This window comes from Candidatus Clostridium eludens (genome assembly GCF_045310515.1).
GTDB lineage: Bacteria > Bacillota > Clostridia > Clostridiales > Clostridiaceae > Clostridium_B > Clostridium_B eludens.
The window spans coordinates 1-57671 of the sequence record NZ_JBJHZX010000021.1 but is presented as its reverse complement, the minus strand read 5'-3'; the positions used below and the strand labels follow the sequence as shown (position 1 = coordinate 57671).

General features: G+C 31.0%; 46 protein-coding genes, 2 pseudogenes and 3 riboswitches (1 of these 51 running past the window's edge). Of the genes and pseudogenes, 14 read left to right on the top strand and 34 right to left on the bottom strand.

Going from position 1 to position 57671, the window contains the following annotated elements; all coding sequences use genetic code 11:
- The 4 genes from nifB to nifH form a co-directional block, all read right to left on the bottom strand.
- Positions 1-1178, bottom strand: the 5' portion of a protein-coding gene (gene nifB, locus ACJDU8_RS14480) for a nitrogenase cofactor biosynthesis protein NifB (RefSeq protein ID WP_406792861.1). The gene continues 94 nt to the left of window position 1, outside the view; only the first 1178 of its 1272 coding nucleotides appear in the window; the start codon lies at positions 1176-1178; its stop codon lies beyond the left edge, outside the window.
- Positions 1179-1353: 175 nt separating this feature from the next.
- A riboswitch (SAM riboswitch) is annotated at positions 1354-1457 on the bottom strand.
- 106 nt (positions 1458-1563) lie between these two features.
- Entirely contained in the window at positions 1564-2913 is a 1350-nt protein-coding gene (locus ACJDU8_RS14475; protein ID WP_406792860.1) for a nitrogenase component 1, read from the bottom strand.
- A gap of 169 nt (positions 2914-3082) precedes the next feature.
- On the bottom strand, positions 3083-4663 hold the full coding sequence (locus tag ACJDU8_RS14470; RefSeq protein WP_406792859.1) for a nitrogenase component 1: 1581 nt from the start codon (positions 4661-4663) through the stop codon (positions 3083-3085).
- A gap of 102 nt (positions 4664-4765) precedes the next feature.
- Entirely contained in the window at positions 4766-5584 is an 819-nt protein-coding gene (nifH, locus tag ACJDU8_RS14465) for a nitrogenase iron protein (RefSeq protein WP_406792858.1), read from the bottom strand.
- Positions 5585-5849: 265 nt separating this feature from the next.
- Positions 5850-5953: riboswitch (SAM riboswitch) on the bottom strand.
- Between the two features lie 211 nt (positions 5954-6164).
- On the opposite strand from nifH, the gene ACJDU8_RS14460 reads away from it, so the two are divergent.
- From ACJDU8_RS14460 to ACJDU8_RS14450, 3 genes are all read left to right on the top strand, one after another.
- Positions 6165-7100 carry an AAA family ATPase gene (locus tag ACJDU8_RS14460; protein ID WP_406792857.1) on the top strand — a complete coding sequence of 312 codons (936 nt, stop codon included), beginning with the start codon at positions 6165-6167 and terminating at the stop codon, positions 7098-7100.
- Between the two features lie 479 nt (positions 7101-7579).
- A complete protein-coding gene (locus ACJDU8_RS14455) occupies positions 7580-8236 on the top strand; it encodes a DUF58 domain-containing protein (RefSeq protein WP_406792856.1) in 657 nt (218 codons plus the stop codon).
- Positions 8237-8258: 22 nt separating this feature from the next.
- Complete coding sequence (locus ACJDU8_RS14450) at positions 8259-10490, top strand: transglutaminase-like domain-containing protein (protein ID WP_406792892.1); 2232 nt, start codon at positions 8259-8261, stop codon at positions 10488-10490.
- A 309-nt stretch (positions 10491-10799) separates the two neighbouring features.
- Here ACJDU8_RS14450 and ACJDU8_RS14445 read toward each other — a convergent pair whose 3' ends face one another.
- The 13 genes and pseudogenes from ACJDU8_RS14445 to ACJDU8_RS14385 form a co-directional block, all read right to left on the bottom strand.
- The gene (locus tag ACJDU8_RS14445) at positions 10800-12176 is read right to left on the bottom strand and encodes a leucine-rich repeat domain-containing protein (RefSeq protein WP_406792855.1); all 1377 of its coding nucleotides are present in this window, start codon (positions 12174-12176) and stop codon (positions 10800-10802) included.
- Positions 12177-12273: 97 nt separating this feature from the next.
- Positions 12274-13038 carry an ABC transporter permease gene (locus ACJDU8_RS14440; RefSeq protein ID WP_406792854.1) on the bottom strand — a complete coding sequence of 255 codons (765 nt, stop codon included), beginning with the start codon at positions 13036-13038 and terminating at the stop codon, positions 12274-12276.
- Between the two features lie 24 nt (positions 13039-13062).
- Positions 13063-14175: an ABC transporter permease gene (locus ACJDU8_RS14435; RefSeq protein ID WP_406792853.1), complete on the bottom strand. Its 1113-nt coding sequence runs from the start codon at positions 14173-14175 to the stop codon at positions 13063-13065.
- Positions 14176-14283: 108 nt separating this feature from the next.
- Entirely contained in the window at positions 14284-14469 is a 186-nt protein-coding gene (locus ACJDU8_RS14430) for a hypothetical protein (protein ID WP_406792852.1), read from the bottom strand.
- 110 nt (positions 14470-14579) lie between these two features.
- The gene (locus ACJDU8_RS14425) at positions 14580-15473 is read right to left on the bottom strand and encodes an ABC transporter ATP-binding protein (protein WP_406792851.1); all 894 of its coding nucleotides are present in this window, start codon (positions 15471-15473) and stop codon (positions 14580-14582) included.
- A 29-nt stretch (positions 15474-15502) separates the two neighbouring features.
- Positions 15503-16321, bottom strand: a complete 819-nt coding sequence (locus tag ACJDU8_RS14420; RefSeq protein ID WP_406792850.1) for an ABC transporter permease — start codon at positions 16319-16321, stop codon at positions 15503-15505.
- 276 nt (positions 16322-16597) lie between these two features.
- On the bottom strand, positions 16598-17665 hold the full coding sequence (locus tag ACJDU8_RS14415; RefSeq protein ID WP_406792849.1) for an ABC transporter substrate-binding protein: 1068 nt from the start codon (positions 17663-17665) through the stop codon (positions 16598-16600).
- A 131-nt stretch (positions 17666-17796) separates the two neighbouring features.
- Positions 17797-19119 (bottom strand): nitrogenase component 1, encoded by a 1323-nt coding sequence (locus ACJDU8_RS14410; protein WP_406792848.1) that lies wholly within the window; start codon positions 19117-19119, stop codon positions 17797-17799.
- A gap of 3 nt (positions 19120-19122) precedes the next feature.
- Positions 19123-20585, bottom strand: a pseudogene (locus tag ACJDU8_RS14405) (nitrogenase component 1).
- Positions 20586-20613: 28 nt separating this feature from the next.
- Complete coding sequence (locus tag ACJDU8_RS14400) at positions 20614-21060, bottom strand: pyridoxamine 5'-phosphate oxidase family protein (RefSeq protein WP_406792847.1); 447 nt, start codon at positions 21058-21060, stop codon at positions 20614-20616.
- 159 nt (positions 21061-21219) lie between these two features.
- Positions 21220-21329: riboswitch (SAM riboswitch) on the bottom strand.
- Between the two features lie 319 nt (positions 21330-21648).
- Positions 21649-22656 (bottom strand): asparaginase, encoded by a 1008-nt coding sequence (locus ACJDU8_RS14395; RefSeq protein ID WP_406792846.1) that lies wholly within the window; start codon positions 22654-22656, stop codon positions 21649-21651.
- Between the two features lie 78 nt (positions 22657-22734).
- Positions 22735-23904 carry a MalY/PatB family protein gene (locus ACJDU8_RS14390; protein WP_406792845.1) on the bottom strand — a complete coding sequence of 390 codons (1170 nt, stop codon included), beginning with the start codon at positions 23902-23904 and terminating at the stop codon, positions 22735-22737.
- Positions 23905-23963: 59 nt separating this feature from the next.
- On the bottom strand, positions 23964-24569 hold the full coding sequence (locus ACJDU8_RS14385) for an epoxyqueuosine reductase QueH (protein WP_406792844.1): 606 nt from the start codon (positions 24567-24569) through the stop codon (positions 23964-23966).
- Positions 24570-24966: 397 nt separating this feature from the next.
- On the opposite strand from ACJDU8_RS14385, the gene ACJDU8_RS14380 reads away from it, so the two are divergent.
- Positions 24967-25521: a GNAT family N-acetyltransferase gene (locus tag ACJDU8_RS14380; protein WP_406792843.1), complete on the top strand. Its 555-nt coding sequence runs from the start codon at positions 24967-24969 to the stop codon at positions 25519-25521.
- A gap of 71 nt (positions 25522-25592) precedes the next feature.
- Positions 25593-26486 (top strand): DUF2156 domain-containing protein, encoded by an 894-nt coding sequence (locus tag ACJDU8_RS14375; protein ID WP_406792842.1) that lies wholly within the window; start codon positions 25593-25595, stop codon positions 26484-26486.
- Between the two features lie 294 nt (positions 26487-26780).
- On the opposite strand, the gene ACJDU8_RS14370 is transcribed toward ACJDU8_RS14375, so the two are convergent.
- From ACJDU8_RS14370 to ACJDU8_RS14350, 5 genes are all read right to left on the bottom strand, one after another.
- Entirely contained in the window at positions 26781-28157 is a 1377-nt protein-coding gene (locus ACJDU8_RS14370; RefSeq protein WP_406792841.1) for an ATP-binding protein, read from the bottom strand.
- Positions 28158-28327: 170 nt separating this feature from the next.
- Positions 28328-30172, bottom strand: a complete 1845-nt coding sequence (gene asnB, locus ACJDU8_RS14365; protein ID WP_406792840.1) for an asparagine synthase (glutamine-hydrolyzing) — start codon at positions 30170-30172, stop codon at positions 28328-28330.
- 187 nt (positions 30173-30359) lie between these two features.
- On the bottom strand, positions 30360-31229 hold the full coding sequence (locus ACJDU8_RS14360) for a polysaccharide deacetylase family protein (protein ID WP_406792839.1): 870 nt from the start codon (positions 31227-31229) through the stop codon (positions 30360-30362).
- A gap of 164 nt (positions 31230-31393) precedes the next feature.
- Positions 31394-31825, bottom strand: coding sequence for a type II 3-dehydroquinate dehydratase (gene aroQ, locus ACJDU8_RS14355; protein WP_406792838.1), 432 nt, complete (start codon positions 31823-31825; stop codon positions 31394-31396).
- Positions 31826-31859: 34 nt separating this feature from the next.
- A complete protein-coding gene (locus ACJDU8_RS14350; protein ID WP_406792837.1) occupies positions 31860-33515 on the bottom strand; it encodes a glutamine--tRNA ligase/YqeY domain fusion protein in 1656 nt (551 codons plus the stop codon).
- A 422-nt stretch (positions 33516-33937) separates the two neighbouring features.
- Between ACJDU8_RS14350 and ACJDU8_RS14345 the strand changes: the two genes are divergently transcribed.
- From ACJDU8_RS14345 to ACJDU8_RS14335, 3 genes are all read left to right on the top strand, one after another.
- On the top strand, positions 33938-35140 hold the full coding sequence (locus ACJDU8_RS14345; protein WP_406792836.1) for a MerR family transcriptional regulator: 1203 nt from the start codon (positions 33938-33940) through the stop codon (positions 35138-35140).
- Between the two features lie 74 nt (positions 35141-35214).
- Positions 35215-36390, top strand: coding sequence for a DegT/DnrJ/EryC1/StrS family aminotransferase (locus ACJDU8_RS14340; RefSeq protein ID WP_406792835.1), 1176 nt, complete (start codon positions 35215-35217; stop codon positions 36388-36390).
- 3 nt (positions 36391-36393) lie between these two features.
- Complete coding sequence (locus ACJDU8_RS14335; protein WP_406792834.1) at positions 36394-37518, top strand: DegT/DnrJ/EryC1/StrS family aminotransferase; 1125 nt, start codon at positions 36394-36396, stop codon at positions 37516-37518.
- 88 nt (positions 37519-37606) lie between these two features.
- On the opposite strand, the gene ACJDU8_RS14330 is transcribed toward ACJDU8_RS14335, so the two are convergent.
- From ACJDU8_RS14330 to dinB, 10 genes are all read right to left on the bottom strand, one after another.
- Positions 37607-38377 carry an alpha/beta hydrolase family protein gene (locus tag ACJDU8_RS14330; RefSeq protein ID WP_406792833.1) on the bottom strand — a complete coding sequence of 257 codons (771 nt, stop codon included), beginning with the start codon at positions 38375-38377 and terminating at the stop codon, positions 37607-37609.
- Positions 38378-38718: 341 nt separating this feature from the next.
- The gene (locus ACJDU8_RS14325; protein WP_406792832.1) at positions 38719-41163 is read right to left on the bottom strand and encodes a sugar phosphate nucleotidyltransferase; all 2445 of its coding nucleotides are present in this window, start codon (positions 41161-41163) and stop codon (positions 38719-38721) included.
- Between the two features lie 14 nt (positions 41164-41177).
- Positions 41178-42440: a glycosyltransferase family 4 protein gene (locus ACJDU8_RS14320; protein ID WP_406792831.1), complete on the bottom strand. Its 1263-nt coding sequence runs from the start codon at positions 42438-42440 to the stop codon at positions 41178-41180.
- Between the two features lie 516 nt (positions 42441-42956).
- A complete protein-coding gene (locus tag ACJDU8_RS14315; RefSeq protein WP_406792830.1) occupies positions 42957-43643 on the bottom strand; it encodes a response regulator transcription factor in 687 nt (228 codons plus the stop codon).
- Between the two features lie 17 nt (positions 43644-43660).
- A complete protein-coding gene (locus tag ACJDU8_RS14310) occupies positions 43661-44839 on the bottom strand; it encodes a sensor histidine kinase (protein WP_406792829.1) in 1179 nt (392 codons plus the stop codon).
- Positions 44840-45012: 173 nt separating this feature from the next.
- Positions 45013-45702 carry a hypothetical protein gene (locus tag ACJDU8_RS14305; protein WP_406792828.1) on the bottom strand — a complete coding sequence of 230 codons (690 nt, stop codon included), beginning with the start codon at positions 45700-45702 and terminating at the stop codon, positions 45013-45015.
- A 148-nt stretch (positions 45703-45850) separates the two neighbouring features.
- The gene (locus ACJDU8_RS14300; RefSeq protein ID WP_406792827.1) at positions 45851-47902 is read right to left on the bottom strand and encodes a glycosyltransferase family 39 protein; all 2052 of its coding nucleotides are present in this window, start codon (positions 47900-47902) and stop codon (positions 45851-45853) included.
- Positions 47903-48196: 294 nt separating this feature from the next.
- Positions 48197-48901, bottom strand: coding sequence for a YibE/F family protein (locus ACJDU8_RS14295; RefSeq protein ID WP_406792826.1), 705 nt, complete (start codon positions 48899-48901; stop codon positions 48197-48199).
- A 91-nt stretch (positions 48902-48992) separates the two neighbouring features.
- A complete protein-coding gene (locus ACJDU8_RS14290) occupies positions 48993-49319 on the bottom strand; it encodes a hypothetical protein (protein WP_406792825.1) in 327 nt (108 codons plus the stop codon).
- 140 nt (positions 49320-49459) lie between these two features.
- Positions 49460-50665 (bottom strand): DNA polymerase IV, encoded by a 1206-nt coding sequence (dinB, locus tag ACJDU8_RS14285; protein ID WP_406792824.1) that lies wholly within the window; start codon positions 50663-50665, stop codon positions 49460-49462.
- Positions 50666-50918: 253 nt separating this feature from the next.
- Here dinB and ACJDU8_RS14280 point away from each other — a divergent pair, with 253 nt between their 5' ends.
- Positions 50919-51305: a zinc ribbon domain-containing protein gene (locus ACJDU8_RS14280; RefSeq protein WP_406792823.1), complete on the top strand. Its 387-nt coding sequence runs from the start codon at positions 50919-50921 to the stop codon at positions 51303-51305.
- A gap of 292 nt (positions 51306-51597) precedes the next feature.
- Here ACJDU8_RS14280 and ACJDU8_RS14275 read toward each other — a convergent pair.
- A pseudogene (locus tag ACJDU8_RS14275) lies at positions 51598-52050 on the bottom strand (glycosyl hydrolase family 18 protein); the annotation flags it as partial.
- 895 nt (positions 52051-52945) lie between these two features.
- Here ACJDU8_RS14275 and ACJDU8_RS14270 point away from each other — a divergent pair.
- Together ACJDU8_RS14270 and ACJDU8_RS14265 are read left to right on the top strand one after the other, a co-directional pair.
- Complete coding sequence (locus tag ACJDU8_RS14270; protein WP_406792822.1) at positions 52946-53116, top strand: hypothetical protein; 171 nt, start codon at positions 52946-52948, stop codon at positions 53114-53116.
- 1186 nt (positions 53117-54302) lie between these two features.
- Positions 54303-54569, top strand: coding sequence for a hypothetical protein (locus ACJDU8_RS14265; protein WP_406792821.1), 267 nt, complete (start codon positions 54303-54305; stop codon positions 54567-54569).
- 39 nt (positions 54570-54608) lie between these two features.
- Here ACJDU8_RS14265 and ACJDU8_RS14260 read toward each other — a convergent pair whose 3' ends face one another.
- Positions 54609-54992 carry a hypothetical protein gene (locus tag ACJDU8_RS14260; protein ID WP_406792820.1) on the bottom strand — a complete coding sequence of 128 codons (384 nt, stop codon included), beginning with the start codon at positions 54990-54992 and terminating at the stop codon, positions 54609-54611.
- Positions 54993-55652: 660 nt separating this feature from the next.
- On the opposite strand from ACJDU8_RS14260, the gene ACJDU8_RS14255 reads away from it, so the two are divergent.
- The 3 genes from ACJDU8_RS14255 (at position 55653) to ACJDU8_RS14245 (ending at position 57450) form a co-directional block, all read left to right on the top strand.
- Positions 55653-55985 (top strand): hypothetical protein, encoded by a 333-nt coding sequence (locus ACJDU8_RS14255; protein WP_406792819.1) that lies wholly within the window; start codon positions 55653-55655, stop codon positions 55983-55985.
- A 284-nt stretch (positions 55986-56269) separates the two neighbouring features.
- Complete coding sequence (locus ACJDU8_RS14250; protein WP_406792818.1) at positions 56270-56473, top strand: DUF4277 domain-containing protein; 204 nt, start codon at positions 56270-56272, stop codon at positions 56471-56473.
- Positions 56474-57153: 680 nt separating this feature from the next.
- Entirely contained in the window at positions 57154-57450 is a 297-nt protein-coding gene (locus tag ACJDU8_RS14245) for a hypothetical protein (protein WP_406792817.1), read from the top strand.
- The last annotated feature ends 221 nt before the right edge of the window (positions 57451-57671 follow it).

Below are 57671 nucleotides of genomic sequence, written 5' to 3'. Positions count from 1 at the left end.
TTGCTTAAAGGCTCAAAACCTATTCTTAATACAAGTACTGCATTGCAATCCTCTATAGTTCTTAAAATATTTGATATTTTATTGTCATGTCCGTCACATTCCTCTATGCCATTGCAATATTTATTTATAATTCTTTTTTCCTTAAATTCAATCTTTCCATTTACTACATCGTATATATAGAATTGTGACACATGTCCAAAATGTGCATCTACATTTACGCCAGACTTAGTTGCAACTGCAAATCTATAATTACTTTCCTTGTAAAGTTTTCCTTTATTTTTAAGATCAATTACATTTTCTCCTTTAAAACCTTCTTCATTGTCACCTCTAAATTCACCGGATATATCCTTATCTAAAGTTCCTATTGCATCTGCTCTACATTGTTTGCAGTGATACATCTGCTTTAAATCTAGCTGGCATTTTTTTCTCATATCATTTAGCTCCAGATCACTCACTGTAGGCATATTTTCAAATACACTGTCTTTAACCGGTATAAGAGGCATAATATTTGTCATATATGCTCCACATTCCTTAACCTTTTTCACTATTTCAGGAATGTGATTACTATTGATTCCCTTTATCATTACAATATTTACCTTGCATATTACACCCTTTTGAGTAATATACCTAAGACCTGACAATTGATTATTCAATAATATATTTCCTGCCTCTTCCCCTTCAAGTACATTGCCTAAATAATTAACAAATTTGTATATCTTTGCACTTATTTTAGGATCAACTGCATTTATAGTTATAGTCACATGAGTGACTCCCAGTCTTATTATTTCATCTGCATAAAAAGGCAGCATCAATCCATTAGTAGAAAGACAAAACGTGATATCCGGCGATTCCTTTTTTATTAATTCTATAGACTTTTTAGTTTCTTCAAAATTTGCCAGCGGATCTCCCGGACCTGCTATACCTACCACAGTCAAATTTTTCACTTTGTTTTTTACTATATTAAATTTATCTCTGGCCTTTTTAGGTGTTAAAACTTCACTGGTTACTCCCGGCCTAGTTTCATTCACACAATCGTATTTTCTATTACAAAAATTACAACTAACATTACACTTTGGTGCTACAGGAATATGCATTCTTGCATACTTGTGAGAAATACAGTTGTAACATGGATGCGTTAATGTCCTCTCCTCTATACTTCTTGCAAAATCTACACTCATATTTTATTTATCTCCTTTCTAGATAACTTAAATATAAAAAAAGACTAAATAAACCGAATAAAATTCAGTTTATTTAGTCTCCAGTGTGTCTGGTCAACTAAAGTATCGAAATTAATATTATATAAGTAAAAAACTTCTCACAGATGAAATGTAAGAAGTTTAAATCTTTCTTAATATCTCATCTTTCAGGTTACCCCGCAGGAATTAGCACCATTGAATAAATAATATTCAGGTTGCCGGGCATCATAGGGCCAGTCCCTCCGCCTCTCTTGATAAGAAATTCTATATTAAATTTTAATCAACTTTAAGTTTCTTTACTTATTGATGATACTATACAATTTTTTAGATGTTTTGTCAATAGTTAATTTTTTATAATTATTATTTTTTATTTTCCACCTACAGTTGACGTATAAATTCTCTCTATCAACTGCAGGGCACCTCTATATCCTATATGACATCTGTTCAGTACTACTGTCTCAGAAGAAGGCGGATCTATTTCTATTAGTAATGCATTTTTTTCTCGTGCTACATCAGATTCCCATGATGAACCTAATATCAATGGAACTCCTGAACCAAAATCGGCTTCTGAAAGTGATTTTTCTGCAAGATAACCATCTTCAATATATTCTACTTCCACAGATACACCTTCTGATAGATTCCTAAATTCCTTACTTATTTTCTCTCTAAATTGCTCTGGCGGATTATCCGTAATGATTTGCTTTACAGGTATAAGTCCAACCTGATCTGATAGAAATTTTGTATAGGCAAGTGTATACGCACTGTCTCCTACAACAGAAAATCGAGAAGGCAAGCCGTACCAATACTCTGCAAAAAAGTGTGAAAAAGAATCTAAAAAATAATAATACAATTCTGCTTCTTCTGCAATGAACGCTTCTGATTTTTCAGCATCGATTCCTGCATATTCAACTAATTGTCTTATAAAAGCAGTAGTAGCTTCCTCACCAATAGGTATTACAGGAATATGCAAATAAGGCTGATTATATTTTTTTTCTAAATGTTTCGCAATATTCACTCCTACCCACGGTGATATTACAAGATTAAATTGTGCTTTAGGAATTTCCTTCCATTCCTTCGCTCCACCACTTTGTGGTCCAAAAAGTACATTTACTTCAAAACCTACGTTCTTTAAAATCCTTACAATCTCCAGATAGTCTCCACGCCAATTTGTATTAAAAAAAGGTGTCTCAAACCACAAATTAATTAATCCTTTTTTCTTTTCACCTTTATAATCTCCAACGAATTGGTCTATGATTGCTTCCACAACAATTTCATGACCTATAAGGTTTGAACCTTTGAAGCCAGCTGTATCTGCATACACTATAGGGTAACCTGCCTCACGGTATTTCTTTACAATTGCTCCAACATCATCTCCTATAAGTTCTCCAGTGCAACCTGTAGCTACCACAAATAATTCACCCTTGTAAATTGCTAAAACTGATTTTATTAAATCATCAAGTTTTTTTTCACCTCCAAATACTATATCATTCTCACCTACATTTACACTGGCAACATTACCTCCACCAGTACTGGTAGAACCTTGAAAACCATTTTCAAATCCCATAAAAAAATATTGTTTGTACATACATCCCGGACCACAATTCGCAATTGGAACACCATTCTTAATTGCTACTGCAGTATATGCACCACCCACTGCACAAGCATAATGGGGATGTACTATTGTACTACTTTTTTTATTTATCTTAGTCTCAGCCACTCTAATCCTCCTCATATATTCTTAAGAAATTTTTTTTACTACGTTTTCGCAGTTTTTTATTTTTTGATTACTTTATTAGAGCTAATAGTTAGAGGATCACCTGCTTACACAGTGTATCCTAAATTACTTAGTCCTGCCCGTCCATAACCAAAGTGTCAGTGCAACTTACTTACACAGTTTTTGCTATTTCATCAAACACTTCAAGTTTTACTCTTTCATCAAGCACTTCAGGATGCTTTGCAAGCAAAAATGGATCATTTTGGCTAAGCCACCATTCATTATATGGACTTTTAACGTGTCTAGAAAGAACCTCATTAAACTTCTTTCTTGCAAGAATATCTAATAGAACCTCACCTGTCCGAATTATTCCATCATAACCAACAGGAAAATGCTCATCACCCATGGCTAAAGATGGGATACCAAGTTTTGCCGCTTCAGGTGCAAGTCCTTGATGTCGAATTATTACAAAATCTGTCTTTACTCGTTTAAATAGGGCATTTAGTTGGAATGCCTGTGTTTTACTTACTGTAAAATTAGGAATATCTCCGTAAGTGCTTATAAGTTCATTCAGCGTATCCTGATTCTCATGTCCACCATCATAAACAGGATCGTGATGGAATACCACAGAACCATCAACACCTATCCCTAATTCACGCAAAACTGAAATAAGACTATGTGCATAAGATGAACCTGTCATAATAAATCCTTTAATTCCTTTAAACTTTTTGCGCAATTCTTCAATTTTGGGAAGTACTTTTTCATGTTCGTTCTTTATATACTCTTCGGTTTCTTTTTCTTTGCCAACAATTTTACCAATTGCCCTGAACCAGGCATCCGTACCTGCAATTCCATAAGGCTGAGGTGCATCAATCTGTGGAACACCAAAATGTTCCTCAAGTGCTGTAGCCATATAAGAACCAAGTGTGTGACAAAAAGTTGCAGTAGCCACAGCTTCCGATGCTTGGGCAAGTTCATCATAGCTTGCCATATCTATCATATAATTTACTCTCAGACCAAGAGGTTTTAACATTTCTGTAAAATAATCAGTTCCCCACAAAGCTACGATGTTAATTAAATCTTTTTGCTTTTCAGGTTTACGTTTTACTATTTGACGTAAAACTCCATGCTGTGAAATATCAAATCCAGTACTCCAGTGTTTTGATCGAAATCCTTCGCAATGTAAGGGAATAACTGTCACTCCAATTTCTTTTTCCATCTCTTCTGCAACACTCTCTATATCTTCACCTATAATAGCAGTAGCACACGCCATGGAAATAAAAATTGCCTTAGGATTAAAACGTTCCTTTGCATCTCGTATTGTTTGTTTTAGTTTATCCGAAGCACCAAAAACCATATCATTTTCCAAAAGATTTGTGCTGTAAATCTGTAAATTCTGTGGTGGTTTATTTCTTCTTCCAAGTCCCATGTTAAAGGCAAGATTAAACCAAGGGTTATCTGCCGAACATCCAATTGGAGCATGCTGAATAAGTACACAGTCTGTAATATTTCCTATTTGACATTCAACAATAGCATTAGCACACATCGTCTGTTGATTCAACGGTGAATTTAATTCACACAACCGACAAGCTTTCTGTTTTCCACAACCATCATGTTTTCTTTGACTTCTCAATTCATAGTTTGATTCCTTCCACAACTCAGTTGCCGAACCATCCCAAGCAGTTATAGTTCCTAATCTCGTCTCTCGGTTTTCTACTTCCGTCAAGTTAAGATTTATTGTTTTTTTTGACATTGTATCATCCTTTCTATTCTCTATACATATGAAATCCATTATCTTATATAAGCATTTATATTACATGGTTTATCACGTAAACTTCAGCCGAACCCACGTTATTTAATCTATAAGTCCATGCTCTAAAAATATTTCTTCAAGTCTTTCCTGACTCATAGGTTTTGGAATTACAAACAATTCATTTTCTTCTATGGATTTTGCAAGAGATCTATATTCAGCAGCCTGATTCTCATCAGAATCAAACTGTATTACTGTCTGTTTGTGAATTTCAGCTTTTTGGACCACATTATCCCTTGGAACAAAGTAAATTAGCTGAGTGCCTAATTCTTTTGCAAAAGTCTCCAATAATTTCTTTTCATTGTCTACATTTCTGCTGTTGCAAATAATTCCACCTAATCTTACTCCACCTTTTTTAGCATATTTTTTTATTCCTTTTGATATATTATTTGCTGCGTAAAGTGCCATCATTTCACCACTGGCTACAATATATATTTCTTTGGCTTTTCCTTCACGGATAGGCATAGCAAAGCCTCCACACACAACATCGCCTAATACATCATAAAAAACATAGTCTAAGTCATCAGTATATGCTCCTAACCTCTCCAGCATGTTTATAGATGTAATTATTCCTCTTCCTGCACATCCTACACCTGGTTCTGGGCCGCCAGATTCAACACATCTTATTCCTTTAAAGCCCGTCTTCATTATATAATCTAATTCTACATCCTCTCCTTCTTCCCTTAAAGTATCTAAAACTGTCTTTTGTGCAAGTCCCCCTAAAAGAAGTCTAGTAGAATCAGCTTTAGGATCACAACCAACTACCATAACATTTTTCCCTATTTCAGCTAATCCTGCTGTTAAATTTTGTGTAGTTGTAGATTTACCTATTCCACCTTTTCCATAAATTGCCACTTGTCTCATATATACGTTCCTCCTCAAATTGAAAATATGATTATTAAATTTATCTCTGGCTTCTTCAGGTGTTAAAAATTCACTGGTCACCACCAGCCTAGTTTCATTTATATCCTTTCTGCATAACTTAAATATAAAAAAAGACCAAGTAAACCGAGTAAAACTCAGTTAACTTAGTCTCCAGTGCGTCTGGTCAACTAAGGTATCGAAATTAATATTATACAATAAAAAACTTCTTACAGATGAAATGTAAGAAGTTTAAATCATTCTTAATATCTCATCTTCCAGGTTACCCCGCAGGAATTAGCACCATTGAATAAATAACATTCAGGTTGCCGGGCATCATAGGGCCAGTCCCTCCGCCTCTCTTGATAAGAAATCTTATATTGAATTTTAATTGAAATAATGTACTTTTACTTATTGATAGTACTATACAATTTTTTAGTTCTTTTGTCAATAGTTAATTTTTATAACTTCAATAAGTAATATGAAAATACCCCTAAAGTACAATTTTGGCTTCTTGTAATATTATTTTTATAGTATTATTATATTAATAAAATTAGGATGATGGCAGTAGGAGGAGTTTAGTTTGAGGAAAGATATAGAAGATGTCATAGAAAATATATCCAATGTTATAATTGGCAAAGAATTAGTGGTTCTGGATATGTTAAAGGCAATTTTAGCAGAAGGCCATGTGCTTATTGAAGATATTCCTGGTGTTGGGAAGACTATGCTGGCAAAGGCTTTAAGTAAAAGCTTGGACTTAAATTTTAATAGAATCCAATTTACACCAGATATATTGCCTTCTGATATACTTGGAGTTTCTATTTATAATCCAAAAAGCTGTGAATTTGACTTTAAAAAAGGACCAATCTTTTCAAATATGATTTTGGCAGATGAAATAAACCGAACTTCACCTAAAACTCAAAGTGCATTAATTGAAGTAATGGAGGAATGTCAGGTTACTGATGGAAATAATACCTATCCATTAGAGCTGCCCTTTATAGTAATAGCTACAGAAAACCCTCTAGAATATACCGGAACTTTTCCATTACCCGAAGCAGTACTGGATAGATTTATGATTAAATTATCTTTAGGATATCCTACAAAAGATGAAGAGATAAAAATGCTTTCTACTAGAAGTAAAAATCCACTAAACGGCATAAGCTCTGTTATAACACTTAGTAAATTAAAGCAGCACCAAAGCCAGGTTACAAATGTGCATGTAAGTAAAGGAATATATAAATTTATAGTTGATATAGTCCATAAGACAAGAAATTGCACCGAATTGTTTTTGGGAGCATCACCAAGGACTTCTATTGCATTGTTAAAAATATCTCAGGCAACTGCATACATATATGAAAGAAACTATGTAATTCCAGATGATGTGAAAGAAAATATAAAGAAAGTACTTTCCCATAGAGTAATATTATCAAAAGAAGAAAAATTTAAGGGTACAGATGTTTCTACCATTATAGATAATATAATAAAAGAAATATCCGTACCAAACATTAAATATTCATGATAAAATTTAAAAATTCATTTTTGATTACTTTAGCCCTATTAATCGTAGTTCATTATTTTTATGGGAAAGAAATAGTTAATTCTTTACTTCTAGTATTTTTATCAATGTTATTGCTTTCATTCATTTCATTACTTTTCTTAAAAAAATATATATCAGTTAACTTAAATTCAGAAAATAAAAAAAAATTTGTGGGTGAGAATTTAAAAATTTATTTACATTTGTATAATAGAAGTTTATTTTTATATCCTTATGTAAACTTTATATTAATTTTTTCTAATACAGAGGAAAAATTAAATGAGAGTTTAAGCTTATTACCTTTTAAGAAACTTGAAGTTCAATTAAATTTTAAATTGACTTCCAGAGGTATTTATAATTCAACAAATTATTTTCTAAAGGTGAAGGATGTATTTCTGATATCCTCAAGAAAAATAAATTTTAAGAGTAAATTTACTGTAACTGTCTATCCAAGAGATGTAAAATTGCCAATAGAAATTCAAAATATTATAGATAGTATATATAACTTCTCAAAAAATAATATGGCTTTACATGAACCAGACACTTATTCATCTGTTGATAAATATGGATTAGGAGATAATTTCAAAAATATACACTGGAAAATAAGTGCCAAAAGAAACAATTTATATGTAAAAAAATTTGATTCTATAAAAAAACAGAACATCCGCATTTATATAGATATGACAGATTATGCACCCATGACAGAAAATCTTCATAATGTGACAGATGAAAATTTAGTTTCTTTTTCGCTATCTATAATCAAATACTTGTTGTGGAAAAATGAAACCATTTATTTAAGTATTGAAAATTTGGAAATTTTCAATTTAGAATTAAAAACCCCAGAGGATTATTTTTCTGTTGTATCCTATTATCTAAGGCATAGGAGCATGGGAAGGGACAATTTTTTTAATAGGGTACTACAAAATACGACACAAAATGATGAAAATTATGAAACTATATTTATTATAACTAATACAATATTATCTGAAGATTTAGAAACCATTGCTAAAATAAAAATAGATTGTAAAAATTTAATTATTTTTACCCTTTTAGATGTTTCCGCCAAAATGAAAAACCTTCTTTCCCGTATTGATGTAGATGTAATTAAAGTAACTGTTTAAGGGAAGTGATATATTGAAGAAAATGTATATTCCAATGGCTATAATAAATGTGATATTACCTATTATTTTAATTATTAAAGCATATATTGTTGTGGACATTTCCTACATAAAAATAATATTGTTATTTATAATAACTTTAGTAATATTTGAGATTGTAAATTATATTAAAAATAAGAAAGCTTTTTTATTTCTATTAGCCATATTTGTTATATCAGCTATATGTATAGTAATTTATAAATATTCTTATTTTATGTCATTAGTTTATAATTTAATGGATTCAGCAATAAACATAGATAATTTGACTATCATGAATTCAACCGTAAATTTTTCATTGATTTTTCCATTCTATGTTTTAATAATACCAGGAGTAACATTTTGTTATTTGATTTTATTTAAATTGAACCTAGGAGCAGTAGTGACATTAGTGAATACTTTGGTACTGCTGATATATGATTTGATAAAATTTAACAGGGCTGTAAAATTCATTTTACCACTATATATTTTTTTGACTTTTATAAATTTTATCATATGTAAACTTGGCAAAAAAGCCAAAAAAAATTACAGCAAATCTATAATCATTTATTATTTAATAATATGTATTGTTCTTTCCAGTATTACATATAGCTTTGTACCCTATAGATCTGGTAAATATACAGATTTAGCTCAATATAAGTTTGATAAAATCTTCAATAGCAGTGATGATTTTTATAATGTTTCTACTATTGGAATAAATGAAGGATATATATCATTTTTAGGAAAAAAACTACAGATGAATAGGGCCAGACTCTCACTAATAAGCGGAGATGTACCACATTATTTGAGAACAAAGGTCTATTACAGTTATAACTATAATAGATGGATAGAAAATGTACAGCTGCCAATAATAATAGGTAATGGGACATTAGATGTACCTAAGTTAATAGATGATAATATACCAAATTTAATAGATAACAATAATCTTGTCAAAAAAAATATTAACCACAATGAGAAAAATGGAACTAAAATAAAAACCCTTTCAATTGAAAATTTAAGTAATAATTTTTCCAATGTTATGATATCACCTAATTTCATTACAAAGGTAATTTCCAAAAGAAATTCATATATTACCATGTATGATAACGAAAACTATTTAACAGGACAAAATCAGTCCAATTACACTATAAAGTTTTATGATTACGATGATATAGAAACCTTTGAAGATTATTATAAATCAAAATATAAAGACGATATAAATAACATTCATGAAAATATTACTAATAATAATACTAATTATGGCATAATTGATAATGCTCTGAATTTTACTAGTTCCCAAAGAGTAAATACATTAGCACATAAAATAACTGCAAAAGCCTCTAATAATACTGAAAAATTGAAACTCATCCAAAACTATCTACTTAATAATTATAGTTATGACTTACAACCTGATGCAAATGATACCTCCTCGGATTATGCAGATTTTTTTTTATTTGATGAAAAGCGTGGATACTGTATGTCTTTTGCTACGGCTGCTGTTATGTTATGCAGGGCTATAGGTATACCTGCCAGATATGTAGAAGGTTTTAGAATCAGTGATGAGAAGGATTATAAAGGAAGATATGTTTTAAGGTCATCTGATGCACATGCTTGGGCAGAAGTGCTTACCTCTATGGACAAGGGAATATGGACAATATTAGAAACCACTCCCAATAATGAAAGTGAACCTTTAAACCTAGAAAATACTGTTACAAAAAGCAATATTCAAAATATGAAACAAGAAAAACAATCAGAGGAACCAAGTAATAGTAGTCAGATAAATACACCTCCTGCAACAAAGAAGCCTGCTGTTAAAAAAATGCAAAATAATTCGAAGAAAAAAATCAATACCGTGAATTTAATTAAAAAACTTCAAAATTCCAATTACATCATCATAATAGTCTGTATAATAATTTTATATATTCTAATTAAGTTCTTAAAGAGAAAACTTATTCTTAAAAAAGTAATCCACAGTGAATCCACTATACCATTATATACTTTTATATTAAGAAGACTAAAAACAATAAATATAGTGAAACAGCCTTGTGAAACTGATAGGGAATTTGCTTTCAGAATAAAGGACAAATTGGATATTGAATCACTAGTAGAGACTGTATACAAAGAAATATACGGAAATAAAGAAAATATGAAAAATGATCTTAATAAAAAATTTATCATAGTAACTGTAGAAGAAACAGTAAAAAACAATTCAAATGCTTTTAAATATTATATGCTCCTTTAAAAATTTAAAAGTTTTCTATTTTGAAAAATAAAAATAAATAACATTAAGAAGTATGGTGCAGCTAAGCTGGGCCATACTTCTACATATTGTTCGCGTAATTTATCTTTATCATTATTTTTATTTTCTAAAAAAGAACCTGCATTAAAATATCTATTTCTATATGCAAAACACTAGAAACTTACATTACCACTTAAAAAATTGGGCAATAAGCCTCTAGTGTAACTACTCAACTTTAAACATAAAATTCATTTTACAAACATATTTCCCATGGAAAGAATATATACTACTTTAATTAAAAAACTTCGTATTTTAATAATAAATATTTTTTAACTGCAATAAAGCTTTTTTTAATGCTTTCTGATCATCAGTACTAATTTTATTACCCTGTAAAAAAAGATACTCTAAATGAGACATTTTTTTTAATGGATTTATATTACTTATTTCATTATTTTTCAATTCCAGAAACTGCAGATCAGCTAATGCTGCCAATGAATTTAAATTACTTAATTTATTAGAACTTAAAGAAAGATTCTGTAATTTAGTTAATTTTTTTAATGGACTTATGTCACTTATTCTATTAGATTGCAAATCAAGATCAAATTGCAAATTAGTCAATCCGCTTAACGCACTTATATCGCTTATTTCATTATATGACAGAATAAGACTATTTAATTCATTTAATCCTTTTATACTACTTATATTTCTTATTTTATTAGATTGCAAACTAAGATTCTGTAATTTAGTTAAACTTTTCAATGCGCTCACATCGCTTATTTCATTAGATTCTGCATAAAGATAATGTAAATTAGTTAATCCTTTCAAAGAACTTATATCACTTATTTTATTTGATTGTAAATCAATACTATATAGATTAGTTAATCCTTTCAGAGAACTTATATCATTTATTTTATTAAAATTTAAAGCAAGAGTCTGCAAATTAGTTAGTTCCTTTAATATACTAATATTACTTATTTGGTTATTTTTTAAACCCAAAGTTTGTAATTTAGTTAACGTCTGAAGTGGATTTATATCATTTATCTCATTATGATCTAGATAAAGGGTTTGTAAATTAGTTAATCCTTTTAATGAAGTAATATCACTTATTTGGTTATTTCCAAGATTAATCATTTGCAAATTAACCAAGTTTTCAATTCCACTTATATCCTTTATATCTTGCCCACTTGCTAATAATGTTATAATATTCTTAACATCACTTTTATATAAATCACCTGTTGACTTGTGAATACTATATCTTATATTGTTTTCCAAATTTTTATCTTTAAAGGTGATTATTGTATCATCAGGCTCATGATCAGCTACAGTTACAGTACAAGTAGATGTCTTATGTCCGTCTACAGTAGTTGCCGTAATCTTTGCAGTTCCTGTGTGCACACCTGATATCACTCCATCATCATCTACCTCTACTATATTTTTATCTGATGATGACCATGTTACTGCTTTATTTGTCGCATTGTTAGGTAATATAGTTTTATTTGGAATATATGTATTTCCTATAGTTAGCTTATATATAGTTCTATCAAAATTAACCGATGATACTTTAACATATTTTTCATTTGCTACTGACGTATAATTTTTGTTACCAGTAACACCTTTATAAATAGAATATATGCTAACAATAAATAAGATAATAACAATCAAACCTATTTTCTTTTTAATACTGCTCAATCTGTACCACCCCCTAAATATACATAATAATATTGTTATTTTTCTATATTTCAAAGAATTAAAATCTATTCTCAATAATTATAAACCTGTAAAAATTTTACAATCTACTTTCTCCACTAACTACAAACCTATCTTGAATAAACTTTATTAAAATATCCATAAATAATCCAAGGAAAGCTATAACAACAGCCGTTGCAAATAGTCTTTTTATATCATAAATCTGCTGATAAGTTAACAGTAACCATCCTAATCCTGAACTAGCGCCCATCATTTCAGCTGCAATAAGCATAAAAAATGAATACCCTGCACTTAATCTAAGTCCTAAAAAAATTGATGGTAAACTTGATGGTATTACTATTTTATAAAATAGTTTCACTCTTCCAATTCCAAAAGATCTGGCTTCTTTTAATATTAAAGAATCTATACTTCTAACGCCATAAACTGTATTAAACACTATAGGCCATATACAAGTCCATGCAATTACTGCTACTTTAGTTTCTTCTCCAATGCCTAAAATTAAAATAAAAACATGGAACAATAAAAAAGGGTTAATTTGAGAAAAAATTTCTATAACAGGTTCTGTTACTAAATCCAGTTTAGGGAACCATCCTCCAAGTAAAAATCCTAGCGGTATACCAATCACAATGGAAACAGCAAATCCCAGCAACGCTCTTTCTACGCTTATACCAACATTTAACATGAAATTTTGTAAAAAAATCATATTCCATAATGATGTTATAACACTAGAAAAGGATGGAATAAATTGAGGATCTACTATTCCTAACCTGCTGCTAATTTCCCATATTGAAATAAATATAAATATAATTAAAAATTTATAAATAACATTATCTTTTTTCTTCATGAACATGCCTCCTTAAAAGAAACATTATTTTTTCATATTCATATGTTCAGAATTACTTCCCCCATCTTCTTTCATCTCCATATTCATATGCTCGGAATTCTTTTTATTGTCTTTTTTCATATCCATATGTTCAGAGCTCTTTTTATTGTCTTCTTCCATATTCATATTTTTCATGTTACCTTTCATATCCATATGCCCCTCAGCATTGCTGTTACTAAATCGACTGCTAAATTCTGTAGTATTGGCATAATTAACTTCGTAACTTCCAATTCCTATAATTGCAACTGCCAGTATGGCTAATATTGCAATCTGATTTTTATGAAATTTAGTATTTACTTTTTTCCATTTAGCAAAACTAAAACCATGTTCTGTTTCTTTCCAAAAAAATAGTTTATTTTGAATATATATTAAAAATCTGTTTAATAGGAAACCAAGAGCTACAATGAATAGTCCAGCTGAGTACATTCTAGGAATTTGATTGTTCATTGCAGAATTATGAAAAAGCCATCCTAATCCTGCACTGGCACCTATCATCTCTGCTGCAATAAGCATAAAAAATGACATTTCTGTTCCTACTCTAAGTCCAGCAAAAATTGAAGGCTCTGCCGATGGCAATATTACTTTTTTAAATAATTGCCAGTTGGATATTTTCATAGAACGGGCAGCCTTTATTAAAAGTTTGTCAACACTTCTGGCCCCTAATATAGTATTATATAAAATTGGCCATATACATACCCAGGCAACCACTGCTAGTTTTGCAGTTTCACCTATTCCAAAAAATAGTATAAACATAGGCAGTAATGAAAAGGGATTTACTTGACCAAATATTCTAAAAAGTGGATCCATTAGGTCAGCAATTTCACTAAACCAACCGCCCAGTAATAACCCAATAGGTATTGCAATAATAGATGCTATGATGAGCCCTAACAAAACCCTCCACAAACTTACCATGATATTTGTAAATAAAGCATTATTAAACCATAAAATGTAAATCTGTCCTAAAACCCTAGAAAGAGGTGGAATAAATTGAGGATTAAAAAATCCTATTTTAGGTAATATTTCCCACAAGCATAAAAGTACTACTACCCCACTATATCTCCAAATGTAATAACTGTAATTTCTAGTCGTTCTGCTCATAATAACTATCATTCCTTTTTGTAAATAAATTTTAAAATTATTTATGTGGTAAATAAAATTTTGTACAGTAATTCTTATCTTCGACAAAGTTGGAAAAATACACTTTACCTATAAATTCAAGTACGATATTATAAGCGTGCTCTCTTTCCAACTGCTGCCGAAAACCAATGTTCTATTTTTATGCCCATATTCCTGCTGCTGTATTTCACTTCTAGGTATAACGTTCCATTTACCTACTCTACCTAACTTATTCTCAAAAAGTATATCAATTTTAAGCTCAATCCCCTCAAGCACGCTTTTTATCTCCTCCAAATTCCCATTCCAGTATGGCATAGTTGTAAACACATTTACTAATTCTTTAGTTAATTACTTTCTAAATATTAAATTTATCTGCACATATGACTTTAATTTATTATTTTAGCTTCATTTTTACTTTTAACATTATGCAGAAGTTCCCAAACTCTATTACTTAGAGCATTAAATCTAGGTGTATGTTTTATCTCCCCTAGCTTTCTAGGTCTTGGTAAATTTACATCTATAATTTCTTTTATGGAACCAGGATGAGTTGATAAAATTGCAACTCTATCTGCAAGGAATATTGCTTCTTCAATACTATGAGTTATAAAAATTATAGTTTTATTAGTCTTTTGCCATATACGAAGAAGTTCTTCCTGCATGGTTTCTCTAGTTTGTGCATCAACTGCAGCAAAAGGCTCATCCATCAAGAGCACTTCAGGATTATAGGCCAGTGATCTAGCTATTGCCACTCTTTGCTTCATACCACCTGATAGTTCATGAATATAGCTATTTTCAAAACCATTTAGACCAACTAAATCTATAAACTTCTGACTAATTTCTCTTCTCTCCTTTTTAGGAACTTTTTTTAATTCTAATCCATATTCAATATTTTTATGAACATTTCTCCATGGAAATAAGGCATATCCCTGAAGTATTATGCCGCGATCTAAAGCTGGTCCAGTTATTAGTTTACCATCGATATATAACTCTCCAGAAGTAGGTTTCGAAAGACCTGCAAGTATATCTAAAAATGTAGATTTTCCACAGCCACTTGGACCTACAATAGTAATGAATTCACCTTCACGTATTTCTAGATTAATATCTTTAATTGCAACAAATTCTTGTGTCCCTTTTCTCCCTTCTCGATTTTTAACATTAAAAGTACGCGTTATATGCCTAGCTGAAATTTTTATTTCTTTCTTATTCTTATTGATATAAGAATCGTGATCATTCTCTTCACAAAAATCATTTTGTTTTAATAATGTATTTTGTCTACTCATATACAAACACTCCTTTTTATTATATAAATTTATACAGTGGAAGAATCTTCTTTCCAAGTAATTATTGAATGTTCTAATAGCGCCAACAATCTTATCAATGCTAACCCAAGTACTGCAATAACCATTGCTGCTGCATACAGCCTGTTAATATTATAATTAGTTTGTGCATTTAATATTAACCAACCTAGCCCCTTACTTGCCCCTATCATTTCAGCCGCAATTAGCATTAAACATGCAGTACTCATAGCAGATCTAAGCCCTAAAAAGATTGAGGGTGCTGCTCCCGGCAAAACAACTTTATAAAAAAGTGAAATTTTTGGTGTGGCCATAGCTCGTGCCCCTTTTATTAATGTAGGATCGATATTCTGAACACCATTGATTGTTTGAAACAATACCGGCCATACAGCTGTCCAAAAAATTATTGCCACTTTTGCTACTTCCCCAATTCCAAAGAATAACATAAATATAGGGAAAAGTGTAAAAGGATTAATCTGTGAAAGTATCTGCAGTAATGGATTTAATATCTCTTCAAATTTCTTAAACCAGCCTCCTAAAAGAAATCCCAATGGTACACCCACTATGGTCGCAAGGGCAAAGCCCTCTAATGCTCTTGCTGCACTTGCCTGTACATGAATAAGTAATTCTCCCGATACCAACATTTTTCCAAGATAAACTATAATATCAGATAATGATGGTATAAATTGTCTATTCACTACTCCTATTGTAGGTAATACTTGCCATAAAATAAAGAAAATTATTATGGCTATAGACTTTCTAGTAAAAACCCCCAACTTATCTATTATAGATATTTTCTTTTCCGCTGTCTTTTTGACTGTCACAGCTGTCATACGATGCATCCTCCTTATACAATTTATTATTTTTAACAAAATTTACATAGTAGACTTTTTAACTTAAAGCTTTTTATAAATATTACTTTTCGGAAATACAACATATATCCTAAAAGTAAAAATGCCAAGTTTCCAATAAATTCATTGAAAGCTTGGTCTCCAGTTTCTCTGGTCAACCATATTTTATTACTGAATATCTTATTTCTATTAATATACTATGGTCACAAATTATTGAATAACTAAATAGTGATCAGACTATTTATTATTGTTTCATATCTATTTGTAGTATTCATCTGTTACCATATCTGAAACTTTTACTTTACCTTTTGGTATAGATCCACTTGCAACTGCCCCATCTATCCACGGTTGTAAATACTTTTCATTGTCAATATTTGAAGTTTCAGTATAATAATGACTACCACTAACCGGCTGTCCTATATGTTTTGCAGTTAAATCTGCTGCTTCTTTAGTATTATGATTTGCCCAAGTATCTGCTTCTAGCATTGCTTTGAGGAATTTTCTGGTTACATTTGGATTATTTTTTGCCCAAGTTTTATTAACAACCCAATAAGTTAAACCTGCCGCTGGTCCAAGACCTGAATCCAATGTATCGGCTATTTTTACATTTCCTGCCTTTTCCATTCCTGTATAATAAGGTGGATGTACTGCGGATACATCAACTGTTCCCTGTGAAAGAGCCTGTAATGCTTGAACATCTGGCATTGTAACCCATTCTATTCTGTCTTTTGGAAAACCATCTTTATCAGCTATAGTATTAGTAACAAAATCAGTACAAATATTAGCAGCAATTGTTGTAAATTTTAACTTTTGACCTTTTTTATAATTTACTAAATCTTTAAATGTTTTAACTCCAGCTGCCGAAGCTTTTGCACTGACAAACCACCACATATGTCTATATTTGGGATCTATATCTGGTGATGGATCTACTCCATTGGGCCCTATTCCTATTATATCGGCCCCTCCCGCTACTGCCGGTGCATAAGTATTTGGATGAAAGGATTCAACATAATTGTCTCCCTTTAAAATTGCTGGAATTTGTTGGGCTGGTTGAGTTTCACCTGTGTACACTACTTTCAAACCATATTTCTTAAAAAATCCCTTTTCATCGGCAACAACCCATGGTGTAGATGAACAATCTATCTTTGATGAAGTTTTAATTGGGATTAATCCATCTTTATCCGGTTTTAATGCATCCTCTGTTGCAGTTTTTGATGAAGATCCTGACGAAGACTGTTTACCGCAGCCAGTTGCCAATAAACCTACTAGGCATACTACTGAAGTAAAAATTAATAAATTTTTTTTGCTAAATAGTTTTTTGATCATTAAATTAAATCCTCCTTAAAATTAAGATATCTTTTATTTCATATATTTACAAACAAGTTATTTATTGTTTTCCAATGATATCTATTAAATATTTTTATTAAAATGAAATAAATCAAGTTTTGTAAACATACTCAATTATGTTTTAGCAGTGTTTTACTATAAATATCTTCTATTAAATTTAAGCCTCCCGTATATCCTACATAATTACGTTGTAGTATAACTCTGTCTACTATAGGTAATCCTACACTTATACTTGTAGCCCCAATTTTAGATGCAATATCTACATCCCATGAACTTCCTAAAATCAATGGACTTATACCAACATGGAACTTTGATAATTCTGCATTAATTATTCCTCCATCTTGAGAAAAAGTTATGCCAGAAGATATACCTGTCCCAATATCTTTAAAATATCCTCTAATGACATCCCTAAATCTCTCAGGAACATCTTCAGTTATAAATTGGTGTTCAGGTAAAAGGCCCAAATCATTTACCAAAAATTTAGTCATAGCCAGTGAATAAGATGAATCATTTATAGTAAAGAATCTTTTAGGTAAATCAAATCTAAATTCCACTAAAAAATCTGCTAATCTAGTTAAATAATGATAGTATTCATCCTCTTCTTTTTTTATTACTTTATTTACTATTTCTTTGTCCATACCTGCAAAATCCACAACTTTATTTAAAAATCTGGAAGTTTCACTTCCTCCAATGGGAAGTATTGGACAATGCAGATAGGGTGTATTAAATTTCTTCTTTAAAAGCTCTGCTATCCCTACACCTACCCAAGGAGATATTACAAGATTAAATTCTGCATGGGGGATGTCATTTATAGCATTTATACCACCGCTGTTGTATCCAAATAATATATTAGCATTAAGCCCTATACTTCCAAGCAATCTTTTTATTTCCTGCAGATCACCTTCCCAAAATGGATCATGAATTGGAACTGACGCAAAAATATTTACAAGTCCTGGCGTTCTTTTTCCATCATCTTTTAAGTACTGATTTATTATAGCTTCCAGAACTAATTCATGCCCCCTATATGCATCACCTTTAAATCCTGCTGTTTCTGCATATACTATTGGGACACCTTGTCTTTGAAATTCACTTACTACACTTCCAACGTCATCCCCTATTATATCTGAGGTGCATCCAGTGAGAACCACAAATAAATCCCCGTCCATTATTTTAAGAGTACCTTCTATAAGTCTTTTTAATTTCTTCTCTCCTCCAAAAACTACATCTCTTTCTATCATATTACTGCATGGAATAGCATCTCCTCCTGCATACCCTGTTCCCTGATGTCCTCCACATTCAGACATTGCTGCTGATAACTTCGAACTACACCCTGGTCCAGCATGAAGTATTTGAATAGCTCTTTCTATGGCTGTAACTGTTTGCTGTGCACCAAGAGAACAAAAATGTCTCGGTTCCTCAAGTAACTCACTCATTTTTTACCTCCCTAAGAATTTAAATGTATCTTGTTTAAGCCACCAATCAGTATAGGGCAGTTTATTATGTGCAGCTATTCCTCTAACAAATGAAAGATTAGTAATTGTGTCTAAAATCAATTCTCCATAATTTATTATTCCCTGATACCCAATTCCAAAATGTTCATCTATTGATAAAAATGACGGTATACCTAATTTTGTGGCCCATATTGTACCTGTATGCCTACCTATATATATATCCGGCCTGTACTTATATAGCATACTAACTAATTCATAAGATTGCTTGTTGCAAACTGAAAGCTTAAAATCCCCATAACTCTTTACGTCATTTCTCAGTGTATCTGACTTTTTGTTCTCATTATCAAATATGGGATCATGATGCCAGGTAGAAGCTCCTATAAGATCCATGCCTAATTCTTTCACAATGGCTACCATACTATGAGCATAAGCCGAACCTGCACCTATAAATACTTTTTTGCCCCGCAGCTTTTTTTTGAGTTCAGCTATTCTAGGAGCTGTCCTATTATTTTCTTCCTCTATAAGTTTTTCAACTTCTTCTTCTTTGTGTACTATTTTACCCAGTTCTCTCAGCCATGAATTAAATCCGGATATTCCATAAGGTCCTGGAGCCTTTACTTCCGGTACTCCAAAATATTTTTCTAATCCTGCAGCCAAGTAGGTCCCAAGAGTAGAACAAATCTGAAGTGTAGCAGCAGCTTCCGAAATATAGCTAAGCTGTTCTATAGTAGTAAAAGGTACAATATAGTTAACCTTAAGTCCAATTTTCCCCAACAGTGGTGAAAATATATCTGTACCATGAAAATTAATTATATTTACTACATCTGACTTTTTCTTTCTTGCAGGTTTAACTATTTTCCTCAAAATTCCATGATAAGAATCATCAAATCCCGTAGCCCAAATTCCTGATCGAAAACCCTCACAATATATTGCTACTACGGGTATTCCTATTTCCTTTTCAAGCTTACAAGCTTATCTGCTGCACTTTCAATATCGTCCCCTATTATAGCAGAAGCACAGGTAGAAGTTACAAATATAGCCTTGGGGTCAAATCTTTTCTTTGCCTCTCTTATAGCACTTTCAAGTTTTAATACTCCCCCATATACCATATCTTTTTCAGTTAAATTAGTATTTATATATTTTATATTACATACCTCTATATTTCTTGTTCTTCTACCTGACCTATTTACCAAATTACGCCTTGGAATATCACCACTACAGCCTGCTGGACCATGCTCTACAATTGCTGCATCCTGAATACAAGATAATTGATTCATAACCTGATCGGCACTGCAGGTTGTGCATTGAGTAAATGATCTTTCACAATTACATAAAGTTTTATTATCATAACTCCTACATAAATCAAAAGCAGTACCTTCATATCCAGTAATAGACTTAAGTCTTCGTTCTCTTACTTCCACTGAAGCCCTTTCTATATCAACACTCATAAGTGTCCTCCTTTTGCTATAACTGGCTTTAGATCGTCTCTTTTATCTCCTTAGAATCTCTAGTATAATCAGCTAACTTTACAAACTTCGCTTTAACTTTATATATTGAAGAATCTTTAAATTCTCCATTAGATATTTGTTCTTTTATAATTGGATATCTATTACTTATTCCTTCTACTGCACTATTAAATTCTTGACCAGCCAATACTTCTGAAGCTTCTCCTGTTACAGCAACACTTTTAAAGGTATCATAAGATTGCCCCTCATTTTGAAAATAAAATGTAACTATGGGATTTTGCTTTATATGCTTAACCTTATTACTTTCTTTTTTAGTCACAAAATATATATTTGCACCATCATTTGAAAAAGCACCTATATTCCTTATATAGGGTGAATTATCCTCACCTACTGTAATTAATAATCCTACCTTTGATTGCTCTACATATGCTATTGACTCATTTAATATTTCACTCATTTTTATACTCCTCCTTGTTAAAATAATTAAAATTTTTAAAAACAAAAAGACCAGAGACTCTGTTCATAGTCTCCGGTCATCCAGTCAACTAAAATTTAGTAATAAAAAAATCCTTTTCGCAGATGAAAAGGAATATTAAATAGATTTTTAGCATCCATTCCCCCATCTTTCAGAAATATATCTGCAGGATTTAGCACCTCATATGAATACAATTCATACTACTTGCTGAAACTTCATTGGGCCAGCCCCTCCGTTTCTCTTGATAAGGATCTTTATTTAATTTTTACTAATTGTATCAGACATTTAAACTAATGTCAATGATGATTTTTATTATTATTTATTTTACTCCACAGATTTTTTATCAGTCCGCCTTTATAACCAGCGTATATGCAATTTAATATTCATCCCTCCTTATAGCATCTCCTAAGTACGTGCTAAGAGTTGTACATATAGGATATATTTTTACACCAAAACAAAAGCAGGCAATATTATTAAATAATAACGCCTACTTAATCCAAAACAATTATAACTTCCTCGATACATATTAGACGAAATACCTTTTATTTTTGCTTCAATAAATTTTAAAATTTAATTTTTATTTAAATAAAAACCAGGAAATATTTCTCCTACTTTTTCTCTCCTATTATTAACGTTGTCCTTAATCTTAAATTTACTTAAAGCTTTTTTCTCTTCTTCATTTAAAACCTGTAAATCCTCCAAGCATTTAACAGTTGTAGGCCACAGAGCCCTAGTGCTGCCATCTTCTATCTTAATTGCCAACCCTAAGTCCATACCTTTAACTCCAACACAATATATTCCCTCTGCTCCAAGCTTCCCTATAAGTTTTCCCCCGGTATTTTTCATAAGTTCAGTACAGAACCCTCCTGTTCCCGCTACCATTTCAGGTACAGCTGTCATAGCTTTAAATACCCTATGAGCAGCATTTTTATAATCCCCGGTAAATACATTATCATTAGCCATTTTACAAAATCCCAATGCCATATTATATAAAGGTATTCCAAAAATAGGTACAGTACAGCCATCTACACCTACAATTATACTATCTTCCTTTACCGAACAAACTTCTGACAGTATTTTTTTTATTTCTTTTTGTACAGGATGTTCTGGAAGGTTATAAGTATTTAAATCATATCCCTTTAAAACACATACGGCAAGTATTCCACAATGCTTTCCTGAACAATCAGTATAAGAGGGATTTAACCTTACATGATTCCATAAAAGTTTTTTAGCGTACTCTTCATTTAAAGATAAAGTGGAACCACATAGTAAACTATTTACATCAAGTCCTATCTTTTTTAATATTTCCTCAACAGTTTTCCTATGAAAGTCTTCTCCATAGTGAGAAGCACACATTATGGATATTTCCCCATCTGTAAAAGAAAACTTTTGGTCAGCTCCGGATAATATAACATTTAAAGTCTGTATTGGTTTTGCAGCAGAACGCATATAAGTAGTTTTATACGGATCTCCTAGACTATAAAGAAGTTTACCTTTACTGCTTACTACAGCTATATCTGCCCTATGGATACTTTCAGTTAAAAGCCCCCTTGTAACTTTTACAACTATTTCTGACATAAAAACTCCTCCAAAAAATAAGACTCAGTTAATTTTGTAAAATGGAACAATATATTAATTATACTATTTGTAAATTAGCTATAAATTATTTATAGCTTCTTCAATTCTCTTTAATGATTCTCTTATAATGTCTCTAGGACAGGCCATATTCATTCTTTCAAAACCTTCTCCACCTTTGCCAAATGTAAAACCTTCATTAAATTGAATCTTTGCTTTAGTGAGCATAAAATTTTTAAGTTCTGCTGTATTCATTCCTAATTCTCTACAATCAATCCACAGCAAATAAGTACCTTCTGGTTCAATAACCTTAAGCCTAGGTATTTTTTCTTTTATGTACTTTCTAACAAATTCTTTATTTTCATCTATATAATCTATAAGTTGCTCTAGCCATTGTTCCCCATGTCTATATGCTGTTTCACAAGCTATAATAGCAAATAAATTAAGGCTAGATGCTGCTATATTTTCCAATTGTACAATATATCCCCTTCTTAACTCACTATTTGGTATAATTATATTGGAAACCTGAAGACCTGCTAAATTAAAAGTTTTACTTGGGGCAGTGCATACTATAGAATTTTGCTCAATCTGCTTTGATATGGTTGCAAAAGGAATATGCCTGTAATTTTTATATACCAAATCTGAATGAATTTCATCAGATACTATTATCACATTATTTTTTACACACATCTCTCCTAACTTTTCCAATTCTTCTTTATTCCATACCCTTCCAACCGGGTTATGAGGACTACAAAGTATTAACAGCTTCACCCTTGGATGTTTTAATTTTTGTTCTAAATCCTCCAGGTCCATATGATATTTTCCCTCAAAAAATTTCAGAGGATTATCTACTATTTCACATCCATTTCTTAATATGGCCTTATAAAATGGATGATACACTGGTGATTGCAAAACGACTTTATCCCCTGCATGAGTAAAAGCCCTAATAATAGTATTAATAGCAGGGACAACCCCTGAACTAGTAACAATCCATTCTTTTTTAACTTTCCAGTAATGTCTTTTCCACATCCAACTTATTACAGCATCATAATAGCTCCCATTAATCTTTGTATACCCGTAAATTCCCTGTTGTGCTCTCTTAATTATTGCTTCCTTGACTTCTGGCACAGTTTCAAAATCCATATCTGCTATAGACATAGGTATAATATCATCACATTGTTCCATATTTAAATTCCATTTAACACAGTGGGTATTCTTTCTGTCAATAATTTTGTCGAAATTATACTGCACTTTTATAACCCCCTTACTTTACAAACCATAATCATTGTATAAATTTCCCAAATTTCCGGTTACTCTAACTTAGAAAATATACAACCACAGTAATTTTGCCTGTATAAATTGTATATCTTAGAAAGCTCAATGGATCTTTTGTATCCATTTTTCTTCTTAAAATCTGAGTATAAGTATTCAATTCCATATTTACTAGCTAAATCTCTTCCTATGTCATTTAATTTCCCTGCATCCTTATGAGGACTTATAGTTAAAGTGGTTGTAAAGTAATCATATTTTTGAGATTTAGCAAGCTTTGCCGTTTCATTAAGTCTCAACCTATAACATCTAAGACACCTAAATCCGCCTTCTTTTTCATTTTCAAGTCCTTTACATAGAGAGTAGAATTTTTCACTGTCATACAGACCCTCTATAAAATTTATTTTATTAGGACTAAATTTAAAAATAAATTCTTCTTGTTCCCTAACTCTCTTTACATATTCCTCCTGGGGATATATATTGGGATTATAATAAAAAACCGTTATATTAAAATACTTAGACAAATATTCTAACACATAGCTGCTGCATGGTGCACAGCAGCTGTGGAGCAATAGGGAAGGAATTTTTTCATCCTCTACAATTTTATTTATAATTTTATTTAATTCATTTTGATAATTTACATTCATGCATATCAATCCCCTGTGTAAAAAGGTACAAATTAAAAAACATATGTTATCATCCCATAATTATAGCACACTTATTTAAATTTTTCCCTGGCGTTTTTCTCAGGCATTTTCAAGCAGTTTAGAAGTAATCATAATTAATGCAGTAGCTAAAATTATATTACAGAGATGACCACACTCCAAGCGTAAGTGGTGAATTGGTTAAAAACAAATTATTTATATTATTAAAGTTTATATGAATTTCATATAATAGTAAATAAAAATATATTATAATATATAAAAACCAAATAATATTCCGCTGATTTCAAAATTGAATTTCATATAGTTTATGGGTTATAATGGTTATGTCAAAAAAGTTATTATTACTTAATTGTAATTTTTTAGAAGAGGTGCATATATTTTGATTAAAAATTTACTAAAAGGTTCTAATGTAGTCCTTACTGCTTTTAAGGAAGAGCATCTACCTTATTTGGAGAAATGGTATAATGACATATTATTTTTAAGAAACTTTGATGTTATATCCGCCTTTCCCAGAAACTTGGAAGAATTAAAAAGTACAATAAAAAATTCAAAAGAAAGTTTCGATAAATTTATTTTTGCTGTAAACTCTACAAAACACAATGAAATAATTGGAATTACAGGATTTGAGAATATACTGTGGAATAATGGAACTGCCACAATATACATAGGTATAGGAGAAGAAGCTTTTAGGGGACATGGAATAGGAGAGGAATCTTTATACCTTACTATGGAATTTGGTTTTGAAGAATTAAATCTTCATAGAATACAACTTACTGTTTTATCTTACAATACACCTGCTATAAAATTATATGAAAAATTAGGATTTAAAAAAGAAGGAACTTATAGACAATTTATTCATAGAGATGGAATTAGGTACGATATGTATCTTTATGGAATATTGAGAACCGAATGGAAAACTAATACAAAATACTAAAAGGAGGTACTGCCAGTAGAATAATGTGCTCCATTTACGTGTGCACTATTTTATTAAGTTGCAGAATTTTTATGCTTATATTTAAACCTATAACCATTGACGATAAAAGCATTTTTGATAAATATTTAATTAATTACAACTTTAACACAAGTGAATACTCTTTCACTAGTTTAATTATATGGAGAAAAGGTTGTGACATTAAATATACTATATATGAGGATACTCTTATCATAAAAAAGAAAGACTTTAATGGTAATTACCATTTCATGCAGCCTATAGGATATACTAAAAACAATGTTAAAAATGTAGTAGAAAAGCTTATAGAGTATAGAGAAAAAAATACTATGACCTATTTATTTAAAGATGTAGAGGAAACATTTTTAAATGATTTAAAAGAAGCTTATGGTGAAAGTATTTATGTAAAACCAGATACAGATAATTTTGACTACATTTATACTACTGAAAAACTCATTACTTTATCTGGTAAAAAACTTCATTCTAAAAAAAATCATTATAACTATTTTACAAAGACTTACAATTATGTTGTTAAAGATTTTTATGATTTAGAAGTAAAGTCTGACATTATAAATGCAGCTGAAGATTGGTATAAACAAAAAAACATCTGTAATGAATACTTAAAATATGAATTCCACGGTATCGAAGAAATTGTGTTTAATATGGAAAAATTAAACTTAAAGGCAATGGCTGTATACGTAGATAATAATATAGCTTCCTTTACTATAGGCGAAAAAGTTAATCCAAACATGGCAATTATCCATATAGAAAAAGGAAGTTCCACTATAAGGGGAATATATACCTTTACAAATAAGACCTTTGTAGAAAATTATTTATCTGACGTGAAGTATATAAACAGAGAACAAGATTTAGGTATTGAAGGCCTGAGAAAAGCCAAGAGATCCTACCAGCCTGTAAAAATGGAAGAAAAGTATTGTATAAGTCTCTAATTATCAAGTGATTCTTAGGTTCAGGTGGAGTTTGCTTATGAGAACTGCTTTTCTCCGGCTGAACCTTAGAAGAACTTATCCAGGCGCGCAGCAGTGCTTATCCCCTACTTTGATAGAAAAGCAGAGAACCAAAATTTTTAATTTTGTGTGAATCGCTTTCACAGAGTGCGATGGGGGGTTAGCAATGGTAGCGATCGGATAACAAAACATCAATTATATTTAAGAAACTCAGGAATTTCAAATTCATTCCTGAGTTTTTTAGGTATATGAAATAGAGCAAGCAATATATCTCAACTAAGATTTATGTTCTTCTACAACTTGGTGACCTTCTATCCAATCTACAAATTGCCTTGCAGTTCTTGCTGAACGTCCATTATACCACCTTTCCCATTTAAGTGCCTCTTTATGTAATGTTTCCTTATCAATTTTTAAATTTCTCTTTTTAGCTATACCTTCTACAATCTCCAAATATTTAATTTTATCCGGGGATACAAATACCACATTTATGCCAAATCTATCTGCTAGAGAAAGTTTTTCCTGTACACTGTCACCTCCATGAATTTCTTCACCAAAATTAGGAGATGGGAATACTCCTCTTTCATTGAAATACTCCTTAACAAGATGTCTTCTATTTGACGTAGCATATATTAATACATTAGAGGATTTATTTTCAAGTCCCCCTTCAAGTATTGATTTAAGAGCAGTATAACTTGCTTCATTATCTTCAAATACCAAATCATCTACAAATATAATAAATTTTTGAGTTCTGTTTTTTAAAGTTCTTATTATATCTGAAAAATCCTTCAGATACACCTTGGGAAGCTCAACCATTCTTAATCCTTCTGTATAGTATTTATTAAGTATGGCCTTTACCGTAGATGATTTACCCGTTCCCCTGTCTCCATGAATTAATACATTATTTGCTGAAAATCCTTTTAAAAATTGAATTGTATTTTCTATTATTATGGAACGTTCTGTTTTATAACCAATGAGATCTGAGAGTTCAATAGGATCTGGATTTTCAATACCTTTAAAACATCCCTTTCCATCAATGTGTTCCCAAACAAATGCCCTATAGCGAACAAACATACCACACCCATAATTTTCGTGGAATTTTTCCAAATCTCCGATACACTCACTCCAATTATTGCTGGAATAAAATTTTTCTTTTAGTTCTCTTATATGAGGTGGATAATTTTTCTCCCTAAAGCTTCTTCCCAGTTTCCATTCTGGAAGTTTTTCTATTATTTCTTTAAATCCATTATTTTCAAAATAATTTAATAGTTTCTCTTTTATACTAGAACAATTTAATCTGGCTATACACCTAAATTTTTCCATATCATTTACTGCAGCACTTTTAATTAAATCTTCACAATCATTAAAGCTTTTATTTTCAGCTCCTTTTGAAAATGGATTTTCATTAAAAATTATCTCATCTATAATGTAATCTTCCAAAGAAGAATATCCTTTATGTGCTAGTACAAAAAAGAATTCATTATATAGATTTGTAATGGATCCTATGCTAATTTTACCCTCACAGATAAATTCAAGAAATTTTTTTAAACTTAGTATCACCTTATCCTGAAGCAATTCCCTGTAAATAGATATTGAATCCAAACTTAATTCTGCATATTTTATTTCATAGCCAACTTCAAAATGTATATTTTTCATAAAAAGCCCCCTAAATTATGTATAATTCTCCTATCAAAGCTTACAATGTATAATCTATTTTAACACAATAAGCATAAAAAGTATGAAAAAATTCTCCAAAAAAATAGACCTGAAGGTGTATTTTTCACCTAGAGGCATATTTTTAGTAATACAGATCTCTCATTGGATTTCTAAGAAAGTTCTATTTTAACCTTATATTCCTTAAGCCACTCATTAACCTGGATCAAATAAGCAAGCAGCTGAGGCCCCCTCATAAGCTGTCCAAACCATGGCGCCTTAAAAGAGGAACCACCCGTTTCTATTAAAGTTTTCACTGCTTTTTTATCTATAAGATTGAGAATAGGAGAAGTTTTATCATTCATTATATCTCTCATCCATTTCTGGACCCTTTTAGTATATTCCGGATTATGGGTTTTAGGATAAGGACTTTTTTTCCTCTCAACAATATCTTCAGGAAGTATTCCCTTTAGGGCCTTCCTTAGCAGTCCTTTTTCTCTGCCCTTATAAAACTTGATTTCAGAAGGTATATTAAAAGCATATTCTACCAATCTATAATCTGCAAAAGGCACCCTGACTTCAAGGCTATTTGACATGCTCATTCTGTCTTTTCTATTTAACAAAGTAATCATAAACCATTTGATATTCAGATAAAATAATTCTCTCATACGATATTCTGATTTTGATTCTCCATCTAAATGCGGAACCTGTTTTATAGTTCCTTCATACTGTGCCTTCAAGTATTCCTCCAAATTAAGAGACTTCAGTTCATGTGATAAAATTTCCTTTCTGGAGTTTACAGATTTAGACCACGGAAAAGTATCGGCATTAATATCCTCAGGTCTCCTATACCATGGGTATCCCCCAAATATTTCATCTGCACATTCACCTGACAGTGCTACAGTGTTATCTTTTCTTATTTCTCTGCAGAAAAGATATAAAGATGAATCAATATCTGCCATTCCAGGTAAATCACTTGCTTTTACAGAATTATATAGCGCATCTGCTAAATTGCTGCTGGTATTTATAATTCCATGATGATTACTCTTTATATAATCCGACATCTTTAAGGCCCATATTCTGTCTGGTGTAGGTTCAAAATCATTTGCTTTAAAATACTTATCATTGTCTTCATAGTCAATGGAGTAGGTATTTAAAGTTTTTCCCTGTTTTCTAAATTCCGAAGCCGCCACCGCAGATATAGCACTGGAATCAAGCCCTCCTGAAAGAAATGTACAAATAGGAACATCTGCTACAAGCTGTCTTTTTATAGCATCTACCAAAAGGCTTTTTACATGTTCTGCTGTAGTTTCTGTATCCTCATTATGAACCCTACACTCTGGCTTCCAATATTCTTTTAATTTGAAACCATCTCTTGTATATATGGCATAATTAGCTGGGGGAATTTCATGTACATCCTTGAACACGCCTCCTCCTAAAGATCTGGCAGGTCCCAAAGCAAATACTTCTGTTAGCCCTTCTCTATCTACTATGGGTTCAACAAAAGGGTGAGCCAAAAGTGTTTTAATTTCTGAACCAAATATAAGAGAATTGTTTCTTATTGCATAAAACAAAGGTTTTACTCCCAGCGGATCTCTTGCCATAAATAAAATATTTTCACTTTCATCCCATATTGCAAAAGCATATATGCCATTTATATGTTTCACACAGTCTGTTCCCCAGTGCATATAACTGGTAAGAAGTACTTCTGTATCAGAATAAGAGTTAAAAGAATATTCTTGTTCTATAAGCAATTTTCTTAAATCTTCAGTGTTATAAAGTTCCCCATTATATACAATTATATATTTCTTGCCATTTGCACTTTTGGACATGGGTTGGGCACCGCCAGAAGGATCTACAACTACAAGTCTCCTGTGACCTAGAAGGACATTCTTAGAAAAATAATATCCCTGATCATCAGGCCCTCTTTTCTTTAATGTATTTGTCATATTTAGAATTATATCCCTATTTTTAGAAATATCTTCTTTTAAATTAATCCATCCTGCAATTCCACACATAGAGAAGTTACCTCCAAATAATTTATTAATTAAAGTTAAGGCATCCTTCATCATTCATTTTAGATACCTAATTACAATTTATGATTTAAAAATATATATGTGCATAAATTAATAAATTTATGCACATATACCACTAAGTAATTCATAAACTAATAAATTATTTCATCGGAACCACTTGATTCTTATCTTAATTTAAAGTTTCAAAAGTATATCCATTGGATTTTAAATATTGTATTACCTCAGGAAGAGCTCGTACAGTAGTAGTCTTAGCTGCAGCATCATGCATTAAGATAACTACAGTATCATTAGTAGTATACTTTTTCAGTTCATTCATTAAGTTCCATACAGGCAGATCATTACCACTAGCATCCCCAATCCAGTCATTCCAATCTACATAATGATATCCTTCTTCCGTAATAGCCTTTTTAAATGGCTCCATATTTAAGGAAGCTGTATTAAAAGAGCCTCCTGGAAATCTTAAAAGTTTTAAATTATAATCTCTTCCTAGTATTGCTTTAAGTATTAAGTCACATCTATTTACATCATCTACAAATGCAGAGGGGTCTTCTCTATAACCTAACTTATGACTATAAGTGTGATTGGCTACCACATGTCCCTCTTTCACTTCCTGTTTTACTAAATCTTTATTTGCCCCAGCATTTTTGCCAATTAAAAAAAAAGTAGCCTTTATATCATTTTCTTTTAATATTTTAAGTACTTGTGGGGTATTATTAGGTGATGGACCATCATCAAAAGTTAGATAAGCCACTTTTTTACCATCTTTTCTTTTAACTTTCCAAGGCTTATATTCTCCAGGTGGTTGAGATGTAGTAAATCTTTTATGTAATGTATCTTTTGCTACTTCTGAATTCTGTTTGGTACTTTTACCTTCTCCTACTATATTTGAACTACTTAAAAGAGAGGTTTTCCTTGATGCAAGTTTAGTGCCTATAAAAAATGCCCAGGAAAAAACAATTACAAGAAAGGCCACCATAACTACTCTATTTCTTCTTCTTATAATTTTATTTTTCCTGATTCTATCCTCATACTTATTCATAAAATTCATCTCCCAAATGACATTTTACAATATACTTTATTCTATAAAATGGTAAATATCAACTTTAGTCATAAAAAATAATTATCCATTTTAGTATTATGATGAATAATTATTTTTTGTGAACAAACTTCACCTAAAGCAATAATCACTTGATGAACAAAAACTTATTTATTATACTTTAAAGCCTCTAATGCTAGAGCATAACTTAAGAATCCAAATCCCGCTATCTGTCCTACACAGGCCGCTGCAGTAACAGACTTTTTTCTGTAATCTTCTCTGGAGTTTATATTACTTAGATGTACCTCTATAGTAGGTATATTTACTGCTTTCAATGCATCATATATAGCAATGCTATAATGAGTATACGCGGCAGGGTTTATTATTATCCCATCATATTTTTTAAAATAAGCTTCATGAATGTATTCCACTATCTGTCCTTCTATATTGCTCTGGACTACTTCTACATTTAATTCTAAATCTTTGGCTTTATTATTAATAAATTCACATAAATCTTCATAATTTTCATTTCCATATATATTTTTTTCTCTTATTCCAAGAAAATCTAAATTAGGACCATTTATAACTAATATATTCATATATATCCCCCAACCTGATAAATTATTTATTATCTTATATCTTAAAAGAACTTTTAAGAGACACTATTCTATTAAATACCAACTTGTCATTTTTACTACATTTGCAGTCCAAATTAAAGTATCCATGCCTAAAAAACTGAAATTTTTCATTAGATTTTATATATTTCATATTAGGTTCTACAAATCCCTGTAAAATTTTTAAGGAATTTGGATTAACATGTTCTAAAAACGAATCCTCCTCACCCTCTTTTTCCTGGTCTAATATTAAAGGTTCATAGAGCCTAATTTCCGCTGGAACTGCAGTATTTACATTTATCCAGTGAAGTGTCCCCCTTACTTTTCTTCCATCTGGACTGTTTCCTCCTTTTGATGCAGGATCATAGGTACAGTGAAGTTCTATTATATTTCCATCTTCATCTTTAATTACTTCGTCACATTTTATAAAGTAGGCACTTTTTAATCTTACTTCATTTCCCAAAAACAATCTGTAGTATTTTTTAGGAGGGTTCTCCATAAAATCTTCCTGTTCAATATATATTTCTCTTGAAAAAGGTACTTCTCTAACCCCTGCCTCAGGATCATCGGGATTGTTTTCAATTTTAAAAGTTTCTGTTTTTCCCTCTGGATAATTGGTTATTACAATCTTCAGTGGATTTAAAATAGCCATGGTTCTAGGTGCCTTCTTTTCCAGATCATCTCTTAAAAAATAATCCAACATCTGTGAGTCAACTACACTGCTAGCTTTAGCCACCCCTATTGCCCTACAAAAATTCCTGATAGATTCTGGCGTAAAACCTCTTCTCCTTAAACCTGCTATAGTAGGCATACGCGGATCATCCCATCCATCCACAAAATTCTCATCCACAAGTTTTTTAAGTTTTCTCTTGCTCATAACTGTATTTGTTATATTTAACCTGGCAAATTCTATTTGTTTAGGCCTACTTTCCGTTTCACACTCTTGTATTATCCAATCATAAAGAGGTCGATGATCTTCAAATTCAAGTGTACAAATAGAATGGGTAATTCCTTCAATAGCATCTTCTAGAGGATGTGCAAAGTCATACATAGGATATATGCACCACCTATCTCCTGTATTGTGATGATGTGCATGGGCTATACGGTATAACACAGGATCTCTCATATTTATATTGGGAGATGCCATATCAATTTTAGCTCTTAAAACTTTTTCTCCATCTTTAAATTCCCCATTTTTCATACTATTAAATAATTGAAGATTTTCCTCTACAGTTCTGCTCCTATAAAGGCTTTCCTTTCCCGGTTTTGTTAAAGTACCCCTATATTGTCTTATTTCATCCGGAGTTAAATCACATACATATGCCTTTCCCTTCTTTATCAATAAAATTGCATATTCATACATTTGTTCAAAATAGCTAGAAGCAAAACACAAATTTTCCCAATCATATCCAAGCCATTTTACATCTTCTTTTATGGATTCTACATACTCCACATCCTCTTTTGACGGATTAGTATCGTCAAATCTTAAATTAGTTTTTCCTTTAAATTCGTCTGCCAGACTAAAATTTAAAACTATGGATTTTGCATGACCTATATGTAAATATCCATTAGGCTCTGGGGGAAATCTTGTTATTACCTCCTTGTATTCTCCCGATTTTAAATCGTCTATAACTATATTTTTAATAAAATTTGATGAACTATTATTTTCTCCCATAGATAACCTTCCTTTTCTAAAACTTATTTTTTGTATTAAAACAATTTCACTCAATACCCACACAATAAAAGGCATTTTGAATAAACAAATGCCCCTTTAAAACAGCCATAGGCTATAAATCTTATCCTTCTTTTAGCAAAATACACTATACTAAAAATTTCATTAATTAAATTATAACTCTTTATTTAAAAAATAATACTATTTACAACATTATCATATAAAATTTCCATTACTTTTATATGATATTACCATATAAAATGTTTATATTCAATAATAAGCCATCTTATTTATATTGCAACTATTTTATTACTTATTTTTATTATTTATAATTAAATTTTTCCTAATAAAATATACTTTATGAAAATCTATTGCACCTTACCTTACGTCATGTGGTACAATAATTTAGGTAGAGGTGATATTATATGTGCACACGAAAATCTGATCTAGTCACCATTGGTAAATTTGCTGAAAAATCAGGGGTTACTTTAAGAACTCTAAGATATTATGACAAAATAGGACTTTTAAAACCTTGTTCTTATAGTAAATCTGGCCACAGACTGTACAACTTTGAAGACTTCAGTAAGCTGCAAAAAATACTTACTCTTAAATTCATAGGACTTTCATTAGAAGACATATCAAAAATAATGAACTATGACGTAAATCATAGAGATTTAAAAAAATCTCTTGAAATACAAAAAAAAATAATGAAAGAGAAAATATATCACATAGAAGCTGTAATTAAATCCATAGAAGAAGCTGCGCACATGATAGACAACGAAAAAGAACTGAATTGGAATAAATTTATAAATATAATAAATATAATAAACACAGATCAGAAATGGATGGAACAGTATGAGAATGCCTCTAATTTAAGGGCCAGAATAAAAATTCACGAACTCTTTAGTACTAATAAACAAGGTTGGATGAATTGGTTTTTTAATCATCTAAACCTGCCGGATAAGGTTTCCATATTAGAATTAGGCTGCGGAGATGGAAGGCTTTGGCAAAAAAACCTAAGCAAAACTCCAAAGGGCTGGGATATAACTCTCACTGATTTTTCTCCAGGAATGCTGGAGGATACTAAAAAGAATCTCACCTTAAATTTGAAGAGATTTAAGTTTAACATTGTAGATGCTCAGCATATTCCTTATAAAGACAATAGTTTTGATGTGGTAATCGCAAACCATATGCTCTACCATGTTACTAATATAGATAAATCTTTTTCAGAAATTCATAGGATTTTAAAACCTAAAGGATATTTCTACGCTTCTACAGTTGGAAAAAATCACATGAAGGAAATGCGAGAAATTGTTAGAAGATCCAATTTGCAAAGTATAACTACAGACAGCTGGAATCTTACAGAAAGCTTTCAACTTGAAAATGGATTAGATAAAATCTCCATGTGGTTTAAAGATGTAGAACTAAAACGATATAACGATAATTTAAAATTAACAGCTGTGGAACCTCTTATGGACTATATATTCTCCATGCCAGGGAACACTCAAAATGTGTTTGATGAAAACAAAATCCATTATCTCAAAGATTTTTTAAAGTCTGAGATAAATAAAAATGGATATATTTATATAACAAAAGACACAGGTTTTTTTCAAGGAACAAAACAGTAAACCCCACTTTATGCACTGGATTGCTCTTCTGTCCATTGTTCTTGTTAAACCAATAAAGAAAGGATTTGATATTTATGAGTAAAAAAATTCCGTTTTCTCCACCTGATATTACTCAAGCTGAAATTGATGCTGTATCAGAAGTTCTAAAATCAGGATGGATAACTTCCGGACCAAAAACTGCTGAATTTGAAGAAAAACTAGCAAGTTACTGTGATACAAACTATGCTGCAGCAGTTGCAAGTGCAACTGCCGGTATGGAACTATTACTAAAGGTATTTGACATAAAAAAAGGAGACGATGTAATAACCACTCCTTATACTTATACATCTACTGCAACTACGTCTCTTCAAAGGGGAATAAAACCAATTATGGTAGATGTGAAAAAAAATAGTTTTTCTATAGACATAGATAAATTAAGTGATGCAATTACGCCAAATACAAAAGCTATTTTTTCTGTGGACTTTGCAGGAGTACCTGTAGACTATGATGCCATAAGACAGGTTCTAAAACTTAAAAATCGTGAAGATATATTGCTTGTATCAGACTCTGCCCACGCCCTTGGTGCTTCATATAAAGGTAAAAAAGTAGGAGGACAGCTAGATGCCCATGTATTTTCTTTTCATGCTGTGAAAAATTTAACTACAGCAGAGGGTGGTGCAATAACATTTAATAATAACAACTTATTTGGAAAAGAAAATTTATTAAAAGATTTAAAATTAAATTCCCTTAACGGTCAATCAAAGGATGCTATGTCGAAAATGAAAGCAGGTTCCTGGAAATATGACATAGTAACAGCAGGATATAAATGTAATATGACAGATATAAGTTCTGCTCTAGGGTTGGTTCAGCTTACCAGATATCCTAGTATGCTTGAAAAACGCAGAGCTATATTTGATCTGTACTCAAATATATTATCACAGAAAGAATGGGCCATAATTCCTTTTGAAGAAGATAAGACATCAGAAACTTCTTATCACCTATATCCACTTAGAATTAAAGGACTAGAAGAAACCCAGAGGGATGAAGTTATAAAAATACTTTCCCAAAAAGACATTGCAGTTAATGTTCACTTTATACCTCTTCCTATGTTCACTCTGTATAAATCTCTTGGATACTCTATAAATGATTATCCAAATGCATATGCTCAATATGCCAACGAAATAACACTACCGCTTTATTCAACTCTTTTACCGGAAGATGCTGAATATGTAGCAAGAGAACTTATAAAAGCAGTGGAGAAAGTGAGGTAACAAATGAAAGTTGATTTTTATACTCCCCAAAGAGAATACCATGAAAAAAAAGATGAATTTAATAATGCTATAAAAAATGTTTTAGAAAAAGGTAATTTTATACTAGGAGAAGAAGTTTCTAATCTTGAAAGAGCCATAGAAAAGTACACCGGGGCCAAACATGCCATTGCAGTGGCTTCCGGAACAGACGCTTTAGTTATATCCTCAGATGTACTGGGTTTTAAAAATGGTAAAGAGGTAATAACTTCACCTTTTACTTTTCTTGCTTCTACTTCTTGCCTGGTTAAACATAATGCAAAACCTGTTTTTGTAGATATAGATGAAGACACCTTTAACATGAATGTAAATAAAATTGAAGAAAAAATAAATTCAAATACAAAAGGTATACTTCCTATACACTTATTTTGTCAAATGTCAAATATGGATAAAATAATGGATTTAGCTTCAAAAAATAATTTAAGTGTATTGGAGGATGCGGCGGAAGCCTTCGGCATGTATTGGAATGGAGATAACAATGCTGCCTGTAAACATTCAGGTACCCTTGGAGATGTGGGTGTATTTTCTTTTTTTCCTACTAAAACATTAGGCGGATATGGGGATGGTGGTATGATAATAACAAACAATTCCCATTTAGCAGATATGATAAAAATGTTCCGAGTTCACGGTGCTTCTAAAAAATATCATTATGATTACATAGGCTATAACTCAAGACTTGATACAATTCAAGCTGCCCTATTATCAGTTAAATTAAAATATATTAATGAATCTATAAATAGACGTAATATTGTTTCCACCTGGTATAAAGATAGGCTCAAGGACTTGCCCTATCTAAAAATCCCTAAAATAAAAGGTAATCAAAAACCAGTATATTATGTATTTAACATACTTACAGAAAAACGAGATGAACTTGCTTCATATTTAAAAGAAAAGGGAATTGGGTATAGCATATACTATCCTATTCCTCTCCATCTTCAGAAATGTTTTAATTACCTGGGACACAAAAAGGGGGATTTCCCTGTATCTGAAAAAATATGCAAGGAAATACTGGCACTGCCTATATATCCTGAAATAACAGAAGATGAGGTTGATTTTGTATGCAGTACTATAAAAGAATTTTATAGAAAATAAAATTTAGTTAAAAGTTATGAGTTAAGAGTTATGGATTATTTTCTTCCGTAACTCTTAACTATTCAAGCAGAACCTGTATGTTAAATTTTCACAGTATATGTTCCATTACAAATTCTACTATCGCTTTAATTAATTCCTCATAATATTCTGGACTGGAATAGCAGTGATCTGAACCCTTAATAAATTTCAGTTTAGATTTACTTCCAAGTAATTCATGAATTTTTTTTGCATATAAAGGGTATACTGATTTGTCTTCCGTACCGTGAACTATAAGTGTATTTCCCCTCATTCCTTTTAAATAATCAAAAACCCTATAATTAAATGCATCTTCTATAGCTTTTTCACTAAGTATGTTATTTTCAAAGTTTATGTATCCCTTTTCCAAAAATTCATATAATTTATCTCCTGTGGCTTCAGAAATAAATATGTCATACATGTTAAAACCTGCACTCATAAGTATAGAATTTTTGATTATGTGCGAATAAGTAGATGCAATTATTACAGCAATTGCAGCACCCATACTAAACCCTAAAATATTTATATTGTCCTTGTCAATATAATCAAGAGAATTAGCAAATTGTAATACTTTTTCACAATCTTGAACCTCTGAGGATATGGTAACATCTTTAAAATCCCCGTCACTTTCTCCACTTCCCATAAAATCAAATCTAATGGAAGCTATATTAAGTTTTTCCAAGGTTCTAGCTATTTTCACAAACATAAAATTATGACCTAACTTATTTCCCATAAACCCATGGCAGAAAATTATGCAGGGAACTTTCCCTGATATATCAGGTCTATTTATAATTCCCCTTATATTTCTACTTTGTTCATCTCTTATTTCAAAATTATCAACCACATAAATCCCCCATCTCACAACTTTAGTAATATTTTATTAGTTTAAATAGTTCCTATATTATATAGTACATTTTACAATACTTTAGGCATATTTATCAATCTTTAACACAATAAATTCCACATATGTTATCAAATTTTAAAACTTTAATTTCTAGGTCTACTGAACAATCTAACCCACCTATAATCCTCACTGTACTTCTATGCATGTATACTTCCACAAAAGTAAGAAAACTTATTGAGCCAATACTGGTTTTAATAGGTAGGGTTAGATAGTTCATAAAATTCACTAAATAATTTTATTTCATGTGAAATTAATACTGTAGCCAGGTTGTTTGATGGCAATCAATATCCTTTAGTTATGGTTGTAATTTTAGCTAAAATATCCTGGGTTAGCTTATTAAGTTTTTTGTAGTCTGTGCACTCTGTATATACTTTACATAAAGGCTCGTCGGCATCTGGTAAAACAAGAGTCCAACCATCTTCAAAATTAAGTTTTACACCTTCAATTAAATCTATGGATTTTGAATTACTTTCCTCTATCAAATTTCTCATTAGTCTACCTTTCATGTTCCAAGGACACTCTACCTCTTTCTTTGAAGCATAATATTGAGGTATACTTGAAATTATCTGCGAAAGGCCCCTATTGCAATTTGCCATAAAATTAATAGTCATAACACACCCACTTACTGCATCTAAAGTCATAAGATATGCTCTAATCATTTCTCTTTTGCTTATATTCTGTATATTTTTCAAGTAAACTTCTAATATACATTTGTGAGATGTTTTAGTTCTTATAAATTTACACCCACACATTTCAGCTACTCTTTCTAGGGTGGAAGAAGCTGTAACTGGAACTACTAGAGTTTTTAAATTATGAGATTTTATCATAACCAGTGCATTTAATGCTTCATATAAATTATCCTTTATTACATTTCCCTTTTCATCTACAATAATTGGCACTTCGCATTCATCATCTATTTGTATCCCTAAATTTGCACTCTCCTCCATAACTTTCTTTACTAAAGTATCAATATCATTGAATTCATAGTGTAATTTCACCTCTATTTTAAGTTCCTTAAAAATTTCATTCATTATTTCAAGTATCATAGCATTATTTATACTCAAAACCACTTTATATTTTTGATTTTTTATATTTTCTATAGAAAGTCCATTTATAAGCTGCCTTATATAGTACTCAAGACAATTATAAATATGATCTAGATGTTTAAAATTATCCGTTTTAACTCTCCTAAAGTCCTCCCTTATAAAGCTACTTTCTATCTTTCTCTCCATATTCCTGTCTATGTTTAATCCATTCTTGTCCATAAATATTATGGTAACCTTTTCACCCGAATTTTCGTTCACAGATACATAAATACCTGCCTGTGCCCCAAAGAAAAGAATGGACTGTCTTATAAACGCCCTGGGCATTTTTTTTAGATCCAGCACTTCCATACCCATAGACAGCAAACCCGTAGCTAGAGAATATTTAAACATCTGCGCAGCTCCGTTGTCACTGCAAGCTATGGCAACTTTAGAATCTGCCTTTAAAATGGATCCATAGGCAGAGCCAAGCTTTGATACAAATTCCGGGGTTATATCTATATTTATCTCACCACTAATACCATGTTTACCAAAAATGGACTTGGAAACTTTCTCCTTCCATATGATATTGGAACTTACTACAGTGCTGTTCTCTATTATTTTATTTGGCCATATCTTTACACCAGGTTTTACTGTTGCTTTCTCCTTTATAATAGTGTCATTTCCCACAGCAGCTTCTTCAAATATAGAGCATTGATATTCCACTTGAACTTTGTTACAAAGAACGGCACCTCTTATCTGGACCTTATCTCCTATATAACAATTATTAAAAAGTATACCTCTTTTCATAGTAGCATCAGAAGATATGATATTATTTTTTCCTAAAACTGTATATGGACCAATTTGGGCACCAGTGTATATTTTGCTGCCGCTTCCTATATACACTGGTTTTAAAATTTTAGCTTTGGAACTTATCTGACAGTCTTCTCCTATCCATATATCCTCACTGTATTTTTGTGCATTTATAGTTACATTGGCTAACCCCTTTAATATATCAAAATTACATCTCATATATTGGTCAATATTTCCTATATCACACCAGTATGCATTTGTCACATATCCAAACATAGGTGCTTTTTCTCTAAGAAGTATTGGAAATAAATCGTTGCTAAAATCAAATTTTTCATTTTTATTATAATATTTAAATATTTCGGGCTCTAAAATATATATTCCTGTATTTACCTTATCACTAAATACTTCTCCCCAGCCTGGCTTTTCCAGAAAGCCAGTAACTTTGCCATTGTCATCTGTGATCACTACACCATATTCCAAGGGTACAGGTTCCTCTTTAAGTACTAGGGTGGCCACTGCTCCCTTTTTTTTATGATAAGCAATTGCCTCAGATAAATCTATATCAGTAAGGGCATCGCCACTTATAACAATAAAAGTATCATTTAAAAATGCTTCTGCATTCTTAACACTTCCTGCGGTACCCAAGGGGGTTTCTTCTATAAAATAACTAATGTTTACTCCAAACTCTTTACCATCTCCAAAATAGTTTATTATTTCATCCGGTAAATATTGCAGGGTAGCCCCAATATCCTTTATTCCAGTAGCTCTAAGTAGTTCTAAAATATATTCCATTATAGGTTTTCCTATAACAGGCATCATGGGTTTAGGTATGTTACAGGTTAGGGGCCTTAATCTAGTTCCCTCTCCTCCTGCCATTATTATAGCTTTCATAAACATCACACCCTTTATTTATTTTTTATATTTAAATATTTTTTCTCCTTAATTCTAACATCCAAATTGCTATTTTTACTTTCTATCTTTCTCCACTCCGTGCCACTTGCCTCTTCCAAAACTTGATTATACATTTTTAAAGTATAATCTGCTATTTTAGTCCAGGTAAATCTGTCCCTCACAGTATTTTTTTCATTATACCTAATATATTCTGCAAGTTCATTGTCATATAGAAGCTCAATTATGTTATCTGCTATGCTATTAGTATTTCCATTTATACATTTAAGTCCATTTTTCCTATGCTCTACAATTTCACTCAATCCACCTGTATCAGAAACAACTACAGGACATGCCGACGCCATTGCCTCAAGAGCTACAATACCAAAAGGTTCATAAAGAGATGGAAACACTGCTGCATTTGAAACTCTATATAGCTTATTCTTTTCCACTTCATCCATATACCCTGTAAATAAAAACTTATTTTCTAATCCAAAATATTTAACTTTATCTCTTAATTCCTCTGTCATTGGACCTGTACCTGCTATTATAAATTTACAATCATTGTACCTGCTTATAATATTAGGGGCCGCCTCTATAAGAAGATGTATTCCTTTCTCAAAAACATGTCTTCCTATACAAAAAATTATTTTTTCATTATCTAAAGCATACTTTCTTCTAAATTTCATCCAATCAAAATTAAATTGAAACTTTTCCACATCAATTCCATTTGAAATAACCCATATCTTTTCCTCTGGAGTTGAAAATATTTTATTTATCTGGTTCTTCATATAATTACTGCATGCAACTACTTTCCATGATTCATAGGTAAGCATCCACTCAGTAGATGAGATATATCTTTGAGTTACAGTACTTATACCACCATTCCTTCCATATTCTGTGGCATGTATGGTACATACCATAGGTATTTTGAAGGACCACTTCAATGTCTTTGCACTAAAAGCAGCCAGCCAGTCATGGGCGTGTATTAAATCAAATCTCCCAGATTGATTTATCAATCTAACAGCTCTTTCTACCATGGCAAAGTTAAGCTGCATTACCCACTTAGTAAAATCTTGAGTATCTATAGAGTAGGGTGTAACTCTATGGACAAAAACTCCATTATCATTTTCATCAACAGGTGCTGTTCCTTCTTCACAAGTAATTACATGAATTTCATGCCCTTTTTTATAGAGCGCACGGGATAAATAATATATGTGATTTGACAATCCGCCTATAGTTTTAGGTGGGTATTCCCAGGAAATCATTAAAATTTTCATTATATCACTCTTTTCTTAGTAAAATCTTATTTGCAAAATTTTCACGAGGTTGCTTAAGGAAAAGCTTAATCTATACTAAAAATCGTAACATAAGTTAATGAATAGAGTCATTTCGGAAAAGATACAAGAATATTCTGAACATGCATAATTAACCAATACACATAATTTATAATTTCTTTTTCTTAACTTCACCTCCTCTAAATAAAGTAACATATAGCTTATATATGTTTTTCCACATAAGAGCATAATATCCTTTAATTTTCGTTCGTCAAATTAATACATTTTTCAACATTGTCAATATACCTAAAAATCAAGTGATTCTTAGGTTCAGATGGAGTTTACTTATAAGGATGACTCTCTCCAGCTGAACCTTAGAAGAACTTATCCAGGCGCGTAGCAGTGCTTATCCCCCACTTTGACAGAAGATGGGGGTGTTAGCAATGGTAGCGATCGGATAAAAATTAAGATGAAAGTAAAGTCTTAATGCACAAAACTTTACTTTCATCTTTCTAAAGTTTACGAATTAAATCTATAGCCAGTTCCCCAAATGGTCTCAATATATTCTGGATTACCGGGATCTTTCTCTATTTTTTTTCTTAGTTTTTGTATATGTACAGCTACAGTAGCTGTATCTCCACAGTATTCTTCACCCCATATAGAATTAAATAATTGTTCTTTTGTAAAAACTATGTTAGGATTTGAAGCCAGAAATAATAAAAGTTCATATTCCTTAGTGGTTAATATTATTTCTTTTCCCCGTATGTAAACTTTGTGAGAATCTGTTTTAATCTCTAAACTTTTATAAGTTATAATCTCAAGCATAGTCTTTTTACCTGATAACCTCTCATATCTTATCATATGAGATTTGACTCGTGCCACCAATTCCGCCGGACTAAAAGGTTTTGTCATATAATCATCTGCTCCAAAACCAAGTCCTCTAATTTTATCTATATCTTCATTCTTTGCAGATACGATTATTATAGGAATCTCAAGCTTTTCTCTGACCTTTGTCACTATTTCGTATCCGCTTTTTTTAGGAAGCATTAAGTCCACTATTATTATGTCATATGTACCTAAAAGAGCCTTTTTTAATCCTAACTCTCCATCTTCACATATATCCACTTTATATCCATTAAGTTTTAGATAATCTTTCTCCAAATTGGCAATATTATTGTCATCTTCAATAATTAGAATTTGTTTCATTGTATTCACATCTTTCCTTATGAATTCATTATTGGAAGCATTATTGTAAATGTACTTCCTTCATTCAATACACTATAAACAGAAATACTTCCACCATGAGCTTCTATAATTTCTCTGGCAATAGCTAAACCAAGGCCTGTGCTCATCAAATCTTTAGTTCGTTCTGTATCTACCCTATAAAATCTATCAAAAATATGGGGAAGTTTATCTTTTTCTATACCTGGTCCATTGTCCTCTATATTGATTTTTATAAAATTACCTTTTTTAATAAGTTCAGTATTTATACTTAAATTATTAACTGCTCCGTATTTAACAGCATTACCTATAATATTTCTCATAGCTTGATATATTCTTTTTCCATCTATATTCACCTGTAACTCTTCTTCAATATTATCATAAAAATTAAAAATAATATTTTTTTCTCCTAGGGTAAATTTAAACTCCTCCATCAAATCCTGCATAAAAGATTTTATTTTTACAATTTGAAATTTAAATTCTAGTTTTTGCAGATCCAGCTTTGAAAACAAAAATAGGTCATCTATAAGCTTATTTATATAATTTATATTACTCTCAACAATCTTAAGATAACTACTTATTTTTTCAGGTGATGTAACCACTCCATCCAGTATAGCCTCTATATATCCACTTACAGAAGTTATTGGGGTCTTTAAATCATGAGATATATTAGCTATAAGTGCTTTCCTGTTGTTTTCATATTCTTGTTTTGCTTTTTCACCTTTTTCAAGTTTTTGTGCCATATCATTAAATTGGCCTATCAATACACCTATCTCATTGAAAATATCATTTTCAATTCTCACTTCATAGTTCCCACTGGATATCTGTTCTACTCCTTTTTGCAGCTTTTCTATAGGCTTAATTATCCTTTTTTCTAAACTTAACAATACTAATAAATGGATAACTTGACTGGCACCGAAAACTATGGCAATAAATATAGTTATGGCCTTAACTCCAATAAATTTAAATATAAAATAAATTATTGCAATAGGAATCAGAAATGTAATTGGTCTTAACCATTTTAAATATCTTTGGAACTGATAAAATTCCTGATGGTGGTGATGGTGATAATGATTATGATGCTCCATATGTAAATGATCATGTTTATCATGTTTACTATGATACTTTATATGTTTTATATACATTTTATTAGGCCATTTATTAAAATATTTTCTATTCACAATTATAATTTCCCTCTCCTTTAAATGTTTGTAAATTCCATGTCACAATAAAGTTTCCGAACATTTAAGATAATATTTAGGCACCTAAAAATACATAACCAGCCAGTATACTGTAGTATGTGACCTGTTATTTATTTTCAGATGCCTTAATTATACAACTTTAAACTTAAAACTTACCAGACAAAATTTACTGAAGCATTAACATTTGTTTCTCCATTAGCTGTTATTTCAACTTTTTCTACTTCATTGTTTTTATTGATGATTATATTTAATGCAGCATCTTTATATTCCGAAGATAAAAGTTCTTTTATAAGCTTATGGTATTTATGATGCTCATGTTCATGTTCTTTATGAAACTTCTTATGAAATTCATCAAGTCCATCCTTACCTAAATCTTTATGAAATTTAGCTTTCATATCTTTTACTTCTTTTAAAATTTCTTTTAGATCTATTGTTAATATGGATTTGGCATCCTTTTCCTCAGCTTTTAAATTATTTAAAATACTGAACATAAAAGTAATTTTATCCAGTTTACTTTTTAAACCATGGTGAAAATTATGCCCATGTCCCTGCATGTGGTGCATTCCATGATGGTAATGATGTGCATCACAGAAATTATGATTAGAAAAATCCTTCATATTAAACTCTCTGCTGCTATCACATTTTGCCGTATTACCATCAATGTTAATTTCACTGTTTGTCTTAACCTTTGCTTCTCCATTTGTATTATTCTTTAAAAATTCATTAACAAACGAAATTATTTTAGTTTTTCCTTTTACGGCCTCTAATTTAACTACGCCATTAAAAACTTCTTTTTCCTTTAATGTATTAAATACATCATATAACACTTTGATTTTATTCATAGTTCAACTCCTCCTCAATTTATGAAACAGTTAAAGTCTTTTCACTGCCTCTTCATTATTACAACTTCATTATAGAGGAGTACCTTAAAATATCTTTAAAGCAATTTTAAAAATTTTATAAAGAATTTTAAAAAAAGCTGAAATTATATTATTTTACAATAGACTTTAAATCATATAATTCAGTAGAATTTCCTTCAACATTAAATCCACCATATGCACCAAATCTTTCATTTCCTCTTTGACTATTTGAAGTATTAGAATCTTTCCACTTGCTGTCTGGAACCACCTTACCATTTTCTCTAATCCAGTTCATAATAGCATTATTTGAAGTATTTCCTCCAAAACCTCTATTATTACCTGTATTTATTAAAGCATATCTTATATCTCCATCCTTAACCAATTGCTTAAACTGCTCTACAGTGAGTATTGGATCCGATCCACTAAATCCTCCCAGTGCCATTACAGGTTCACCAGTTTTAAGTATTAAATCCGAACCATAAGACGTGGCTGATGGAACTGCAACAAAATACTTTTCATTACCTTTATTGTTTTCTAAAAATTTTATAAGCTTTGAGTTACTACTAACACTTGAACCTCTCTGCTGATTATTGTGTACAAGCTCTAACCCGGCTGATGGACTACTTCCATTCATAGGATAAAACATTGGAGTAAATGACCAAACTGTAGGAGGAATTAAAATCCCTATAAAGGCAACAGTAATTACTACTTTACTTAGCATATAATTTTCACCTAAAGTTTTCTTCTTATTTTTAATTAAATTAATTATACATAATATTATTGAAGATACAATGCATAAAATTCCTGTCACTGCAATTATAATCTTACAAACCTTTGAGGTATTATACTTATAAGACAAAATAAGTATTTCTACACAACCATTGGCTATAAGTGCTATTGGCAGAATCCACGATTTTAACCCATGTTCTTTATAAAAACTCCACATAACTGATAATCCAATTCCCGTCAAAGCTGCAATGGATGGTGCCATTGTTGTTAAATAGTATGTATGTGTTATATTTCTTGAGAAACTAAAATATACAAACTCAGATACTAACCACATACCCCACAATATTAAAGATAATTTTCTTCTACTATCAAAAGGAGCTTTTAACTTTTCCTTTATTGCAGCAGCAATAAATCCAATAATAGCAAATAGTAAAAACCAGGATATTTGATCTGACATATTGCCATTGTTAAACAATCTAAAAATGCCGGCATTGGAATTACCTCCCATACCACGCTGAGCATTATTAGCATATGGATTATTGGCAGTAGATGAATTAAACCTATTCCTAAGATTGCTTTCACCCAACCTTCTCGTATTATTCATTCTACTTGATTGATTTTCTAACGTTCTTCGCTGCTGAATTCTACCGCCATTTCTTCCACCTATTCCAATTCTCTCTAATCCGTTATGACCTATTATAAGCTGCATAACTGTATTATTAGTACTGCTGCCTATGTAAGGTCTGTTACTTGCTGGCACCAAATCTGCCACTATGGCCCATGATAATGATACTATTAAAAGTACAACTGTACCTAAAACAAGATGCTTTATTCTCTTTCTAAAACCCATAGTAGAAGCAAGAAGATATGTTATATATATAGCAGGAGCTACCATATATGCCTCTACCATTTTTATATTGAAACCTATTCCTATAAGAACTAAACTTAATATAAGATACCTAATCTTACCTTTTTCGGCAGCTATAAGAGCAGCCCAGCAGGCAAGCAACAGGGGCAAAACAAGCAAGTTGTCAATTGTATTGTTCCTAGCTGCTGCTACAGATATTGGAGTTACTGCAAGACATAATGCTGCAATTAATCCTGCTGAAATTCCAAAGGATCTTTTAACAAGATGATATATAATTGCTACTGAAATTACTCCAGCGAGAGCTTGTGGAAGAATTATGCTCCATCCACTAAAACCAAATATTTTTGCAGATATAGTTTGAATCCAAAAGCCTAAAGGCGGCTTATCAATAGTTACAAATCCTGCTGGATCAAAGGATGCAAAAAAGAAATTTTTAAAGTTCATCATCATGCTTTTTACGCCTGCAGCATAGAAAGTATTGCCATAGCCTTCTATACTTAAATTGGCCAAATTTAATACCGCAGATAATATTAAAATTAGAGACACTCCAACAGTTTCTCTTGTAAATTTTATTTTTTTATTCAATTTATCAACTCCTTTAATTACCTATTCATAATAGGTTTATTTTCTCTAAATACTATTTCTTAATAAAATATTACATTATAAAAGTGTCTATTATTCTCTCAATTTATGAATGATATGAAAATTAAACCTTAATTTTTTCTTAAATAGAAAATCAATTTTCTTTTACAATATTTGACTTTAGTCTTGGCATTAAAAATACACCTCCAAATGTTAATTTTATATACAACATTTGGAGGTGCAATTGACCACACTCTATAATATTAAACCTTATCTTGTTATGCTGGTATAAAAATTTCAATCACTTAAAATACAGCATACAATAACAGTTATTGGAATTGTAAAAATTAAACCTATACTTCCAGCCAACGTTTTAATAATTTCACAAGCAATCATGTCCTGGTTTACTATATCTAAAAAATTACTGTCATTGGCTAAATATCCCAAAACCAGACATATAGAACCGCTAATATATGCAAGAATTAGAGTATTGGCCATGGTTCCCATCGTATCTCTGCCTACAGTCATTCCAGCTTTCATAAGTTTTCCCGGACTAATTCTTGGATTGGCCTGTTTTATTTCAGTCATGGTTGATGCTATAGACATACTTACATCCATTACAGCTCCAAGAGCTCCTATAAGTATAGCTGCAAATAAAATAGCTTTAAAATCAAGGCCATGTTTAAGTGGCGCATCCATGAGTAGTTGGGCTTCTTCAGTACCCACTCCTGAAACTTTAGCTACGTTAACTATTATAAATGATATAATTCCAGATATAATCACCCCACTACTTGTCCCGATGATAGCTGAAATTGTTTTTCGATTTATTCCTCCTATAATAACCAAAGATATAATAGTTATAGAAATACAAACAAATATTGAAACAGTAATAGGATTATATCCTTGTAATATTAAATTTAGGAATACCTCTATTATCATAAAGCAAGTAAATGCTAATGTTATTATAGACTTAAACCCTTTACCTCTTCCAATTAATATCATAGAAAGTATAAAGAAGATGAGTAAATAAGTTAGAGGTTTATCCCTTGCAACCTGATAAATATTAGATGAAGTTATATTGCCATTACTATCTTCACTTATAGATAGAAATACCTGATACCAGATTTCCCTGCTTAGATGGGTCCACAGTATTTTTTATAATAACATTCTCACCTTCATGTTTTCCGCTTAAAATTTGTATTTTTAATGTCTGGTCTTCTACAACAATATTTCTGTCACCTGCATTAACAGTCTCCTTTTTAGTAGACACTATTTGTACTACTTTAGCCCTGATAGAATCTGTATTTATAGTTTTTGAGTCATCATCTGCAAATACTTTTGAAGGAAGTATACTTTGTACAATAAACAAGAAAAAAATCATTATGTAAAAGAAATGTTTCTTACTTTCTTTCGTAAACAATTTTAACATCCCCTTTTTGCCATTTTAATTTACTTGACTATTTATATGAGAAAAATAAATTGTTTATTACATAACTTATTTCAATTTAAATTTTAGTGCATTATTATACTTCCAAATTAAGTTGTTGCAAATAAATAGAATTAATTTTTATTACCCTTTTTCATTAATATTCCACGATTAATTATTGAAGAGCCATACTTTTGGCGTATATTATTGATAGTAGTTTCTATCTTATCTATCTTGTCTAAATCATTTTTTTCATTGACCGTCTCCAGCATATTAAATATAGATATCTGTTCATTATTATTATCTCTGTCAAATCCACTAAGGCTTATTCCTAATAACCGTACAGGCAGCTGTCTATTCCAACTTTTACAAAGCATCTTAACTCCAGCAGAATAAATTTCTTGCACCAGATAAGTTGCTGGTACAGTTGTTTGCCTGGTAATACACTGGAAATTAGAATATTTAATATTAATTTGTACTGTACGGCCTTTCTTATCATATCTGCGAGCAGCCATTCCAACCTCATCAGAAAGCTTCATCAAAACAATCTTTGCACTGTCTATATCTGAAATATCTCGGGATAGTATAATGGACTTGCCAATTGATTTTAAATCATTCTGTGAACGCGGTTTTATCTGTGAAATATCTATTCCATTAGCAAGCTGACAGATTTCGGCACCTATTTTCCCAAGTTTTTTTGCAATATATCTCCTATCTGAAAGTGCAAGTTCTCCAATAGTCTTAACTCCCATTTTGTGGAGTTTTTGTGTAGTTTGTTTTCCAACTCCATGCATGAACTGAACCGGAAGTGGCCATAATTTAAGTTCAATATCTTTTTTCCAAAGTTCTGTAATACCTAGTGGCTTTTTCATCTCAGAAGCCATTTTGGCCAGAAATTTATTTTCAGATATACCTATGGAACATTTCAAACCTAGTTTATTATTAATGTGTTTCATAATTCGTTTTGCAGATTCATATGGACTTCCAAATATTCCTTGGCAGCCAGTCATGTCAAGCCATGCTTCATCAATACTATTTTGTTCAATAACTGGAGTATACTCTGAGAGTATATCCATGACCTCCTTGGATTTACGTTTATAGAACTTATGATCCGGAGGAATAATTATCATATTTGGACAAAGCTCCAAAGCTTTATGTAAAACCATGGTTGTTTTAACTCCGAATTTTCGGGCTTCATAATTTGCCGTTAGAATGATACCTGCTCTATTTTTAGGATCTCCTGCTACAGCTGCAGGTTTTCCAATAATCTCAGGATGCCGTGTAGATTCACAACTTATGAAAAAAGCATTCATATCTACAAGAAAAATTATTCTACGCATAAGTTACACCTACTTAATTTCAAAAATTAGTTTTTGTCTAATTATCCAATACCTTCTTTCTTAATAATATTATGTTACCAAATGTGAACTGCTATGCCAACAACTTAATATCAAATAACAAATCTTGTGTTCTGTCAAAGGTATTGAATTTCAAATTTATCTAATCTATAATACATGGATAGGATTAACGTTGAAGAATTATTGTATGATTACACGAGTTTAATAACATTCTGGAATGATTGGAGTGAAATTAATGTTCTTTATTGGAATCTTCGGAATTGAGAATAAAACTAAAAATATCCTAGTAAACCAAAATAATATTTGTCCATTATGCAGTGCTTATGGTCGTTATGATATTTTAAAATCCTATGACTATTTTCATATTTTTTTCATCCCTTTATGGAAGTGGAATAGGCGTTATTTTATCAAGACTCATTGCTGTATGAAACTATGCACACTTGATAATAATATCGGTGTTCAAATAGAAAATGGTGAAATGATAGAAATTAAAAAGGAATATACACATTGTGATAGTCATAACAATAGCTATAATTTCTGTCCTCATTGTTCTTCACAGATAGACTCTACTTTTTATTATTGTCCATATTGTGGTAATAGAATACATAAAAATAGTAACTGAAGTGATTCTTAACTATAGTCACCCCTCTTTAAAATTCTCATACATAATAAATCTAATTTTGCACATACTGTTTATGTAACCTATCCTTTTATTAAAGGTGTTTATATTACCCATTTATCTTTTAATGTAATCATTATTTTCTTCATACCGGGGATGATAAATCCTCGGTGTTTATTTTTGTTGTAAATTGGATAATAAGAAATAAATGGTGATTTACAAAAGATATATAACATATTTTTGTATAACAATAGAACCCTAGGGTAACACATTCACCCTAGAGTTCTGTTTTATTTTATCCAGTAGGAGTAGGCGGTATGACTTTTGTAATCTGAAACATATTATCTACAACTTGCCAATTTTGTGGAAATGGACTGCCTAACTTCCAGTAACTTACACCTCTCGATCCATATTCATTTACAAGTTTATATTTTGCCTCTAAACTTCTTGCATCTTCGAACCATACTACATGCTGCTTTCCCTCTTCGTCTATATAATTGTAGTATGGAGATTGGGCCCTGGTATCATATTTAATCTGCGCCCCATATCTTCTGGCTCTATTTATTGCTTCTTGACTTCCAATACTTTCGGCAAACTCACCTCCTGGAGTATAGGGAAGTGTCCAATCATATCCATATAGTGGAATACCCATCATTATTTTTTTAGGCGGAATTACACTTACTGCATAATTTATTACTTTCCTCACTTCATTAATTGGGGCAACAGCCATAGGCGGACCTTCTGACCAGATTAATTAACATCACTAATAAATGGTTTATCTATCATACATTTATTATTTCGCATCATTATCTTTTATGTTGCCTTGTTTATTGCCATTATATAACTCCTTATTTTTAAATAGATGAAATAACAATAATGCGGCAAATATTAAATTAAGTATTGACCATACTTGCAGATCTTTGAAGGTTCCAACATTAGTTATACCTATAATAAAAGCTATTATATAAAATACAATAGAGGTAATAGTCATTCCGCCAAAATGATACAGGTAACTTTAATTGCTGTTTTTTTTTAAATCCGGTATAATATAATTGATTTATAAGTTTTCTGTCATATCAATTACATAAATCCCATGTATCATTTTCTATTCATGATGCATGGGTTTTTAAGCTTCAGATAAGCTAATATGTCTAAAAATATATCAAAAAGGGTATCCATGGATACCCTAACGTTTCTTAAGCTACTGATTTTATTTACTTTATATCATTTATTTAAATTATGATATTATACGTATTATTGATTCATAACTTAATATCTTTTATATTTTTCATTTCTATATATTTTACTCCTGGCACACGCTCACGCCTCGAACATTTGCAGACAATCCAAAATTCCACTACTGCTTTAGTTTCTGCTAGTATGTTTAATACGTCTTTTATCTTTATTTCTTTTGTGCGGTTATATATATCAACTTCTAATATTATTATTTTGCCCGAATCTAAGATAAATATACAATCAACTCTCTTTAAGTTTATTCTTCACACCCACATAGACCACCCCTATATCAGCTTATGTATTTATTTCTATATAAGTTTTAATATTCGTCCTAATATTTTACAAAAAATAAAAATTGATACATGCTGTATAAGAAGGTATAATTAATATGGAAAGGATATGATTATATGGAGATGCATAACAAGGAATTATTTGCTTTAATGTACAATAAAGTATTTGAAATTGCTAATAACTATAAGTCAGATTGCATATATGATGAGAAGGTTAAAAAAGAAGTGACAAGGCAGTTTGGCAAGGAGAAAACTGACTGGTTTTATGATACCTGGAAAAAAATTTGAGAGTGTAAAAACTCTCTTTTGTTTTAAATAAGATAAATTGGATATAATGGTTAATGCTCATAAAAATACTTAATATCTCACTCGATTATGTCTTACCTTAATTCATAAAAGCCCTGGTTAGTTCTAGGGCTTTTTAATATAACAATTTTTATCTAGTATTTGGAGGATACTTTACATTCTAATTAAAGCTATTTCCTATACTATTGTATACAATTCATAAATTTGGGTTATACTATTAAGTAACATTATTCCTTTCAAATTTTTTTAGCTGGCCTTTGTTCAGCTTTTTTGTTGTGAGTTAAAACTTCAAATTAAAACTATATAAATTTTATTAAATTGTTCCCAAAAGTATTTTACTGACATAATATAAACATTGAAGCGAGAAATACAAGGAGAAATAAACTGTGGAAAATTATTATTGTCCTTTCGATTACTATAACGACTACTATGACTACTTTAGGCAACGTATTAGTCCTGAAGTAATACAATCGCATGTCGGTCAAACTGTACTTGTCGACATTAGGGGACGTGGCACAGTCACAGCGCATATAAATGCTTACAATCGGCGTACAGACATAGTATCCTTAACCATATTTACTCATTCTGGTAACCGACCTGTTCGTGTTCACCGTCGTGACATATTACGTATTACTCCAATTCATGTACCTCCAAGGCCACCTCAGGGAAGACCGCCTCAAGGAAGACCGCCTCAGGGAAGACCGCCTCAGGGAAGACCGCCTCAGGGTGGAAGATCAGATGATTGGGATTCAGATGAAGATTTCGATTAATTATCATAATTAATATATAACTAAACTCCTTTTATTGTTCTGGCTGTCCATGAGTCAGCTACTTATATTAATTAAACTCTCCAACTTAATTTTAAGCTGGAGGGTTTTTATTTTACATTGTTGCACATATTAATATTTTTGAGGTGAGTATATATTTAGATATAAAAATAAGGCCTACCAGAAAAATCCCTGCAAACTTCAAATTATTAAAGTGTCATTTTAGCTCCAAATAAGTACCTATAGTTGTAAAACCCCACAAAAGTAATTAAATAATAAAAAACAATGAATAAATTAAATGTATTCCTACCCCCTTTAATTTTATTGAATAAACGTAATTACATAGAGAAGAGTATTTTTTAAATAATTTTACGAGATGGAAATGTGAGGATGAGCTAAGAATGAACTTTGAAGAATTTATTAATAAGATTAAAAATGCAAGGCAACCTAAAGTAATAACTTTCAATAATAAACAAAAGATTATAATATATAATTATGACATATTAAAGGATGATTTAAAATATATGGATAACTCTCAATTATATAGGTATGAATTAGCTAGAAATGCTGGATTTAACCATAGTGTAGCTTTAGAATATGCAATACAAGAATACAGATTATTAGAAAGTTGTTTAAAAGAGTCCAATCAAGCACCTCTTACATATTAGGCAAAAATATAGTGGTCTGTTAAGACCACTAATGAATTATTACTGCACAGTTTGTGTAGGTGAAGTTTTCTTATCCTTGCCTATCTCCGAAACAGTAGCTTTTATAATATCAAATATGTCTCCTGCACTTAGTCCAGTTTGAGTCGTAATTTTCTCTACAACCTTGCTGTGTTTTATAGCTCCTTCCCAGTTATATTCTTTACCCATCTGCTCCACAGCCATAATTATTCTTTTAGCTGTATCTACATCTTTATTATACTGTGCATCTCCTAACTGTTGTTTCAATGCCTCTTTTTGCTTTCCTATAAGCTCCTGCTTGCTACCTATAGATTTCTTTCCATAATAAGTAGCTATGCCAGCTATAGTTGTAACTCCTATATAACATATATCCTGTATTGTATTTTTTAATATATCATTTATCATTTTTACACTCTCTTATTTTAATAGTATTTAAATATTATTTATTTTAAAAATCAAAAATTTAGTATGACTTATATCATACTAAACCACTTATTCTCTTAGAACCACCATGGCCGTTATTATCATTCCAGTATACATCTATAAACCCTTTCCTATGGCTACATAGTTACCCCTGTCTTTGTGCACAATAAGTCTGCCATCCGAAGCCTGCTCAATATACCCTGCAGTGCCTGGTATTTGAAAAACTCCTTGAGGTATAGTTTCTTCATACTTAGATGCTACTGTTGGCTGTTGAGTTGTAGCTTGGACTTGAGCTGCTTGGCCAGTTATTCCGGCTACAATAGCATTAGAAGTATTTTTTAGAACTAAAAAAGAGTACTCTTAAAATCCTTTCATTTTACCTTGTAACTTAAAAGAGTCCTGGATTTCTCCAAAACTCTGAATGTGTTATCTCAGTATTATAAATTATTTTCCTCATATGCCACAAATCACTTTTAGGCAAAATAAAAAGACTTAATTTATAAGTCCTTAAGTCGTAATAATTCTCTATTGTTAATTTTTAAAACTTGACATCACCTCTCAATGTATTAAAATATAGTATAGCGAAAAACATTACAGAGGTGATTTTATGAAAAAAAATTATATATTTTATCAGCAGCACTTGTGGTTCTTGCTTTACTTGCATGGGGTATTATTACTTATAGGTCTGCTCAAACCAAACAATTCTCATATGTCCCTGCATATAACAGCGAAATGAAAGCAACTTGTAATTCATCACCAAATAAATATGGAGTATCTAGTTCAAGTTATACTATAAAAAATACTACTAGAGCTGATGTATTGCAAAACTATGAGAATATCTTAAAGAAAAATGGATGGACTATAACTGAGGAACATAAACCTAGTACCTTCACAGCCACAAAGGACAAGCATCGAGCTACCCTTATCGCAATGCAAAACAATAAAGATGTAGATATAATTATGATATCAAGATAGGATAGTAGATTTTACTGTCCTTATTTTTTATATCATCCCTGCCTTGTGGTTTTATATCTGTGAATATCAGAAAGTTGCCTTCTGTGATATTCTGTTCTTCAATTAAAATTAAATCTTTATGCGAATCCAATATATTTTGTCTATCTGTTGTTTGGTCTGTATATTCGTATTTATAACCTACATTCCGCACGTAAAAATTAGCAAATAATTAATTACATTTAGTACTCCACTAAGATATTAGAATATGTTATTATATTGTTCAAATATAGTACATGGAGAAAAAAATGAATATAAAAAATATAAAACCTGTTATAGATGCAGCTATACCATTAATTTTAAAATACTGCAGAAAGCTTAAGATTGCAGAATATATTAATGATAAGATAAATTTTGATAAGGAAAGACGACTAGTATTACCTGGAACTGCTATTGAAGCCATTATTGCTAATGTTCTAGTAGACAGACATCCTTTATCAAGAAAAGATTAATTTTTCTCAAGTTCTCCAAGCTGCTTTGAAGGATCAACTTAATATTAAAAATTAAAGATAAGCACCAACAATATATTTGGTACTTATCTTTACATATATGCCATAAGAGATATAACATTTTGTATAATTGGGGTCTATAGGCTATATATTAATCATTCTAATACATAGCCTATAGCATTATTTTGGTTATTATCTTACATGTATTATTATAACTACTAATTGTTATAATATCGTTTTGTATACGTTAAATAAGTATTTACACATAATAAGAAATGAATGCCTGTTATCTGAGGCATTCATTTCTATATCGAACTTAGCGTTAAAGTTTAAAGAGTGGTTGCAGCCATATTTAACGTGCCCTGCAACCCTAGACACGGTGCTATCATTCTTACATATCTATAATGTCTGTGGGGCTATATTATTTTTCTAAGGTTATATGTATTATTATATTCACTAATTGTTATGATATCATTATGCGTATGTTAAAATATAAAAATAAGCACCCTAGATGACAGGCACTCATTTTTTCTCTAAGTTTTAATAACTTAGAACACTTATATTTATATGTATGCTCTAACTTTAATATTTATATATGCTTTCCAATACATTTTTAACTTTTATTCACAAATTTACTATTTTACTCATAGTATGCATTGTAAATAAATTTACGGAGGCACTTAATGAGTATTAGTGATTCTAATAACAACATCAGTAAAGAAAAAGATGAAAATTTCTATCAGCCTGAAGCTTGCATGCATTGTCCATATCATTCAATACCTTATGATCAATCAATAGAGGATCAATATGCAGACACAAATGCAGATGATAACAACTTCGATGATGATGACTTCGATCCTGGATATAGACAAGAAGGTCGTAGAAGACGTAGGCGTAGGCGCCGCAGACGTAGAAGAGGTTTTCCTCCATTCATATTCCCTATATTTATTGGTGATGTCTATGACGATTGGGATTGGTAATAAAAAAGCATGTACAATCCCTAAAATACATTTAGTTTATATACTATAAACTTTTGAACAAAAATAAGCACTAGTTTATATCGGTGCTTATTTAATTTCTGTTTAATTCCATGTCACACCTGCCTATTGGTTTTATTTTGGGTTTAAAAACCTGCTAAGAAAAGTCAAGCGCTTTTTTGACAAGTTTATATTTTTAAAAAATTTATTGCATTACAAAAAGA

Excerpts from the sequence above, each read along its gene's own strand:
- ACJDU8_RS14395 (WP_406792846.1), bottom strand. The coding sequence starts at position 22,656 with ATGTCAGAAATAGTTGTAAAAGTTACAAGGGGGCTTTTAACTGAAAGT.
- ACJDU8_RS14305 (WP_406792828.1), bottom strand. The coding sequence starts at position 45,702 with ATGAATAAAATCAAAGTGTTATATGATGTATTTAATACATTAAAGGAA.
- ACJDU8_RS14245 (WP_406792817.1), top strand. The coding sequence starts at position 57,154 with ATGAGTATTAGTGATTCTAATAACAACATCAGTAAAGAAAAAGATGAA.
- ACJDU8_RS14440 (WP_406792854.1), bottom strand. The coding sequence starts at position 13,038 with ATGAAGAAAAAAGATAATGTTATTTATAAATTTTTAATTATATTTATA.
- ACJDU8_RS14345 (WP_406792836.1), top strand. The coding sequence starts at position 33,938 with ATGTGCACACGAAAATCTGATCTAGTCACCATTGGTAAATTTGCTGAA.
- ACJDU8_RS14350 (WP_406792837.1), bottom strand. The coding sequence starts at position 33,515 with ATGGGAGAAAATAATAGTTCATCAAATTTTATTAAAAATATAGTTATA.
- ACJDU8_RS14335 (WP_406792834.1), top strand. The coding sequence starts at position 36,394 with ATGAAAGTTGATTTTTATACTCCCCAAAGAGAATACCATGAAAAAAAA.
- ACJDU8_RS14325 (WP_406792832.1), bottom strand. The coding sequence starts at position 41,163 with ATGAAAGCTATAATAATGGCAGGAGGAGAGGGAACTAGATTAAGGCCC.
- ACJDU8_RS14470 (WP_406792859.1), bottom strand. The coding sequence starts at position 4,663 with ATGTCAAAAAAAACAATAAATCTTAACTTGACGGAAGTAGAAAACCGA.
- aroQ (WP_406792838.1), bottom strand. The coding sequence starts at position 31,825 with ATGAATATATTAGTTATAAATGGTCCTAATTTAGATTTTCTTGGAATA.
- ACJDU8_RS14400 (WP_406792847.1), bottom strand. The coding sequence starts at position 21,060 with ATGAGTGAAATATTAAATGAGTCAATAGCATATGTAGAGCAATCAAAG.
- ACJDU8_RS14420 (WP_406792850.1), bottom strand. The coding sequence starts at position 16,321 with ATGACAGCTGTGACAGTCAAAAAGACAGCGGAAAAGAAAATATCTATA.
- ACJDU8_RS14415 (WP_406792849.1), bottom strand. The coding sequence starts at position 17,665 with ATGATCAAAAAACTATTTAGCAAAAAAAATTTATTAATTTTTACTTCA.
- ACJDU8_RS14250 (WP_406792818.1), top strand. The coding sequence starts at position 56,270 with ATGAATATAAAAAATATAAAACCTGTTATAGATGCAGCTATACCATTA.
- ACJDU8_RS14375 (WP_406792842.1), top strand. The coding sequence starts at position 25,593 with ATGCTTATATTTAAACCTATAACCATTGACGATAAAAGCATTTTTGAT.
- ACJDU8_RS14320 (WP_406792831.1), bottom strand. The coding sequence starts at position 42,440 with ATGAAAATTTTAATGATTTCCTGGGAATACCCACCTAAAACTATAGGC.
- ACJDU8_RS14270 (WP_406792822.1), top strand. The coding sequence starts at position 52,946 with ATGGAGATGCATAACAAGGAATTATTTGCTTTAATGTACAATAAAGTA.
- ACJDU8_RS14295 (WP_406792826.1), bottom strand. The coding sequence starts at position 48,901 with ATGATATTAATTGGAAGAGGTAAAGGGTTTAAGTCTATAATAACATTA.
- ACJDU8_RS14435 (WP_406792853.1), bottom strand. The coding sequence starts at position 14,175 with ATGAGCAGAACGACTAGAAATTACAGTTATTACATTTGGAGATATAGT.
- ACJDU8_RS14265 (WP_406792821.1), top strand. The coding sequence starts at position 54,303 with ATGAACTTTGAAGAATTTATTAATAAGATTAAAAATGCAAGGCAACCT.
- ACJDU8_RS14370 (WP_406792841.1), bottom strand. The coding sequence starts at position 28,157 with ATGAAAAATATACATTTTGAAGTTGGCTATGAAATAAAATATGCAGAA.
- ACJDU8_RS14280 (WP_406792823.1), top strand. The coding sequence starts at position 50,919 with ATGTTCTTTATTGGAATCTTCGGAATTGAGAATAAAACTAAAAATATC.
- asnB (WP_406792840.1), bottom strand. The coding sequence starts at position 30,172 with ATGTGTGGAATTGCAGGATGGATTAATTTAAAAGAAGATATTTCTAAA.
- ACJDU8_RS14340 (WP_406792835.1), top strand. The coding sequence starts at position 35,215 with ATGAGTAAAAAAATTCCGTTTTCTCCACCTGATATTACTCAAGCTGAA.
- dinB (WP_406792824.1), bottom strand. The coding sequence starts at position 50,665 with ATGCGTAGAATAATTTTTCTTGTAGATATGAATGCTTTTTTCATAAGT.
- ACJDU8_RS14450 (WP_406792892.1), top strand. The coding sequence starts at position 8,259 with ATGTATATTCCAATGGCTATAATAAATGTGATATTACCTATTATTTTA.
- ACJDU8_RS14360 (WP_406792839.1), bottom strand. The coding sequence starts at position 31,229 with ATGAATAAGTATGAGGATAGAATCAGGAAAAATAAAATTATAAGAAGA.
- ACJDU8_RS14385 (WP_406792844.1), bottom strand. The coding sequence starts at position 24,569 with ATGAATGTAAATTATCAAAATGAATTAAATAAAATTATAAATAAAATT.
- ACJDU8_RS14425 (WP_406792851.1), bottom strand. The coding sequence starts at position 15,473 with ATGAGTAGACAAAATACATTATTAAAACAAAATGATTTTTGTGAAGAG.
- ACJDU8_RS14410 (WP_406792848.1), bottom strand. The coding sequence starts at position 19,119 with ATGAGTGAGTTACTTGAGGAACCGAGACATTTTTGTTCTCTTGGTGCA.
- nifH (WP_406792858.1), bottom strand. The coding sequence starts at position 5,584 with ATGAGACAAGTGGCAATTTATGGAAAAGGTGGAATAGGTAAATCTACA.
- ACJDU8_RS14315 (WP_406792830.1), bottom strand. The coding sequence starts at position 43,643 with ATGAAACAAATTCTAATTATTGAAGATGACAATAATATTGCCAATTTG.
- ACJDU8_RS14260 (WP_406792820.1), bottom strand. The coding sequence starts at position 54,992 with ATGATAAATGATATATTAAAAAATACAATACAGGATATATGTTATATA.